49 protein-coding genes and 4 tRNA genes (2 of these 53 only partly in view) are annotated in these 57671 nt (G+C 44.2%); 9 read left to right on the top strand and 44 right to left on the bottom strand.

What is annotated here, in order from left to right:
- From trpA to QE390_RS04770, 5 genes are all read right to left on the bottom strand, one after another.
- Nucleotides 1–331 carry the 5' portion of a tryptophan synthase subunit alpha gene (gene trpA, locus QE390_RS04750; RefSeq protein ID WP_307141304.1) on the bottom strand. The gene continues 449 nt to the left of window position 1, outside the view, so the window shows 331 of its 780 coding nt (coding positions 1–331); the start codon lies at nt 329–331; its stop codon lies beyond the left edge, outside the window.
- A 24-nt stretch (nt 332–355) separates the two neighbouring features.
- Nucleotides 356–1555 carry a tryptophan synthase subunit beta gene (gene trpB / locus QE390_RS04755; RefSeq protein ID WP_307141305.1) on the bottom strand — a complete coding sequence of 400 codons (1200 nt, stop codon included), beginning with the start codon at nt 1553–1555 and terminating at the stop codon, nt 356–358.
- 432 nt (nt 1556–1987) lie between these two features.
- Nucleotides 1988–2635, bottom strand: a complete 648-nt coding sequence (locus QE390_RS04760) for a phosphoribosylanthranilate isomerase (protein ID WP_307141306.1) — start codon at nt 2633–2635, stop codon at nt 1988–1990.
- A 45-nt stretch (nt 2636–2680) separates the two neighbouring features.
- Nucleotides 2681–3481 carry an indole-3-glycerol phosphate synthase TrpC gene (gene trpC, locus QE390_RS04765; RefSeq protein WP_106637241.1) on the bottom strand — a complete coding sequence of 267 codons (801 nt, stop codon included), beginning with the start codon at nt 3479–3481 and terminating at the stop codon, nt 2681–2683.
- Nucleotides 3482–3509: 28 nt separating this feature from the next.
- Nucleotides 3510–4226, bottom strand: a complete 717-nt coding sequence (locus tag QE390_RS04770) for an RluA family pseudouridine synthase (protein ID WP_106637240.1) — start codon at nt 4224–4226, stop codon at nt 3510–3512.
- Between the two features lie 136 nt (nt 4227–4362).
- Here QE390_RS04770 and priA point away from each other — a divergent pair, with 136 nt between their 5' ends.
- The 4 genes from priA to QE390_RS04790 all read left to right on the top strand — a co-directional run bounded on the left by priA (nt 4363) and on the right by QE390_RS04790 (nt 10040).
- Nucleotides 4363–6858, top strand: coding sequence for a primosomal protein N' (gene priA, locus QE390_RS04775; protein ID WP_307141307.1), 2496 nt, complete (start codon nt 4363–4365; stop codon nt 6856–6858).
- Nucleotides 6859–6949: 91 nt separating this feature from the next.
- A complete protein-coding gene (locus tag QE390_RS04780; protein WP_307141308.1) occupies nt 6950–8473 on the top strand; it encodes a M20/M25/M40 family metallo-hydrolase in 1524 nt (507 codons plus the stop codon).
- A gap of 71 nt (nt 8474–8544) precedes the next feature.
- Complete coding sequence (locus QE390_RS04785) at nt 8545–9714, top strand: DUF1624 domain-containing protein (protein ID WP_307141309.1); 1170 nt, start codon at nt 8545–8547, stop codon at nt 9712–9714.
- A gap of 77 nt (nt 9715–9791) precedes the next feature.
- A complete protein-coding gene (locus QE390_RS04790; protein ID WP_106637236.1) occupies nt 9792–10040 on the top strand; it encodes a hypothetical protein in 249 nt (82 codons plus the stop codon).
- A gap of 127 nt (nt 10041–10167) precedes the next feature.
- Here the strand turns inward: QE390_RS04790 and rpoC are convergent, their stop codons facing one another.
- From rpoC to QE390_RS04970, 36 genes are all read right to left on the bottom strand, one after another.
- Nucleotides 10168–14487 carry a DNA-directed RNA polymerase subunit beta' gene (gene rpoC / locus QE390_RS04795; protein WP_106637235.1) on the bottom strand — a complete coding sequence of 1440 codons (4320 nt, stop codon included), beginning with the start codon at nt 14485–14487 and terminating at the stop codon, nt 10168–10170.
- A gap of 194 nt (nt 14488–14681) precedes the next feature.
- The gene (gene rpoB / locus QE390_RS04800) at nt 14682–18545 is read right to left on the bottom strand and encodes a DNA-directed RNA polymerase subunit beta (RefSeq protein WP_106637233.1); all 3864 of its coding nucleotides are present in this window, start codon (nt 18543–18545) and stop codon (nt 14682–14684) included.
- Between the two features lie 399 nt (nt 18546–18944).
- Nucleotides 18945–19328, bottom strand: a complete 384-nt coding sequence (gene rplL / locus QE390_RS04805; protein ID WP_106637232.1) for a 50S ribosomal protein L7/L12 — start codon at nt 19326–19328, stop codon at nt 18945–18947.
- A 107-nt stretch (nt 19329–19435) separates the two neighbouring features.
- Nucleotides 19436–19972 carry a 50S ribosomal protein L10 gene (gene rplJ, locus QE390_RS04810; RefSeq protein ID WP_106637231.1) on the bottom strand — a complete coding sequence of 179 codons (537 nt, stop codon included), beginning with the start codon at nt 19970–19972 and terminating at the stop codon, nt 19436–19438.
- Nucleotides 19973–19975: 3 nt separating this feature from the next.
- Nucleotides 19976–20674 (bottom strand): 50S ribosomal protein L1, encoded by a 699-nt coding sequence (gene rplA / locus QE390_RS04815; protein WP_106637230.1) that lies wholly within the window; start codon nt 20672–20674, stop codon nt 19976–19978.
- Between the two features lie 71 nt (nt 20675–20745).
- On the bottom strand, nt 20746–21189 hold the full coding sequence (rplK, locus tag QE390_RS04820; protein ID WP_106637229.1) for a 50S ribosomal protein L11: 444 nt from the start codon (nt 21187–21189) through the stop codon (nt 20746–20748).
- Nucleotides 21190–21324: 135 nt separating this feature from the next.
- Nucleotides 21325–21882, bottom strand: coding sequence for a transcription termination/antitermination protein NusG (gene nusG / locus QE390_RS04825; protein ID WP_106637228.1), 558 nt, complete (start codon nt 21880–21882; stop codon nt 21325–21327).
- Between the two features lie 91 nt (nt 21883–21973).
- The gene (gene secE, locus QE390_RS04830; protein ID WP_094815107.1) at nt 21974–22168 is read right to left on the bottom strand and encodes a preprotein translocase subunit SecE; all 195 of its coding nucleotides are present in this window, start codon (nt 22166–22168) and stop codon (nt 21974–21976) included.
- A 95-nt stretch (nt 22169–22263) separates the two neighbouring features.
- A tRNA-Trp gene (locus QE390_RS04835) sits at nt 22264–22334 on the bottom strand.
- A gap of 155 nt (nt 22335–22489) precedes the next feature.
- Complete coding sequence (tuf, locus tag QE390_RS04840; protein ID WP_106637227.1) at nt 22490–23674, bottom strand: elongation factor Tu; 1185 nt, start codon at nt 23672–23674, stop codon at nt 22490–22492.
- Between the two features lie 165 nt (nt 23675–23839).
- A tRNA-Thr gene (locus tag QE390_RS04845) sits at nt 23840–23911 on the bottom strand.
- Nucleotides 23912–24071: 160 nt separating this feature from the next.
- A tRNA-Gly gene (locus tag QE390_RS04850) sits at nt 24072–24144 on the bottom strand.
- A gap of 62 nt (nt 24145–24206) precedes the next feature.
- Nucleotides 24207–24289 (bottom strand) — tRNA-Tyr (locus QE390_RS04855).
- A gap of 270 nt (nt 24290–24559) precedes the next feature.
- Entirely contained in the window at nt 24560–25540 is a 981-nt protein-coding gene (locus QE390_RS04860) for an outer membrane beta-barrel protein (protein WP_307141310.1), read from the bottom strand.
- Nucleotides 25541–25594: 54 nt separating this feature from the next.
- Nucleotides 25595–26362: a hypothetical protein gene (locus QE390_RS04865; protein WP_307141311.1), complete on the bottom strand. Its 768-nt coding sequence runs from the start codon at nt 26360–26362 to the stop codon at nt 25595–25597.
- Nucleotides 26363–26366: 4 nt separating this feature from the next.
- Nucleotides 26367–26933, bottom strand: coding sequence for an RNA polymerase sigma factor (locus QE390_RS04870; protein ID WP_307141312.1), 567 nt, complete (start codon nt 26931–26933; stop codon nt 26367–26369).
- 229 nt (nt 26934–27162) lie between these two features.
- Nucleotides 27163–27435: a hypothetical protein gene (locus QE390_RS04875; protein WP_106637224.1), complete on the bottom strand. Its 273-nt coding sequence runs from the start codon at nt 27433–27435 to the stop codon at nt 27163–27165.
- On the bottom strand, nt 27432–27986 hold the full coding sequence (locus tag QE390_RS04880; RefSeq protein WP_106637223.1) for a DUF420 domain-containing protein: 555 nt from the start codon (nt 27984–27986) through the stop codon (nt 27432–27434). The genes QE390_RS04875 and QE390_RS04880 overlap by 4 nt, the downstream gene beginning before the upstream one ends.
- Nucleotides 27983–28705: an SCO family protein gene (locus QE390_RS04885; protein ID WP_307141313.1), complete on the bottom strand. Its 723-nt coding sequence runs from the start codon at nt 28703–28705 to the stop codon at nt 27983–27985. The genes QE390_RS04880 and QE390_RS04885 overlap by 4 nt, the downstream gene beginning before the upstream one ends.
- Nucleotides 28706–28747: 42 nt before the next feature.
- Nucleotides 28748–29080 (bottom strand): cytochrome C oxidase subunit IV family protein, encoded by a 333-nt coding sequence (locus QE390_RS04890; RefSeq protein ID WP_198555262.1) that lies wholly within the window; start codon nt 29078–29080, stop codon nt 28748–28750.
- 19 nt (nt 29081–29099) lie between these two features.
- Nucleotides 29100–29861, bottom strand: a complete 762-nt coding sequence (locus QE390_RS04895) for a cytochrome c oxidase subunit 3 (RefSeq protein WP_232793732.1) — start codon at nt 29859–29861, stop codon at nt 29100–29102.
- An 86-nt stretch (nt 29862–29947) separates the two neighbouring features.
- Nucleotides 29948–30541: a cytochrome c oxidase subunit 3 gene (locus QE390_RS04900; RefSeq protein WP_106637221.1), complete on the bottom strand. Its 594-nt coding sequence runs from the start codon at nt 30539–30541 to the stop codon at nt 29948–29950.
- A gap of 36 nt (nt 30542–30577) precedes the next feature.
- A complete protein-coding gene (cyoE, locus tag QE390_RS04905; protein WP_106637220.1) occupies nt 30578–31468 on the bottom strand; it encodes a heme o synthase in 891 nt (296 codons plus the stop codon).
- The gene (locus QE390_RS04910; protein ID WP_307141314.1) at nt 31455–32474 is read right to left on the bottom strand and encodes a heme A synthase; all 1020 of its coding nucleotides are present in this window, start codon (nt 32472–32474) and stop codon (nt 31455–31457) included. Before QE390_RS04910 ends, cyoE begins: the two co-directional genes overlap by 14 nt.
- 172 nt (nt 32475–32646) lie before the next feature.
- Nucleotides 32647–34539 carry a cbb3-type cytochrome c oxidase subunit I gene (locus QE390_RS04915; protein WP_106637218.1) on the bottom strand — a complete coding sequence of 631 codons (1893 nt, stop codon included), beginning with the start codon at nt 34537–34539 and terminating at the stop codon, nt 32647–32649.
- A gap of 27 nt (nt 34540–34566) precedes the next feature.
- Nucleotides 34567–35682 (bottom strand): cytochrome c oxidase subunit II, encoded by a 1116-nt coding sequence (locus tag QE390_RS04920; protein ID WP_106637217.1) that lies wholly within the window; start codon nt 35680–35682, stop codon nt 34567–34569.
- Between the two features lie 54 nt (nt 35683–35736).
- Nucleotides 35737–37056, bottom strand: coding sequence for a quinol:cytochrome C oxidoreductase (locus tag QE390_RS04925; protein WP_106637216.1), 1320 nt, complete (start codon nt 37054–37056; stop codon nt 35737–35739).
- A gap of 71 nt (nt 37057–37127) precedes the next feature.
- Nucleotides 37128–37754 carry a cytochrome c gene (locus QE390_RS04930; RefSeq protein ID WP_106637215.1) on the bottom strand — a complete coding sequence of 209 codons (627 nt, stop codon included), beginning with the start codon at nt 37752–37754 and terminating at the stop codon, nt 37128–37130.
- 55 nt (nt 37755–37809) lie between these two features.
- Nucleotides 37810–38349 carry a DUF3341 domain-containing protein gene (locus QE390_RS04935; RefSeq protein WP_106637214.1) on the bottom strand — a complete coding sequence of 180 codons (540 nt, stop codon included), beginning with the start codon at nt 38347–38349 and terminating at the stop codon, nt 37810–37812.
- 34 nt (nt 38350–38383) lie between these two features.
- Nucleotides 38384–39796, bottom strand: coding sequence for an NrfD/PsrC family molybdoenzyme membrane anchor subunit (gene nrfD / locus QE390_RS04940; RefSeq protein WP_106637213.1), 1413 nt, complete (start codon nt 39794–39796; stop codon nt 38384–38386).
- 69 nt (nt 39797–39865) lie between these two features.
- The gene (locus QE390_RS04945; protein WP_307141315.1) at nt 39866–42928 is read right to left on the bottom strand and encodes a TAT-variant-translocated molybdopterin oxidoreductase; all 3063 of its coding nucleotides are present in this window, start codon (nt 42926–42928) and stop codon (nt 39866–39868) included.
- A gap of 59 nt (nt 42929–42987) precedes the next feature.
- Nucleotides 42988–44217, bottom strand: coding sequence for a cytochrome c3 family protein (locus QE390_RS04950; RefSeq protein ID WP_307141316.1), 1230 nt, complete (start codon nt 44215–44217; stop codon nt 42988–42990).
- Between the two features lie 360 nt (nt 44218–44577).
- Nucleotides 44578–45003 carry a Fur family transcriptional regulator gene (locus QE390_RS04955; RefSeq protein WP_307141317.1) on the bottom strand — a complete coding sequence of 142 codons (426 nt, stop codon included), beginning with the start codon at nt 45001–45003 and terminating at the stop codon, nt 44578–44580.
- A 52-nt stretch (nt 45004–45055) separates the two neighbouring features.
- Nucleotides 45056–46873: an ABC transporter ATP-binding protein gene (locus tag QE390_RS04960; RefSeq protein WP_307141318.1), complete on the bottom strand. Its 1818-nt coding sequence runs from the start codon at nt 46871–46873 to the stop codon at nt 45056–45058.
- Between the two features lie 66 nt (nt 46874–46939).
- Nucleotides 46940–47383, bottom strand: a complete 444-nt coding sequence (locus tag QE390_RS04965) for a hypothetical protein (RefSeq protein ID WP_106637208.1) — start codon at nt 47381–47383, stop codon at nt 46940–46942.
- A 51-nt stretch (nt 47384–47434) separates the two neighbouring features.
- Nucleotides 47435–48460: a gliding motility protein gene (locus QE390_RS04970; protein WP_307141319.1), complete on the bottom strand. Its 1026-nt coding sequence runs from the start codon at nt 48458–48460 to the stop codon at nt 47435–47437.
- Between QE390_RS04970 and QE390_RS04975 the strand changes: the two genes are divergently transcribed.
- Complete coding sequence (locus QE390_RS04975; protein WP_106637206.1) at nt 48459–49223, top strand: porin family protein; 765 nt, start codon at nt 48459–48461, stop codon at nt 49221–49223. The two genes, QE390_RS04970 and QE390_RS04975, sit on opposite strands and share 2 nt — an antisense overlap.
- Nucleotides 49224–49332: 109 nt before the next feature.
- Here the strand turns inward: QE390_RS04975 and QE390_RS04980 are convergent, their stop codons facing one another.
- A complete protein-coding gene (locus tag QE390_RS04980; RefSeq protein WP_307141320.1) occupies nt 49333–50007 on the bottom strand; it encodes a response regulator transcription factor in 675 nt (224 codons plus the stop codon).
- A gap of 9 nt (nt 50008–50016) precedes the next feature.
- On the bottom strand, nt 50017–51282 hold the full coding sequence (locus tag QE390_RS04985) for a sensor histidine kinase KdpD (protein ID WP_307141321.1): 1266 nt from the start codon (nt 51280–51282) through the stop codon (nt 50017–50019).
- Nucleotides 51283–51594: 312 nt separating this feature from the next.
- Here QE390_RS04985 and QE390_RS04990 point away from each other — a divergent pair, with 312 nt between their 5' ends.
- The gene (locus tag QE390_RS04990; protein ID WP_307141322.1) at nt 51595–53115 is read left to right on the top strand and encodes an RtcB family protein; all 1521 of its coding nucleotides are present in this window, start codon (nt 51595–51597) and stop codon (nt 53113–53115) included.
- A 195-nt stretch (nt 53116–53310) separates the two neighbouring features.
- Here QE390_RS04990 and QE390_RS04995 read toward each other — a convergent pair whose 3' ends face one another.
- The gene (locus tag QE390_RS04995; protein ID WP_307141323.1) at nt 53311–55599 is read right to left on the bottom strand and encodes a GH92 family glycosyl hydrolase; all 2289 of its coding nucleotides are present in this window, start codon (nt 55597–55599) and stop codon (nt 53311–53313) included.
- A 187-nt stretch (nt 55600–55786) separates the two neighbouring features.
- Between QE390_RS04995 and QE390_RS05000 the strand changes: the two genes are divergently transcribed.
- From QE390_RS05000 to QE390_RS05010, 3 genes are all read left to right on the top strand, one after another.
- Nucleotides 55787–56179: a DUF1398 domain-containing protein gene (locus QE390_RS05000; protein WP_106637201.1), complete on the top strand. Its 393-nt coding sequence runs from the start codon at nt 55787–55789 to the stop codon at nt 56177–56179.
- A 267-nt stretch (nt 56180–56446) separates the two neighbouring features.
- Complete coding sequence (locus QE390_RS05005; RefSeq protein WP_307141324.1) at nt 56447–57229, top strand: Fic family protein; 783 nt, start codon at nt 56447–56449, stop codon at nt 57227–57229.
- 59 nt (nt 57230–57288) lie between these two features.
- On the top strand, nt 57289–57671 hold the 5' end (the start) of the coding sequence (locus QE390_RS05010; RefSeq protein WP_307141325.1) for a hypothetical protein. The gene runs 574 nt beyond the window's last position; 383 of the gene's 957 nt are visible here — the first part of the coding sequence; it begins with the start codon at nt 57289–57291; its stop codon lies off the right edge, out of view.

Below are 57671 nucleotides of genomic sequence, written 5' to 3' on the forward strand. Positions count from 1 at the left end.
AAAAGGCTTCAATGCCAAATTGAATGACGGGATTAATGTAACCCATCAATAATACAGGGACGGTGATTTCCTCACGCATGCCTTTGAGTTGTTCAAAAAGCATTTTCACACTCATCCCATTTTCCAAAGCCTGCTGATTCGAATCCTGAATGGTTTCGCCATCGGCTACGGGGTCAGAATAAGGCATACCGATTTCTACTAAATCGGCCCCAGCCTCCTGAAGACTTTTTAGGATGATACGCGTATCGGTTAATTGAGGAAAACCGGCTGTGAAGTATACATTAAGCAACTTCTGAGATTGTTGCTGAAAAAGCTGAGTAATCCGATTCATTGTTTCAATGCTGTTCATGAGGGCCTACAAGAATTTCATGTAAGTAGAAAGGTCTTTATCACCGCGACCAGAAAGATTAACCACTACTACATCATCAGGATTTAAGGTCAACGTCTTTAAAGCGGCTAAAGCATGAGCTGACTCTAAAGCAGGAATGATACCTTCGAGTTTAGCTAGTTGGAATCCGGCGGCTAACGATTCCTCATCCGTAACAGCTCTGAAAATGCCCCGACCACTCGTGGCCAGGTTGGCGTGCATAGGTCCGATACCAGGATAATCAAGTCCTGCCGAAATAGAGAAGGGCTCTACCACTTGTCCATCTTCCGTCTGCATAAGGATACTGCGGCTGCCATGTAACACCCCTGGTTTCCCTAAGAAGGTAGTAGCTGCTGATTGTCCGGAATTCACTCCTTTACCGGCCGCTTCTACAGCAACCAGTTTTACGGATTCTTCATTTAAGAAATGATAGAATGCTCCGGCTGCATTAGAACCTCCTCCTACGCAGGCAATCACGTAATCGGGTAATTCTGTTCCTGCTTTTTCTGCTAATTGGTTCCGCATTTCTTCGGAGATCACTGACTGGAAACGAGCTACCATATCAGGGTATGGGTGAGGTCCTACGACACTACCTATTATATAATGCGTATCGACGGGGTTGTTAATCCAGTGACGCATGGCTTCATTAGTTGCGTCTTTCAAGGTACGTGAACCACTGGTTGCTGCCCGGACTTCCGCTCCGAGCATTTTCATGCGGGCTACGTTGGGAGCCTGACGTTCGATGTCAATCTCACCCATATATACGATGCACTCGAGTCCCATCAGAGCACAAACGGTGGCCGTTGCTACTCCATGCTGGCCAGCTCCGGTTTCGGCTACAATTTTGTGTTTACCCAAACGCTTGGCCAAAAGAATCTGACCGATGGTATTATTTACCTTATGAGCTCCAGTATGACACAGGTCTTCTCTTTTGAGATAAATTTTCGCGTTAAAAGCCTCCGAAAGGCGTTCGGCGAAATACAGTGGCGTGGGGCGACCAACGTAATCCTTTAATAAGTGTTCAAAATCGGCCTGAAACGATGGATCGGCCATAATTTTCAGGTAGTTTTCCCGTAGTTCTTCAACATTGGGATATAACATTTCGGGAATAAAGGCTCCACCGTAGGGACCATAATACCCTTTTTCATTAACCTGATAAGGATTGTTAACCTGCTCTGCAATCTTCATAATCCTGATTTTTGACTAATAAAAAACCCGCTGTTCAGCTGAACAGCGGGCGTGTGATATAGAGGATTACTCCTTACGCAAAAGAAAGCTGTTCAACCGAGGATTCCCAGTTGCCACCACCATGCTTTTGCGAATGAGTTGTTCATTTTCGTTTCGAATTCAATTGTACGGCAAACTTAGAAAAGTTTTTGGTTTGATTGCCTATCGGATAGATAAATTTTATGAAGATTCGGAAATCCAGCAGGTTCTTCTCTTTTAATCGAAAATAGACCCTTATTGCTAGTAGCACATCCTTACTGTAACTCAGCACATGGATGCTATGGGCGAAAGTTCATTCTTTTTGAAATGGATGTTACTTACTGAATTTTCATTCCCATAAAAAAATAAGGGACCGAATCCGGTCCCTTATCATAAACACTTTTAAAGACATTCTCAGGCTTCAATTTCTTCCACCTTTAGCCGCTGAATAAATTCCCGCACGGCTTCAATGTTTTTTATTCCTGGTTGTTCTTCAAACTTACTATTGATATCTACAGCGTGCATGCGAAGACCCGTTTTTTCCTTCAGTTCCAGAATGGTTTCGGCATCTTCCAGGCAAATTCCTCCCGAAAGGAAGAAAGGCTTTTCATTATCGTATCTCTTCAACAAACTCCATTCGAAAGCTGTTCCGGTACCTCCATAAGCAGCAGCTTTGGTATCGAAAAGAAAGTAATCACAAACGGGTTTGTAATTGTTCAGTTGAGTAAAGTTAAACGTCTCATCTACCCGGAAAGCTTTGATGATGTTGATTCCCTTGAATTGTAAGCTGCGGCAAAAATCCGGCATTTCATCGCCGTGCAACTGCACGAAATCCAGTCCGTAGGTCTTTACCGTCTGAACGATCTGGTTGATGCTGGCATTCACAAAAACGCCGACCTTTTTTGTGTCTTTAGGTACACTTTTCACGACTTCCGCATCGAGTGTTTCTCCCATAAACCGAGGAGAATTTTCGTAAAAAATAAATCCTACGTAGTCGGGTTGTAACTCAAGTAAATCCTGAAGGTTTCCCTCCTCTTTCATTCCACAGACTTTAATTCGCATAGGTTTCTGGAGTTTAGGTACAACAAAGGGAAAAACACGGGGCACTTATAAAGTCACGTACTGTAAACCTCCCACAAAATCGGCCAGGGCCTCACCGGGTTGGGACGTTTTCATAAAATTTTCACCAATCAAAAAGCCGCGATACCCTGCGTTATGGAGTTGATGAATCGTTTCTGTACTACTTAACCCGCTTTCTGATACCTTAACAAACTCTTGAGGTATTTGTTCTACGAGCTTAAGCGAGGTTTCAATTGAAACATGAAATGTTTTCAGATCACGGTTATTCACCCCTACCATATTCAGGTAAGGATTCAGACTGCGTTCGAGTTCTTCCTGATCGTGAACTTCCAGTAATACTTCCAGACCAATGGACTGAGCAAACTGACCGAAACGTTTGATTTCTTCAGGAGATAAACAAGCAGCAATCAGCAGAATTACGTCAGCACCCCAAGCTTTGGCCTCCAGAATCTGATATTCATCAACAATAAATTCTTTCCGTAACAGCGGCGTTCCGGGGTTGGACTTACGAGCCAGTTGCAGATCGTCGGCATTCCCTCCGAAAAACTCTTCGTCCGTCAAAACCGATAGTCCAGCGGCTCCGGCTTCAGAGTAAGCGAAGGTAACTTCCTCTACCTTCACGCGGTCATTAATGATACCTTTGGAGGGAGACTTACGCTTGAATTCGGCAATAATACCGGAAGAATTTTCCTGACGTAATCGCTGGGATAAAGAGTTAGTGGCCCGTCCGAAACTAGGGAACAGTTCAAGTTCACGAGCCGTAATATTGGCTTTCGCCTGAGCTACTTCTTTATGTTTATGAAGAACAATCTTTTCGAGAATATTCATGATCTGGTTAGAATGCAGAGGGGAAAAATTATCCGTGGTGAATTGCTTCGTTTACTTCTTCGTCAAATTCTAAAAACTCTTCCCAGAACGAATTCTGCGGAACTGCCGCCTTACAAATCACGGCTTCGTTTTTGATGGGATGAATAAAGTATAAACGGCGGGCATGCAGGTTAATGCTTGCGTCGGGATTCGGACGGGGGTAACCGTATTTCAAATCACCGCGAATCGGACAGCCCATCGAGGCCAGTTGCACCCGAATCTGATGTGGACGGCCCGTTACGGGATTCACCTCCAGTAAAAAATGGTGATTCATTTCACCAATTAACTTGTAGGTTAACTCCGCCTTTTGCGAGCCGGGTCTTTCGTAATCGTAAGCCGTTACTACGTTGCGAGCCTCGTCTTTTACGAGCCAATGCGTTAATTTTCCGCTTTTCTGCTCGGGCTTTTTACCCACAACGGCCCAATACGTTTTCTGAATATCCCGGCGACGGAATAGTTCATTCATGCGTTCGAGGCCTTTGGAGGTCCGGGCAAATACAACCAGCCCGCTCACCGGGCGATCCAGACGGTGTACCGTTCCCAGAAAAACCGCTCCGGGTTTGTTATATTTTACGCTGATATATTCCTTAACGTAATCGGAAAGAGTTTTGTCGCCCGTCTGATCTCCCTGCACGAGTATCCCCGCTGCTTTGTTGACGATGATGAGGTGGTTGTCCTCGTAAACGACGTTAAATGGTTTTGCCATATGATGCACTTGTAAAAACCCAAAGTTACACATTCTCAGGCGTAAATAGAATCTCCCTTTGTCATTACGGGGCTTACTTTCGAATTAAAATCACGACTCAGACGTTCTGATTCTGCATTCATCTTAACTTGCCTGTATGAATCAGCTCGATTTTACGGAAGAGGTAACGCAGTTTGCCGACGTTATTCTGCCCATTCCGATTCCCCGCTTATATACCTATCGCGTGCCCCGGGAATTCACGGGACAGTTACAAATGGGTGCCCGCGTGATTGTTCAGTTTGGAAAAACTAAAATTGTTACGGCTCTTATTGCCCGCATTCATAACCAGCCGCCTAAACAGTATCAGGCCAAATACATTCTGGAAGTACTAGACGACACGCCACTGGTAACTCGCTGGCAATTAGAGTTATTTCAGTGGATTTCCGATTATTACATGTGCCATATCGGGGAAGTGATGAACGTGGCTCTTCCCTCGGGATTGAAGATTTCGAGTCAGTCGAAGGTACAGTATAATCCCGATTTTGAACACCCGGATTTACTCACGCCCCGCGAAAAGGAAATCATTGAAGAAATCAAAGCCAAGCAATCTTTGAGTTACGACGAGCTGGCCCGCTTTGCGGATGTTAAAAACGTGTATCACCTCATCAAGTCGCTCATCGGCAAACGGGCGGTTATCGTTTTTGAAGAAGTTCGTGAAAAATATACGCCCAAAGTTGTTCGTAAAGTTCGGTTAACTTCCTTTTTCGCCGATCCTGAAAACTTAAAAACCTTGATTGGGCAACTGGAGAAAACGCCCAAACAGTTAGATATTTTACTCGAATACCTCCGGCATGTGCCCGCCCTTCGCGATCCGGAAAAAAATACTGAGGGGTTACTTAAGTCTACGTTTTCAAAAAACGATGAGTTATCAGATTCTTCGCTGGATACCTTACTAAAAAAAGGAGTCTTCGAAAGTTTTGATATCGTCATCAGTCGTTTTGCTGAAGATACGGGCACGATTGCCACCATGCCTGTGCTGTCGGATTCCCAGCAGCGAGCGGTACAAGAAGTAACGCAATCGTTTCAGGAAAAAGATACCGTATTACTGCACGGCGTAACCGGAGCTGGTAAAACTGAAGTTTACATTCACCTGATCGAGCAAGCTTTAGAAAGCGGCTCGCAGGTTTTATACTTATTACCCGAAATTGCTTTAACAACCCAGATCGTCGTCCGTCTGAAAAAGATTTTTGGGGAACGGGTTGGGATTTACCACTCTAAATTCTCGGATAACGAACGCGTAGAAGTCTGGAAAGGTGTGCTTTCCGGGCGTTTTCAGTTTGTCATTGGCGTACGGTCGGCCATTTTTCTGCCCTTCGATAGTTTGGGGTTAATCATTGTCGATGAAGAGCACGAAGCTAGTTACAAGCAGTATGATCCCGCTCCACGTTACCATGCCCGGGATTCGGCCCTGGTAATTGCTAAAATGCAGGGAGCTAAGGTATTACTGGGTTCCGCTACGCCCAGTATTGAAAGTTATTACCATGCTACACAGGGTCGGTACGGGCTTGTGGAACTAAAAGAGCGATTTGGAAATGCTTCGTTGCCTTCCATTGAGCTTATTGATATTCGGCAGGCCCGAAAGAATAAAGCCATGAAGGGCGATTTTTCGAGTGAGTTATTATTTGAACTGGGTGGAAATCTGGAGCGAAACGAGCAGACCATTCTCTTTCAAAATCGCCGGGGTTACTCACCTTACCTGACTTGTGATGATTGTGGTTGGATTGCTAAGTGTGATAGTTGCGATGTGAGTTTGACGTATCACCAACGCGATGCCGAGCTTCGTTGTCATTACTGCGGCCATAAAGAGCGGCTACCCAAAACTTGCCCCGCCTGCGGAAGTACGAAAGTGCGAACGCAGGGATTTGGTACCGAAAAACTCGAAGAAGATTTACAGCTGCATTTTCCCGCCGCCCGCATTCAACGGATGGATCTGGATACGACCCGCTCGAAAACCGCTTTTCAGCAGATGATTTCTGATTTTGAAAAAGGCGAAACGGATATGCTTGTAGGAACACAGATGGTCTCCAAAGGCCTCGATTTTGACAAAGTAAGTCTGGTCGCCATTTTCGATGCCGACCGCATGATTAACTTTCCCGACTTCCGGGCAACCGAGCGTTCCTTTCAGTTATTAACGCAGGTTTCTGGCCGTTCGGGTCGACGCAGTGGTAAACAGGGTCGCGTATTAATTCAGACCAATAATACCCAGCATCCGCTGCTGGCCAAGATTATTACCAACGATTACGAGGGTTTTTATGCGGAGGAAATCGAGGAACGACAATCGTACGCCTATCCGCCTTTTTCAAGGGTTATTCGCTTAACAACCCGCCATATTGAGCAGCAGGTAGCGGAGGCAGCTTCTAAAAAACTGGCCACTCTACTGATGCAAAAATTGGGGAGTGATCGCGTGAAAGGACCGGAAACGCCCCTCGTCGAGCGAATTCGGAATCAGTTTCTTTTTGATGTGTTACTAAAGTTTGAGCGAAACCTCAATCTGAAAGCCATTAAAGAATTCATCAAAGAAACAATTGAGGAAGTAGTAACCCTTAAGGATTTTAAAGGCGTGAGTATCGTCATTGACGTGGACCCCGTATAATCATTCGACTTTTCTACCCTTTTCAAAAGGATATACTTGTAAAGACGAGTATATCCTTTTTTCTTTATAGGCTTTCCTAAACGTCTTGCCTATGAAAAAATGGTTTCTCTGCCTTTGGGCTCTATTTAGTATTCCCACACTTTTTGCCCAGACACCCGCTAAAGTGCGGGCGTATCGTCAGCAAAATGAGCAAGCTTTATTGCAGGAATACTTTAAGTTTTTATCCATTCCGAATATTCTGCTTGATACCACTAATGACGTTCGCAAGAATGCCTTTTTCATTCAGGATTTGATGAAGCGGATGAAAATTCCGGTACAATTATTAGAACTGGATGCGAAAACCCCGCCCGTAGTATTCGGTGAAGTGAAAACTCCTGGAGCTACGCAGACGCTTTTATTCTACGCTCATTACGATGGGCAGCCGACGAATCCATCAAAATGGGCCAAGGGAACAGCCCCATTCAAACCCGTATTAGCCACGAATTCCATTGAAAATGGCGGAAAGATTTTATCCGAAGCTGAAACGAGAGGTAAGCTTTCGCCGGAGTATCGCATCATCGCCCGTAGTGCAACCGATGATAAAGCTGGTGTTTTTGCCATTCTTTCGGCTTATGAAGCTTTATTGAAAAGTGGCATCAAGCCCACCTATAATCTCAAATTCTTCTTTGAAGGCGAGGAAGAAAACGGCTCGCAGCATTTAGGTGAATATTTAACCAAATACAAGAATCTGCTCGACGGCGATTGCTGGATTTTCTGCGATGGCCCTGTTCACCAGTCAGGTAACAAGATTATTGTTTTCGGTTGTCGGGGTGATATTAATGTTGAGATCGCTACTTACGGCCCGCGTCGCCCCCTGCACAGCGGCCACTACGGCAACTGGGCCCCTAACCCTGCCATGCGACTGGCAAAGTTACTTTCGTCGATGAAAGATGATTCTGGCCGAGTATTAATCAAGGGTTTTTATGATGATGTAACGCCTTTAAGCGAATCAGAAAAGAAAGCCATTGCGGCGATTCCTCCCGTTGAAAAGGAAGTTCAGAAAGAACTAGGCATTGGACAAACGGATGGAGCGGGTAAAACATTAGCTGAATTAATCAATGAACCATCCTTAAATATCAACGGCATCGTTAGTGCTGGCGTTGGGGCTCAGGCAGCAAACGTCATTCCTTCCACGGCTGTAGCTACGCTTGATTTGCGGGTGGTAGCGGGTAATGACCCTCATAAACAGGTACAAAAACTCATTAACCACGTGAAAGCTCAGGGATATTATGTAACGGATAAAGAACCCACGATGGAAGAGTTACTCAACTATCCACTCGTGGCCCGCGTAAAACCTCTGAAAGGATACCGGGCTCAGCGAACGCCGCTGGATTTACCCATTGCTCAGAAAGTAGTGAAAGCTGTACAAAGTACTACCAAAGATCCGATCGTAATCATGCCCTCTTTAGGGGGAAGCTTACCGCTGTATCTGTTCAGCGATATTCTTCAGCAAAAAGCTATTATTACCGTTCCCATTGCCAATTACGACAGTAACCAACACGGCGAAAACGAGAACATTCGTTTGCAAAACCTTTGGGACGGCATTGAGTCCATGGCTTCCATTATGACCATGTAAGTTCCTGGTAGGATTTAGCCTCATTACAGATAAAAACTTTGTATCTTGAGGCTAAATCTCCCCTCCTAACCATGTCGTTATCAATCTCTTACCGTTCCAGAGTCAGTAGCATAGACTGGCTCCGTGGCTTAATTATGATGATCATGGCTCTTGATCACTGCCGTGAATACCTACATGTAAATGCATTTTTCTCTAACCCACTGGACCTCGCATACCCTTCTTACTTATTATTTTTCACCCGCTGGGTTACTCATTTCTGTGCTCCCAACTTTGTATTTCTAGCGGGAATTTCAGCGTATCTATCTGGGCTAAAAAAAACGACTCGTCAACACCGATGGTTTCTATTCACCCGTGGCCTCTGGCTTATTTTTCTCGAATTAACCGTAATTACCTTCGGACTATGGTTTGATATTCATTTTTCTTTTATCACACTTCAGGTAATCTGGGCGATTGGTATAAGCCTTCTCCTTCTAAGTGCTTTACTTGGGCTACCGAGTTATGCTATTTTATTGCTTGGCGTGCTCATCATTGCAGGGCATAATTTACTAGACACTATCGCCCCCACTGAAGGTTCTTTACTTTGGATTAGCCATCAACCAGGATCGCTCCCTATCGGTTCAGGTCGTTTCTTGCTGAATCTTTATCCCTTTTTAGCATGGGCGGGAATTTTGTTAACAGGTTATGGAGTAGGAGCCTTATTTCGCCCTCAGGTTAGCTCTGCTGAGCGAAAGCAATGGTTGGCTTCTCTGGGTTTAGGAGCTCTGCTTCTTTTCGTAATTATTCGCTGGATTAATCACTATGGGGACCCCTCCCCCTGGCAATCGTACTCTTCTTTCGGTATTACCTTTCTTTCCTTCATTAATACATCTAAGTATCCCCCTTCCCTGCTTTATACCTTAATGACCCTTGGCCCCGCTTTACTGGCCTTATCTTTATTGGAAGGTCGTAATACAGGTTATTTTTCCTGGATTGAAGTATATGGGAAAGTGCCTTTGTTTTATTATGTGTTGCATTTCTACCTCATCCACGGACTTTCAGTACTACTGCACCTCTATCAAGGCATTTCCTGGGAAAATCTGAATTTTCAGAATGGCAGTGCTGGGGTTACTCCTCATGTTGGGCTTCCTATCTGGGGAGTTTATTTGGTTTGGCTTACGGTCTTAGCCTTTTTGTACCCTTTATGTAAAGCCTATGGAGCATTTAAAAAGCGGCAACGTCATCGCCTTTGGAGTTATTTATAAGCTCTGGATATAATTCCCCAATTTCAGGATTGGAATGACCTTTTTATTTTACAAAGCTCAACCAACGTGAAAAAGTCATGAGCAATCACACCTCTAATACAAAAGATCCGGGAACCCAGGGTGTCCCCATCAAAGATAGACCCGAAGGAACGGCTGAGCTGACTGAAGTAGAACGCACGGGTGAAATGCCAATCGTCGATACAGTTGCCGACGGAGAAAGTGATACCTCCGGTGAAGTAAAAGCTTCGACCCTCGAAAAACAAAAAGTGGACGCTCTGCTGGATGCAGAAGAAGCTCGCGAACGAGCCAAGCACACTAAAAAATAGTACATTTAACAAAGACTGATCTAAATTATTTTGGATGTTATTTATGTCAGTCTTTGTTGAATTACCAACAAAAAGCCCCGTTCAGCAATTGCCGAACGGGGCTTTTTTATTGTTTAAGAGAATTGACTTAAGCTAGCTCTTTCTTCTTACGAGAAGTAGATTTGCTTTCAGTGAATTTCTCTCCTTCTTCTGGATTGGTTACCAGCAGGTCCTGATAGCGACGAACGCCGGTACCTGCAGGAATCAGGTGCCCTACGATAACGTTTTCTTTCAGACCTTCCAGACGATCGGCTTTCGCACGAACGGCTGCTTCCGAAAGTACTTTCGTAGTTTCCTGGAACGAGGCTGCTGAGATAAACGATTCAGTACCCAGAGACGCTTGTGTAATACCCATCAACGTTGGACGAGATACCGCTGGCATGGCATCGCGAACGAGTACCAGAGCTTTATCCTGACGTTTCAGAGATGAGTTTTCATCGCGTAACTGACGAGCAGTGATGATCTGACCTAACTTAACGTTACTTGAATCACCCGCGTCGATAACTACTTTACGATCCAGGATCGCGTCGTTTTCAGTACGGAATGTCCACTTATCTACACCTTGATTTTCAAGGAAGTTCGTGTCGCCTGAGTCGATAATTTCCACTTTCTGCATCATCTGACGAACGATACATTCAATGTGTTTATCGTTGATTTTTACCCCTTGCAGACGGTATACTTCCTGAATTTCATTTACCAGGTATTCCTGAACGGCGGTTGGCCCTTTGATCGAAAGAATATCGGCTGGTGTAATGGCTCCATCGGATAACGGCAGACCCGCCTTGATGAAGTCATTGTTCTGAACCAGAATGTGTTTAGACGTTGGTACCAGGTATTTTTTCTCCGTTTCGTCTTTACCACGTACGAAGATTTCACGGTTACCACGTTTTACAGCACCCAGAGAAACCACACCGTCGATTTCAGAAACAACTGCAGGGTTCGATGGGTTACGAGCCTCAAACAATTCCGTTACCCGAGGCAGACCACCGGTAATATCCCGGGTCTTACCAACCGAACGAGGAATCTTAGCCAGGATGTGACCTGGTTTGATTTCAGCTCCTACTTCTACGCCCAGACGAGCACCTACAGGCATGTTATACCCACGAGAACCCTCTTCCGTATCGTTTTTAACCCAAATCGTTGGGTTTTTCGTACGGTCACGGCTTTCAACGATTACCTTCTCTTTAAATCCGGTAGTTTCGTCAAATTCCTCTTTGAAGGTTAATCCGTCTTCAATGGCTTCATAATCAACTTTACCGCTGATTTCGCTCAAGATCACGGCGTTATAAGGATCCCAGGCACAAAGTTCCTGGCCTTTAGTTACCGTTTCTCCGTCTTTCACGCTCAGGTAAGCACCATAAGGTACGTTCGTTGAGATCAGAACCTGACCAGCATACGTAGTTCCGGGAGCTCCAACAACTTGAAGTTCACCTGAACGACCCATTACTACCAGGGTGTCTTCACCCGTTGGACGTTGCGTTTCCAGCGTACGTAATTCCTCGAAACGAACGATACCGTCAAACTTCGCCCGGATACTTGCATCCAGAGCAATGTTTTGAGCAGTACCCCCTACGTGGAATGTACGAAGAGTCAGCTGCGTACCAGGCTCACCAATGGATTGTGAGGCAATTACCCCTACTGCTTCACCAATGTTCACCATACGACCCGTTGCCAGGTTACGTCCATAACATTTGGCACAAACTCCATTACGAGTTTCGCAGGTTAATACCGAACGAATTTCAACACTTTCAATGCTGGTTTCGTCAATCTGCTTGGCTTTATCTTCATCGATAACATCACCCGCTTTTACGATTGTTGTTCCTGAAAGAGGATCAACTACGTCGTAGGTAGTTACCCGACCCAGAATACGTTCTGACAGCGGTTCAACCACGTCATCGTTTTCTTTCAGAGCCGAAATGGTAATACCACGCAGCGTTTGGCAATCTTCTTCATTGATAACCACATCCTGGGCTACGTCATGGAGACGACGAGTCAGGTAACCAGCATCCGCCGTTTTCAAGGCAGTATCGGCCAGACCTTTACGAGCACCGTGCGTAGAGATGAAGTACTCCAATACATCCAGACCTTCTTTGAAGTTCGAACGGATCGGGTTCTCAATGATTTCCCCAACCGAACCTTGTAAGTTCTTCTGAGGTTTGGCCATCAGACCCCGCATACCACCCAACTGACGAATCTGCTCGCGAGAACCACGGGCTCCCGAGTGCATCATCATGTAGATCGAGTTAAATCCACCCTGATCTGTTTCCAGTTGTTTCATCAGTGTATCTGTGATTTTCGAGTTAACCCGAGTCCAGATATCAATGATTTGGTTATAACGTTCGTTGTCTGTAATCAGACCCATATAGTAGTTATCCCAAACGCCCTTCACTTCACCTTCTGCTCCAACGAGTAACTCGTCTTTTACTTCAGGGATTTTAATATCGTTCAGACCGATAGATAAACCACCTTTGAATGCCATCCGGAAACCTAATTCCTTGATATCATCGAGGAACTGAGCAGTCCGGGCAACACCCGCGATTTTGAATACGTGAGAAATGATTTGCTGAAGTTTTTTCTTCGTCAGCAGTTCATTCAGGTAACCTACTTCTTCAGGAACTGCCTGGTTGAAGAGTACACGACCCGCTACGGTTTCAATGATTTTGGTCTCGAATGTACCATCTTCATTACGAACCCGTACTTTACACTTGATATTGGCGTGTTTCGAAATACGACCTTCGTTTACGGCAATAATCACTTCTTCTGCACCGTAGAATGTCATACCTTCTCCGGCGATCGGGTATTCTTCCGTGTGCACACGGCCTTTCGTTACGTAGTACAGACCAAGAACCATGTCTTGAGAAGGTACCGTAACGGGAGCACCGTTGGCAGGGTTCAGAATGTTGTGCGAAGCCAACATTAACAGAGAGGCTTCCAGAACGGCTTCATGTCCCAGGGGAACGTGAACGGCCATCTGGTCACCGTCAAAGTCAGCGTTGAATGCCGTACAAACCAGTGGGTGCAACTGAATTGCTTTACCTTCAATCAGCTTGGGCTGGAAAGCCTGAATACCTAAACGGTGCAGCGTTGGAGCCCGGTTAAGCAATACAGGGTGACCCTTCAGTACGTTTTCCAGAATGTCCCAAACAACGGGATCTTTCCGGTCAACGATTTTCTTAGCTGATTTTACGGTCTTAACGATACCACGTTCGATCAGTTTCCGAATAATAAACGGCTTGAATAACTCGGCAGCCATATCTTTAGGCAGACCGCATTCGTGCAGTTTCAATTCAGGACCAACGACGATTACCGAACGACCTGAATAATCCACCCGCTTACCTAATAAGTTCTGACGGAAACGTCCCTGCTTTCCTTTCAGCATGTCTGAAAGTGATTTCAGGGCACGGTTACCTTCTGAACGAACGGCGTTTACTTTCCGTGAGTTATCGAAGAGCGAATCTACTGCTTCCTGTAACATCCGTTTTTCGTTACGGAGGATTACTTCGGGAGCTTTGATTTCGATCAGACGCTTCAGACGGTTGTTACGGATGATTACACGACGGTATAAATCGTTCAAATCAGACGTAGCAAAACGACCCCCATCCAGAGGGACAAGCGGACGTAATTCGGGTGGAATAACAGGAACCATACGGATCACCATCCACTCAGGACGGTTTTCAATACGAGTCTTGGCATCACGAAGGGCTTCTACTACCTTCAGACGTTTCAGAGCTTCCTGTTTCCGTTGTTGTGACGTATCATTAGCAGCGGCGTGACGCAGTTCATACGAAAGCTCATCCAACTGAATGCGTGACAACAACATTTCCAAAGCTTCCGCACCCATCTTCGCAATAAACTTATTGGAATCAGTGTCTGGCAGCAATTGGTTTTCACGGGGCAGCTTGTCGATGATATCCAGATATTCGTCTTCCGTTAAGAAGTCCAGCATCTGCACACCGTCTTCGGCTTTAGCACCGGGTTGAACGACTACGTACCGTTCGTAATAGATAATTTGATCAAGCTTCTTGGAAGAAATTCCGAGCAGATAACCAATTTTGTTAGGTAAGCTACGGAAGTACCAGATGTGAGCTACAGGAACCACCAGTTCGATGTGTCCCATCCGCTCACGACGTACTTTCTTCTCGGTAACTTCAACGCCGCAACGATCACAGATAATGCCTTTATAGCGAATCCGCTTGTATTTGCCACAGTGACATTCCCAGTCTTTAACCGGGCCGAAGATCCGCTCGCAGAACAAACCACCCATTTCGGGTTTGTAAGTCCGATAGTTGATCGTCTCGGGCTGGGTCACTTCACCGAACGAGTTCTCAAGAATCGACTCGGGAGACGCCAAACTAATAGTGATCTTCGAGAAGTCACTATTTAGTTTTTTGTTTTTCTTTAATGACATTTTCAAATATGGTTTTGAATGAAAATGATGCTTTCTCAGGCTTTTCCGATGTCAAATCAGAAAGGTAAATAGAACTAATCTACCTGTACATTATTTCAACCGTCTGATCTAGTGATTAACAAGACCACTAGTTGGTATTTAATTAAAATTAGCCAGAGTAAGTTTTTCTCACTCTGACTAATTTCTCAGACTTATTAATCCAGCGTGATTTCTAACGCCAGACCACGCAATTCGTGAATCAATACGTTGAAGGATTCAGGAATGTTTGGTTTAGGCAGGTTTTCACCTTTCACGATGGCTTCGTACGCTTTCGCACGGCCCTGCACGTCATCTGACTTCACCGTCAGAATCTCTTGCAGAATGTGAGAAGCACCGAAGGCCTCGAGTGCCCAAACTTCCATCTCTCCAAAACGCTGACCCCCAAACTGAGCCTTACCACCCAGCGGTTGCTGCGTAATAAGTGAGTATGGTCCGATAGAACGGGCGTGCATTTTGTCATCAACCAAGTGACCCAGTTTCAGCATGTACATGATACCTACCGTTACGGGTTGATCAAAACGATCTCCTGATAAACCATCATAGAGGAACGTACGACCGAACGAGGGCAGACCTGCTGCGTCCAATTCTCTCACTACTTCTTCTTCAGTAGCTCCGTCAAAGATTGGCGTTGCGTATTTTTTACCCAGTTTCAGACCAGCCCAGGCTAATACGGTCTCGTAAATCTGACCGATGTTCATCCGGGAAGGTACCCCTAGAGGGTTCAATACGATGTTAACCGGCGTACCGTCTTCGAGGAATGGCATATCTTCTTCACGAACAATCCGGGCTACTACCCCTTTGTTACCGTGACGACCTGCCATTTTATCCCCTACTTTCAGTTTACGTTTCTTAGCGATGTAAACTTTAGCTAATTGTACGATACCTGCGGGTAACTCATCCCCTACTTCCAAAGCAAAACGCTCACGCTTGAAGTGACCGGCTACTTCACTACGATTAACGATGTAGTTTTTAACCAGTGTTACAATGAGTTCGTTAATATGCTGATCATCCGTCCAGTTATTTAAATCCAGATCGGTCAGCAGGTTTACTTCTTCAGGAACGGCGTAATTACTTTCATCTCTGTAAGGGTTCTTTTCAGGGAATAAGTAATTTTCAATATTCGCACGGGTAAAACGAGTCGTTTTCGGCATTACTTCATCACCGAACTTGTGTTTTACACCTTGTGAAGTTTTACCTTCCAGCAACTGAGCCAGCTTGTCGATCATGGTATCCTTGATCTTATTCAAGTCACGGCTGTATTGCTTCATCAGTACTTTGAGATCTGCTTTCGCTTTCTCACGTACTTCTTTCTCCTTGCTTGGACGCTTAAAGAGTTTGGTATCGATTACCACACCTTTGAGCGATGGGGGTGCTTTTTTGGAAGCATCCTTCACGTCACCGGCTTTGTCACCGAAGATGGCACGAAGCAGTTTTTCTTCAGGAGTAGGATCGGTTTCTCCTTTAGGAGTGATCTTACCAATCAAAATGTCTCCTTCTTTTACCTCAGAACCAATCCGGATGATACCGGTTTCGTCCAGGTTTTTAACCATATCCTCAGATACGTTCGGGATTTCAGAAGTTAATTCTTCTTCACCACGCTTGGTATCACGCACTTCAAGGTCGAATTCTTCAATGTGAATCGAAGTAAATACGTCGTCACGAACGATTTTCTCCGAAATCACAATCGCATCCTCAAAGTTGTATCCTTGCCAGGGCATGAATGCTACCAGCAGGTTACGACCCAGGGCTAATTCACCCTGCTGAGTTGCATAACCTTCCGTCAGGATTTGGCCTTTTACTACCCGCTCGCCTTTGAATACAATCGGCTTCAGGTTAATACAAGTATCCTGGTTGGTACGACGGAATTTAACCAGATTATACGTACGTACTTCGCTATCGAAGCTTACGAGTTTTTCTTCATCCGTTAGATCGTAACGAACCACGATTTTGGTGGCATCTACTGATTCGATGACACCGTCACCTTCAGCAGCAACCATCGCACGTGAATCTTCCGCTACGCGAGCTTCCAGACCCGTTCCTACGATTGGAGCTTCAGGACGTAACAGAGGTACGGCCTGACGTTGCATGTTAGAACCCATCAGGGCCCGGTTCGCATCATCGTGCTCCAGGAAGGGAATCAACGAAGCTGCTACCGAAACAATCTGGTTTGAAGCAACGTCCATCAACTGCGTTTCGCTAGGCGATGCCATTGGGAAGTCACCTTCAAATCGAGTTTTGATCCGATCTACTTCGAAATTTCCATTCTCATCAACAGCCGCATTTGCCTGGGCAATGTACTGGCCATCTTCTTCTTCAGCCGTCAGGAAACGTAAATCGTCCGTTACTTTACCATCTTTAATAATCCGGTAAGGCGTTTCGATAAAGCCCATTGAGTTGATTTTCGCGTGTACACACAGCGAAGAAATCAGACCAATGTTTGGACCTTCAGGTGTTTCAATCGTACACAGACGACCGTAGTGCGTATAGTGAACGTCACGAACCTCGAAACCAGCACGCTCGCGAGACAGACCACCAGGCCCCAGAGCTGACATACGACGCTTGTGCGTGATTTCAGCCAGCGGGTTAGTCTGGTCCATGAATTGAGAAAGCTGGTTAGTTCCGAAGAACGAGTTAATAACCGAAGACAACGTACGAGCGTTGATCAAATCAACGGGCTTGAAATCTTCGTTATCACGCACGTTCATCCGCTCTTTGATGGTACGAGCCATCCGAGACAGACCTACACCGAACTGAGCATATAACTGCTCACCTACTGTACGAACGCGACGGTTTGACAAGTGGTCAATATCATCGACTACTGCCTTCGAGTTGATCAGTCCGATCAGATATTTCACGATAGAAACGATATCCTGAGTAGTCAGAACTTTCGTATCCATTGAAATATCTAATTGAAGTTTCTTGTTAATCCGGTAACGACCTACATCACCTAAATCGTAACGTTTGTCAGAGAAGAACAAGCTTTGAATAATATCACGGGCCGTCTGTTCATCAGGAGCTTCCGTGTTCCGTAACTGGCGATAAATCTGCTCTACGGCTTCTTTCTCGGAGTTAGCGGAATCTTTCTGTAAAGTGTTGTAGATGATGTTATAATCGGCGATGTTCATATCTTCCTTGTGCAGGATGATTGATTTAACGCCGCTTTGTAAGATCATATCAACGTCTTCAGCCGAAACAACAGAATCCCGTTCCATCAGGATTTCGTTCCGGTCGATAGACATTACTTCACCCGTATCTTCATCTACGAAGTCTTCCTGCCAGGTACGCAGTACACGAGCAGCCAGCTTACGACCTAACGCCCGTTTCAGAGCAGCAGGAGTAGCTTGTAATTCTTCAGAAAGACCGAAGAGATCAAGGATTTCTTTATCAGAACCAAAACCAATCGCCCGTAACAACGTCGTAACCGGGAATTTCTTCTTCCGGTCAATGTAGGCGTACATTACGTTATTAATATCCGTCGAAAATTCAATCCATGAACCTTTGAACGGAATGATACGAGCAGAGTACAGTTTTGAACCGTTTGTGTGCTTACTCATAGAGAAGAACACACCAGGAGAACGGTGCAACTGAGACACGATTACGCGTTCTGCTCCGTTGATCACGAAGGAACCGCGTTCGGTCATATAAGGAATGTTACCTAAGAAAACTTCCTGCTCAATAGTTTCGAAGTCTTCATTATCAGGATCTTCACTACGCAGACGCAATTTCGCTTTTAAGGGCAACGCATACGTTAATCCACGGTCGATACTCTCATCTACAGAGTATTTAGGAGGATCAATAGAGAAGTCAACGAACTCAAGAATATAATTTTCTCGAGAGTCAGAAATAGGAAAGTTTTCAGCAAAAACTTTGAAAAGGCCTTCATTTTTCCGGCGGTCAGATGGCGTATCTAACTGGAAAAACTCTTTAAAGGACTTTACTTGCAAATCCAGGAAGTCAGGGTAATCAATGACTGCACGGATTCGGGCAAAGTTGTGTCTGGAAGTTCGGTTTGTTGCCAAGGCACTACGGTTTTTAAAGTCCGAATTTGACTATTTGAAAATCGATCAGGCTTTTTGCCTAAATCTCAAATTAGTACCTCGTAGTTGACAGCATTAATTCCCTTGCGACTCCCCTACGAGTGGAATCGTGTGTCGGAATTAATACTCAGGGGTAAGAACTAGTAGGATGAAGATTCATCCTTTGGGATCATGTACTCAAAGCCTTTAGGCCCAAGTCTATAATCAACAAATGAATAGCGATCTAAGTTTCAAGGTGAAAGCAACTAATCTTTAATCAATTAATAATCAGATTATTAAGATCAAAAATAAGTCTATCAAAACCAAGACCTTTTAACGCAGGAAAGACCCAGCCAAAAGACTGGGTCCTAACCATGAGATTAAATCTCTGTGCAATAGAAATTATTTGATTTCTACTTCAGCACCAGCTTCTTCAAGAGCTTTCTTCAGTGCTTCAGCTTCATCTTTCGTTACACCTTCTTTAACGGCTTTAGGAGCACCGTCAACCAGTTCTTTCGCTTCTTTCAGGCCAAGACCAGAAAGATCTTTAACAACTTTCACTACTTGAAGTTTACCAGCACCAGCTGACTTCAAGATTACGTCGAAAGAAGTTTTTTCTTCAGCAGCAGGAGCAGCATCTCCACCACCTACACCACCAGCTACCATTACGGGAGCAGCAGCAGCAGGTTCGATACCATACTCATCCTTCAGGATTTGTGCAAGTTCATTAACTTCTTTAACCGTCAGGTTTACAAGCTGCTCAGCGAATGCCTTTAAATCTGCCATTGTATTATGATTTTAATTTTTTCGAAATGAGTTAAAAACAGAGTGATATATATTCAGGCTTGGAAGCCACTTCAATGTCAATAAGCTTCAACAGCTTATTGAGGGGATTACTCAGGACGCTCAGAAAGCGTTTTGAGGATACCAGCCAGTTTGTTGCCACCACCTTGCAGACCGCTGATAACGTTCTTGGCAGGAGATTGTAACAGACCAACGATTTCGCCAACGAGTTCTTGTTTCGATTTCAGAGAAACCAGGGTATCTAATTGATCTTCACCAGCGAATACACTGTAATCAACAGAAGCACCTTTAAACTTCAGCTTGTTAGCTTTACCTGATTCCTTGATGAAATCTTTAATCAATTTCGCAGGAACCTTACCTGACTCTGTGTGGAACATGATACCACTGAATCCTTTCAATACTCCCTCATTGAATGAAGAGTAATCTGTATCCAGTTGCTCAAGAGCCTTAGCAATCAGTGTATTTTTTACTACCCGATACTCAACACCAGCTTGGAAACATTTGCGGCGAAGATCGTTTGTCTGAGCTACAGACATACCAGCGGCATCGGTGATATAGAAGTAAGGAGTGGTCTTGAACTTTTCAGCCAGCTCCTCAATGATTAAGCCTTTTTCTTCTCTCGTCATGACTTACAGACCGTTTACAGTGTTTTTATCAATTTGTACACTCGGGCTCATGGTACTAGACAGGAAGATGCTCTTCACATATGTACCTTTTGCCGAAGAAGGCTTCAACTTCACCAGAGTATTGATTACTTCCAGAGCGTTTTCTGCCAGCTTATCGGAATCAAAAGAGACCTTACCAATGGAGGTATGAATGATACCCGTTTTATCAACTTTGAAGTCAATTTTACCCGCTTTAACTTCGCGAACGGCATTGCCAACTTCCAAAGTCACTGTACCAGATTTAGGGTTAGGCATTAAACCACGGGGACCCAGGATTTTACCCAGACGACCGATTTTTGCCATTACCGTAGGCATGGTAATAATTACATCGATATCAGTCCATCCACCCATGATCTTTTCGATATACTCGTCCAGACCTACGTGATCAGCTCCAGCGGCTTTCGCCTCTTCCACTTTATCAGGAGTACATAATACTAATACGCGAACATCTTTACCAGTTCCGTGAGGCAGTGCAACTACACCACGAACCATTTGATCCGCTTTACGAGGATCTACACCTAAACGAACGTCGATATCAATCGAAGCGTCGAATTTAGTGTAAGAAATCTCTTTCAAAATCGATGCAGCTTTTGCCAGTTCGTACGCCTGAGTCTGATCGAATTTCGAGCGAGCTTCTTTTTGTTTTTTAGTTAATTTAGCCATGAGAATGGTTATTTTGGGGTGATATCGAATGTGCTTCGGTACGCTGAAGGTTATTCTCCCCCGTTAGGAAATTATTCTTGCCAGGGAGCAGTACCAGATACCGTGATACCCATACTGCGAGCTGTACCAGCAACCATCTTCATTGCTGCTTCGATTGTAAAGCAGTTCAAATCAGGCATTTTGGTTTCAGCAATAGTTTTAACCTGATCCCAGCTAACTGAACCTACTTTCTTCAGGTTAGGCTGAGCAGAACCCAACTTAATTTTAGAAGCTTCCAGTAATAAGTTAGCAGCGGGAGGAGTTTTGATTACGAAATCAAACGATTTGTCTGAGTAGTACGTAATCAGTACAGGCAATACCTGACCCATTTTGTCTTGGGTACGAGCATTGAACTGCTTGCAGAATTCCATGATGTTCAGACCCTTGGAACCCAGTGCCGGACCGATTGGGGGCGAAGGGTTTGCCTGACCACCTTTAACCTGCAACTTTACATATCCGGTGATTTGCTTAGCCATTGTATAATAATATTTGAGGCTCTAAGGCCCACGTTACATTTATCGAAAGAAGCATTAACGAAGGGGCAATTCCTTGGAAGCTTGAAGTGCCAGTACCGCGATGGCTCACAACATCTGCGGAAAGAATGGTTCGTATTAGCCCTCTTTTTCCACTTGAGCGTAACTCAGTTCAACTGGCGTATTTCGGCCAAAGATTTTAACAGTTACGTGAAGTTTCTTTTTGTCATCGAAGATTTCTTCGATGGTGCCGGTAAAGCCACTGAATGGTCCGTCCATTACTTTCACTGATTCTCCTTTCAGGAAAGATACCGAAGAGGTAGACGTTTCTTCAACGACTTCATCCACCTGACCCAGCATACGCTTTACTTCAGAAGCTCGCAGTGGTACAGGAATTTTGGTTTTATCTTTATCATTACTTCCGAGGAAGCCAATTACGCCTGGCATACTCGTAATCAAGTGCATCACTTCGCCGTTAGACAAGTCAGCCGAGATCATGATATAGCCGGGGAAAAATGCTTTTTCGCGAATGCGTTTCTTACCGTTACGCATTTCAACAATTTTCTCGGACGGAATCAGAATTTGCGGAATAGACTCCTGAAGCTCTTGTCTGGCTACTTCCGTTTCCAAATAAGACTTTACTTTTTTCTCTTGTCCGGAAACAGCCCGCAAAACGTACCAATTCACGTTACTCATATTCTTCTCAGTTTTCAGTTTTCAATCTTCAGTTTCCAGTGATAGCGGAATGAATGCGTCAACTGAAAACCTCAAACTGGAAACGCGTTACTTACTTGGAGAGGCTATAGAAAAGATCCAGCAAATTCTGGAAACCCGCGTCCATCAGACCTACTACAATAGCGAAGATCAGAGAGGCGATCAACACTAACCATGAGCTCGATTGCAAATCCTTGAAAGGAGGCCAGGTGATGTGTTGCGTCACTTCGTCCCAGGAAGCCTTAAATAATGACGTTACCTTTTCCATGTGTTTAGTTTAAAGCTTTCAGGTTTAAAGTTTAAAGCCTGACTATCAAGATAATGTCAGAATTCACTTTAAACTTTAAACCTGAAACTTAGTTGCACGGGCACCAGGATTCGAACCCAGACCGAAGGTTTTGGAGACCTCTGTACTACCCTTATACTATGCCCGTGTGTGCTTGTACCTTAATTTTGGGACTGCAAAAATACGTTTTTGTTTTAATTAGGTCAACTTTTGGCCGACTTTTTTTTCTGAAAACAAAAAATAATTTTTAAATAAAGAAAGCGTCCCGATTAAAGGACGCTTTCTTTTGCTGCTTATAATAAATTATAAGATTTCAGTTACCTGACCAGCACCTACAGTACGGCCACCTTCGCGGATAGCGAAACGCAGACCTTTATCCATAGCGATAGGGCTAATCAAAGTTACGTCAATCGTGATGTTATCACCAGGCATAACCATCTCTACGTTCTCAGGTAACATGATTTCTCCTGTTACGTCCGTGGTACGGAAGTAGAACTGAGGACGGTATTTGTTGAAGAATGGCGTGTGACGGCCTCCTTCTTCTTTAGAAAGGATGTAAACCTCAGCTTTGAAGTGAGCGTGAGGCTTCACTGAACCTGGTTTACAGATAACCATACCACGACGGATATCAGTTTTCTCAACACCACGTAACAGCAGACCTACGTTGTCACCAGCTTCACCACGGTCAAGGATTTTGCGGAACATTTCCACACCCGTTACCGTAGATTTCAGGTTTTCAGCACCCATACCTAAGATCTCTACAGGATCACCAGAGTTGATTACACCTGTTTCGATACGACCCGTAGCTACCGTTCCACGACCTGTGATTGAGAATACGTCCTCAACAGGCATCAAGAAAGGCTTGTCAGTCTCACGAGCAGGAGTTGGGATCCAGCTATCAACAGCAGCCATCAATTGATCGATCGTTTCAACCCACTTAGGCTCGCCATTCAGACCACCTAAAGCAGAACCCTGGATTACAGGAATGTTGTCACCATCGAATTGGTAGAAGCTCAGAAGCTCGCGGATTTCCATCTCAACAAGTTCTAACAGCTCAGGATCGTCAACCATATCCACCTTGTTCATGAATACAACAAGCTGGGGTACACCTACCTGACGAGCAAGCAGGATGTGCTCACGAGTCTGGGGCATAGGACCATCCGTAGCAGCTACTACGATGATTGCACCGTCCATCTGAGCAGCACCTGTTACCATGTTTTTCACGTAATCGGCGTGACCTGGGCAGTCTACGTGTGCATAGTGACGGTTCTCAGTTTGGTACTCAACGTGTGCCGTGTTGATCGTAATACCACGCTCACGCTCTTCAGGAGCATTATCAATTTGAGAGAAATCTCTCTTTTCTGCCAGACCTTTTTCAGAAAGAACTTTCGTGATCGCAGCAGTCAAAGTCGTTTTACCGTGGTCAACGTGTCCAATAGTACCAATGTTGACGTGTGGTTTCGAGCGGTCAAAAGTCTCCTTTGCCATTTTTTGAAAGAATTATCGGTTTCGCGATTGGTTATTGTTCTGATGAAAGTGTACTTGCGAAAAGAGTCACTTGCACCTTTCGTTACGAAAAAAGTCCCTCTCTATACGGAGAGGGATTTCGCAATATCTGATCTTTCAACCTAAAACTCGGACCGAAAGTTTCAGAGCCTTTGAGGGGATTTGAACCCCTGACCTCTTCCTTACCAAGGAAGTGCTCTACCCCTGAGCTACAAAGGCAATACTCTAAAATCTTAAATTTACAAGCTTGAGAAAGGATTTACGAGAGAACGTTACGTAAATCAATTATCGCGTAACTTGTAAATCTTATGAACGTAGTAGAAACTGTTTTATCGCTACGAAAGCGAAATAACTTTAAAATGTTACGCTCAACTTATTGAGCGGGCGACGAGGCTCGAACCCGCGACCTGCAGCTTGGAAGGCTGCCGCTCTACCAACTGAGCTACGCCCGCATTTACTAAAAATGACTATCGATTTTATAATACACTTACACAATCAATAGTCATTGAAATTGTGGGGCGAGATGGATTCGAACCACCGTAGGCTGACGCCAGCAGATTTACAGTCTGCCCCATTTGGCCACTCTGGTATCGCCCCAAATGAGATGTTACTAAGCTTGTATTAAAGAACGTTTTCTCCCCTTCCTTCGAGTAAGTTTTGTTTTACCTTCCGGTTTGGAGTTGCAAAAGTATAGCGTTCTCGAGCCCTTGTCAAGAGGTGACTCAAAAAAACTTATACTTTTTTACGGAATTCAATCTTCCATTCCTCTTAATTCTTTCATTTTCAGAGCAATCCATCAAAAAAAAATCTATAAAAAAAGGGAGCCATCTTTTTAGAATAGCTCCCTTTCTCTCGTATTTCCTTCGTTTAATTCAGACGCACGCCAAAACTGACTGCCTGTACCTGCGGTCCACGAGCTACCTGATATAACTCGTTCAGGTCATATTGGAAGAACAAATCCACCGAGTTACGGAAACCAATCTCAGCCATTAATCCGTAGCGAAAATCGTTTAGCCAGTACCCTCCATGGTTATGGTCTTTTTTGCCATTTTCTGTTTTAGTCTTGGTATAGCTGTCCAGCCGATAGCCTACATACCCTCCTGCCCCAATGTGCGATATGACTCCTTTTCGAATCGCAATGCTTGGCATAACTGGAACCGTTATATAACAAACGGTTAATTTATTTTTCCGGAGCGGTTGCCCAAACTCCCGGAATTCTACTCGTTCTTCTCCTTTGTAAGCTACCTTATCCCCATCAAACATGAAGTTATACCAGGAAAATTCCAACCCTAGCCTTACTCGTAAAGCGGCATCCTGACCTTTCACTAACGTAGGATTACGGTAAAAGCCTAAAGCAAAGTAACGAGAGCCCAGAGGTCGAAGGTCATAATCATCTGGATTCGGGTAAGCCGCCGTATTCTCTTTACTGCCGTACGCATTCAAACCGATGGAAATAACAAAATTGTCCTGATCATTTTGCCACCAGGGACGGGTCTTTTTTACGGTTCTTTTGGTGTAACGAATGGTATCACCTTTAGCGGTAATCTTATACCCGTTACGTTCAATTACTGTTTCATTCATTAAATACTGCTCCCCGTTGATTTCATCCAATACAATACGAGTCGTCCCGTTGGAATCAGCTGCGTCAATTTTAGCTCCTACATCCTTCAATAACTTATTTACATCATAATGGAGTAACTTCTTAAGTTCCTCTTTATTCTCACCGTAAATAATAATCCGGGAATTATCCCCCATCACCACTATAATGGAATCTTTTTGAACCTCTTTGGCAGAAGCGATTCCGAACGTTCCTAAAACGGCAAGCAAAGCGAATACGATGCGTTTCATGTTCTTAATTCAAAGGATTTACTTTTCAGATGTAACTGAAGGAGCAAAAGTTGCTTAGTGCTTCTTAAAAATATTATCTTCTGTCCGGGCCAGGATAGCTTTTCCATCTAATCCCACTTCTTTCCATTCGCCCTCCTGGATATGCTTCAGGCTTTTAGCTATTCTGGAGAAAAATTTCTTCTTCCTGGCAGGCTTTTCATCCTTAACATCTACCGCTGCGATTTCCGATTCAACTACTTTAACAATAAAGGTCTTGTCTTCCTCAGGCTTTTCTGGCTTAGACACTGCCACTTCTGTGGCTTTAGGTATTTCTATAGTTACTGGTGTAGGTGCCTTTACCTCGGCTTCGTTTCTGGCTACTGATTCTACCACCGGGACTGCCTCAAGAGTCATTTTATCCTGACTTGGTACCGGACGAGTGTTCTTGTTAGGCACTACCTTTACTTTAGATTCCTGTACCTGAGGCTTCTCTTGTGCCGTGCGACCTTCCTCAGTAGCTATTGCCACTTCCGTCTCAGGGGTAAAAGCTGGTTCAGGAGTAACAACTTTAAGAGCAGTAATTGCCTTAGGCTGTTGCACCGCTAACTCCTGCGAGTTAGGCTGACTCGCTTTCTGGAACCACCAACCTGCCATCATTAATAAAGCAATGGAAGCCGCAGCAGAATACTTGGCCCAAAGGGGCAAGCCTCTACGCTGGGTATAGCTGGAGTTGAGTCGGCTCTGTATCTTTTCCCACGATTGAGATTGCGGTGCCTGCTCATGGTTTTTTAGCTTTCTGGCAAACAACTCATCAATCGGATGATTTTCTTTTGGCTGTTTCATAAGCTTAATAATTTATTGACAACCGGGTATCGCTTTCAGCAATCATGCGTTGCAACAAAGCTCTGGCCCGGTGTAGTTGCGATTTAGATGTACTCTCCGTAATTCCCAAACTCTGACCGATTTCTTCATGCGTATACCCATCAATGGCATACAGGTTGAATACGGTTCGGTAACCTACCGGCAATTGTTCAACCAGCTTTAAAAGGTCCTGAGCTTCTAATGACGTTTCAGGCAATTGCGGATTAGGTTCATAGATTATATCATCATAACTCATCTGATTCCCCATCTGTTTTTTTGCTCGTAGAGCCATCAAACATTCATTTACTACAATCCGGCGAATCCAACCTTCAAAACTACCTTCTAATTTAAACTGACTAATCTTCTCAAAAACTTTGACGAAGGCTTCAATCATGCATTCCTCCGCTTCGTACTCATCTTTAAAATATCTCCGACAAACAGCATTCATCCGGCTGGAATATTTATCATATACCCTCCGTTGAGCTCTGGGGTCGCCCTTTTGACAGGCTTTTACCAGTTGTTCTTCTGTTTGAAATAAAGATAAGATTTTCACGGGACTCGGTCTAAGGCTAGTTACCTGCAAGACAGATGCACATCCATTAGAAAGGGTTGCATAATTTGTTTAACTAATTTTAAAAATATTGCTTTTCACGTTCATTATTTTTTTATCCTTTTGATTCCCAGAAACTTACTAACTCTATCTTTTGGGTTTGCTAAAAATAAAACCTCCTGACCGAAGTTCAGGAGGCTATTATCAGGCAATAAATCTAATCACAAAGTTCTTAAGACTGGGTAATACTCTTCATTCGTTCCCACAGAGCCAGTTTCTGAGCATGCTCTTTGCGGCTACCTTTGTACCACAAATAGGCAATCAGAGCTACTAACAAATAAGGCATAACCAGTAAGTATAGAATGCCGGTATTGAGTCCAGAACCATTTAAGTAATGCCCATCGCTGTAGGTACTTTCCACAGAAGCCCGGCACATGGCACATTGAGCAAAGCTCATCGTAGAACTCCAAAGGAGCAATACAAAAGCGGCAATGAGTTTTTTCATGAGTGGTAATAAGGACTAATCATTAAATAAGCAATGACACCAGTTACTGACACATATAACCATAAAGGATACGTAACCTTCACGATACGTTTATGCCGTGGGATCTGATTACTCCAGGCATAGTATACTGCCAATAAAACGAACGGCACAACTACTACCGATAGTACAATATGCGTCACTAAAATAGTATAGTAAAAGCCGCGAATAAACGCCCCTTCACCACCAAACTTCGTTGATTCGGTGGTCAGGTGATACAGTACATAACTTACCAGAAACAACGATCCCAGCACAAAAGCCGCCTGCATACTTCTACGGTGCCCGGCAATGTTTCCCTTTTTAATAAAGATGTAACCTGCCAGTAATAGAATTGAAGTGGTGGTATTAATAGCCGCGTTTAAATGGGGTAATATCTTGGTCCACTCTCCTAAATTTACTTTAGGTACACGAGGGTTCAGTAAAACGGCCACCGCAATAGGAATCGCAAAGGATAAAATGCGAATCCACATCAGATAGCTCTTCTGCTTTTCTTGGGGTATAATTAACTGACTCATTTTGATTCTCGTTTTTTGTAAATATCCTGCAATACCCGTATTTCCAGAATCAGACGATCCACTTCTTCTTTATCTTCTGCGTCGTAATAACCTCGGATCACGCCTTCCTTATCCACTAAAACCAACTTACTGTCGTGCGTGAAAGTTTCATCCGAGCCCGTTTTTGGAGCGTCATCCTGAACAGCCAGTTTGTAGCCTTTTATCGCTAGCTGGTAAATCTGGGATTTATCCCCTGTCAGAAATACCCATTTATTAGTTTCCGCATCATAACGTTTGGCGTAGGCTTTCAACACCGACGGTGTATCATGAACGGGATCAATAGAATGCGAAACAAGCAGAACTTCGGGATAATTCAGAAATACATCCTGAATCCGATTCAATTGACTCGACATTTTAGGGCAAATCGTTGGGCAACGGCTAAAGAAGAAATCTGCTACTACAATTTTTCCTTTAATCAGGTTTCTATCGACAGCTACACTATCCTGATTCCATAAATGAAAATCTGGAATGGTATGGAAAAGCGTATCCTGTTCAGGCTCCCACCATTCGCGGTCAGGACCATTTTTTACAATTGTTACCTGATTCGTCACTGAATCACGCAGGGGGAAGTAACGGGGTAAAGTATAATGATTTACGCCCCCAAAACGAATCCACAAAAAAAACAAAACCGGAATCACCAACATGAGAGTCAGGATTCCGGCTTTTTTAAAATTCCACATAACTAGCTCTCTTAATATGCACAAAAGTACATATTAATGTTATTAGTAAGTAGATATAAAACCACCTTCTAGTAAAAGAGCCAGCACTAACCATGCAATAAATACGATGGGAACCAAGATGGTCCAGAAAAGACCTTTTGTTTCCTGCGATAAGTGCATGAAGTCGCCCATGATGTAAGCCGCTTTAATAAGCGTCATACCTACGAAGATGGCTACCTTCAAAATGTGATAATGGTGAGGTAGCGAGAATGCTACCACGAATTCCAATACAGTAATGATTAATAAAATCCAAAAGGTTTTCCAGATGGCTTTGGTCTGAGGCTTAGCAACCATCTTACCGTCCTTCTCGATAAACTCGTTATATTCAGATGCCATGACGACTTATGCTTTTCAATTAAACCAGATAGAAGAATGTAAATACGAAGACCCAAACCAAGTCTACAAAGTGCCAGTAAAGACCTACTTTTTCAACCATTTCATAATGTCCACGACGCTCGTATAATCCCATACAAACGTTGAAGAAGATGATGATGTTCAGGATAACTCCCGACGTTACGTGCGTTCCGTGGAAACCTGTAATGAAGAAGAAGAAATCAGCAAATGGCTGAGGACCGTATTGGTTGACGTGTAAATTAGCTCCAAATACTTCTTTAGTTACCTGTACTCCGTTGATGATGTCGGTTACAATGGTTGGCTTGTCTGTTCCGGTAATAAAGTGACCCCACTCCCAAGCCTGAGAACCTAAGAAAGTAATACCACCTAAAATCGTCCAAAGCATCCATTTCTCTACATCTGCTTTGTCTTTGCGGTGTCCTGCTTCAACCGCCAATACCATCGTTACAGAACTGAAGATCAGAATGAACGTCATGATACCTACGAAAACCAGGGGTAACTGATAACCGTGGAAGAAGGGTACTGCCTCAAATACTTTTTCAGGAACAGGCCAGTATTCCGTAGAAAAAACGAAATCTTTTGGCTCTCCCTCGAATGCAGGGTGACTATAACGGACTAAGCCGTAAGCAATGAGTAATCCAGAGAATGTAAATGCATCCGATACAAGGAAGATCCACATCATCAATTTACCATAGCTGGCCTTCATTGGTTCAGCACCACCCAGCCATAGTTGTTTCGGTTCAGCAGCAGCGTGTGTTGCCATGTACGCTAATTCGGTTTACAGTTAATAATTTCGTTTTTTCGCTCCGTTGAGAGACGTTTGGTGAATAAATCACCGAGGCGTTTGTTCTACCGAAAATTCAAAAGGAAGACAAACAGGTATAACCACAATCCATCCAGAAAATGCCAATACATGGCAGCCATCTCGATACGGTTTCTATTTTTAGAATGAATCTTCATTTGCCAGGCCGACACAAAAGAGACGATCAAAACAATCAAGCCACTGATGACGTGCAAACCGTGAATGAAAATTAAAACATCAAAAAAAGAAACTGCTGGATTGCCGACGAGGAATAGCTTCTGGCTTACCAATTCATAAAATCCCTGAACCTGTAAGTAAAGAAAGACCAAGCCGAGTGCAAAAGTAATCGAAATCGCTGTTTTCAGAGGACCAAATTGGTCTTTTTTTGCAGCACGTACTGATAAATGCATAAAAATGCTACTAATCAGCAATACCCCTGTGCTATACCAGAAAATCATGGGGATTTCAAACTCTAACCAGTTTCCTTCTGCCCGGCGAACCAGATACGCACTCGTCCAACCAGCAAAAGACATGGTAATACTGGCTATAGCCAGCCAAAGCATAAATTTTTTCGGGTTAAACGAAAACGTAGGTTTCGCTTCTTCCGTAAAGTTTTTTACCGATGTTACTTCCGTATTCATAACTACAGTGATTACTCCTGTGGGAATTAAATGAGTTTACGCTTTATCTAATAAAAACACGATCTGTAGGATCGGCAGATAGGATATAGAAACAAAGAATAATCGACGGGCGGCGGCATCATTCACAACCCGGAATAAGTAAATGCCATGAGCCAGGAAGAGCAGACCTCCTATCGTTGCCAGGATGGCCGAGGTAATGCCTGTAATTCCCAATTCATAGGGTATCCAGCCTAAGGGTAACAGGAAAAGAGTATACCCAATAATGGCCTTCGCCGTCTTACGATCTTTACTTCCGTTGTAAGGTAATAATTGAATGCCCGCTTGCTTATAGTCGCTATCAATCATCCAGGCCAAAGCCCAAAAGTGAGGAAATTGCCAGAAAAACTGAATTGCAAATAATACGCCCGGTTCCCAGCCAAACGCATTGGTAGCTGCTACCCATCCAATCATAGGAGGAAAAGCTCCGGGAAAGGCTCCCGCAAAAACGGCAATCGCTCCCGAACGCTTAAGAGGCGTATAGACAAATCCATATAGCACTACCGAAAGCAGAGCTACAACAGCCGAGCGGAAATTGAAAAAGTGAACAAACAGAAAAAGACTGATTACCGTTAAAATCAGGCAGAACACGGTCGCTTCAGTAACCGTCAACCGATTGGATGGCAAAGGACGATTTCGCGTCCGTTTCATCATATAATCAGTATCTTTTTCGTAAATCTGATTGATTATATTGGAAGCTCCCGTAATGAGGAAACCAGCAATCGTGATGAGAATCAGATTAAACCAGTTAATCTCTTTGACTGCCAGATAATACCCAAAAGTTCCTGATAAGGCTACGTAACTACTTAAGCGGTGCTTGAGTAACTCGAAGTAAGCCTTGGCTTTTTCCTGCCAGGTAAGATCCAGTACGCTCGTTTTAATTTCGGACATTGCTCGTATGTAAGGGCGTTGCGAATGCTTCCGCGTCTACCCTATTAATTCTACCGAAAACGTTCTCGGCATTCAATAATAAAAAGGCTACAAACTGTACGCCTAACATGATAATCGACAGCGTCAAATGTACCGGCTGTAAGTACGCAGGAATGGAAAAATACGCCATGATTACGCCCGTGAGGATTTCTACCCCTACCAGAGCTAGCATCGCTTTTCCGTACGATCGCAGTACGCCATTCTGACTCGTATTCTTCATTAACGAACGAATGAACCAAATATGAAAACCAAATACGATTAGAGAAAAAGAGCGGTGTACATAAAACCAAAGTCCCGATTGGCTGGCTTGTTCAATCCACTGATCGCGGTTATCATAACCAATTCTGAATATTACTTCATCAATGGCTTCACGTACCTGCGTCCCCATCAGGATTTGAACCACTGATAAAATAATAGCCGTCGCTAATATAAAATTCAGCTTAGGCTTATGAGTTACTTTTTCAACTTCACTAACCTCAGAATAAGCTCGGGCAACAGCATAAATCAATACGAAAACTATGATGATGGCTACCAGCATGTGCAGGGTTACCATCAGAGGTTTCAGCTCAGTTGATACCACTTTTGCTCCCAACCAGCCTTGAAAACCCATTAATAGAAAAGAGAGGAAAGACAGCCCTACTATCGTCTTGTCACGTTTCCAGTATTTAAGGGAGGCAATAAAGGTAGCAAAAACAAATATTCCCGCTAATACTCCTACCAGTCGGTTTACGTATTCAGTCCATGTTTTTACTGGATTGAAAAGAACTTCACCTTTGAGTTTCGCTCCGAAAATTTCCTGATAATTGGCGGGTAATTGGGATATATCAGTGGGAGGAACCCAGCTACCAAAACAGCGTGGCCAGTCAGGACAACCCATTCCTGCACCTGTACTACGTACCACGCCTCCGGCTACAACAACCAGATAAACAACAATAATGGTAGCAATACCTAACTTTCTGTAATTCATACTGCCCTTCGTTACTTGCCTACAAAGATACTACTGAATTTTCTTCAACGATAAAAAGATTTCAATCTAATCTTTAAGTATTTGCTTAAAATTCAACCTTTCCTTTTGCCAGGCTCACAAAAAAACGGAACCCCGTAAGGTTCCGTTTTTGAAAGTTAGAATCGCTTCTGGCTTAGTGTCCACCAGACTTAGCTGAAACTTCTTTTTGATAAGGGTGTAACTCCTCAATTGTTTTCTCAAGAGCAATTTGCTCATTTTCTTCAGGCAGGTTAGACTCTGGCGTAGCAGAGAAAGGAACCGTCTGAGGAATAAAGTCTTCTACTGCTCCTGGTTTCGAGAAGTCATAAGGCCAACGGTATACCGCAGGGATAGGACCTTCCCAGTTGCCGTGACCGACTACTACTGGTGTAGTCCACTCCAGTGTAGTGGAACGCCATGGATTTTGAACCGATTTCTTACCTTTAAAAATCGAGTAGAAGAAGTTAAAGGCGAAAATACCCTGAGCTGCAAACGTTATGATCGCCGCAACGCTGATGAACTGGTTCAAGTCAGCGAAAGAGTTCGTCATATCGTACGTAGAGAATGAGTAGTAACGACGTGGGAAACCAGCGATACCAATGTAGTGCATGGGGAAGAATACACAGAATACACCAATGAATGACAGCCAGAAGTGAATATAACCTAAAGTGTTATTCATCATGCGACCGTACATTTTGGGGAACCAGTGGTAAACCCCTGCCATCAGACCGAAGAATGAAGCAGAACCCATTACCAAGTGGAAGTGAGCTACTACGAAATAGGTATCGTGTAACTGGATATCCAAAGCAGCATTACCCAGAATGATACCCGTTACCCCACCAGCGATGAACAGAGACACCAGACCGATAGAGAACAACATCGCAGGCGTAAAGACGATGTTCCCTCTCCAGAGCGTGGTAATGTAGTTAAAGCCTTTTACTGCTGAAGGTACGGCAATAATCAGCGTTAAGAACATGAACACAGAACCTAAGAAGGGGTTCATACCTGTTACGAACATGTGGTGAGCCCAAACGATGAACGCTAACAGCGTAATACCTAACATCGAGCCAATCATGGCACGGTAACCGAAAATAGGTTTACGTGCGTTGGTAGCGATAACTTCTGAAGTAATACCTAAAGCAGGTAATAATACGATGTATACCTCAGGGTGACCTAAGAACCAGAATAAGTGCTGGAATAAGATCGCAGAACCACCTTGTTGGGGAAGAGCTTCTCCACCAATGTAGATTTCAGAAATATAGAAGCTCGTTCCGAAGTTACGATCAAAGATCAGTAACAGAGCTGCTGATAACAGTACAGGGAATGAAAGAATACCTAATACGGCTGTCAGGAAAAATGACCAGATGGTCAGAGGTAATTTGCTGAATGAAAGACCACGAGTACGTAAGTTGATAATCGTCGTTACGTAGTTAAGTCCACCCATCAACTGAGAGACAATGAATAGGGCCATTGCAACCAGCCATAGCGACATACCCATTCCTGAACCATTCGATGCGGTTGGAATAGCAGATAAGGGAGGATAAATTACCCAACCGCCCGCTGCTGGACCTGTAGAAATGAACAGAGAGCTTAACATGATGATACTAGCCACTAAGAAGAACCAGTATGAAAGCATGTTTAAGAAGCCCGATGCCATATCACGAGCACCAATTTGTAGAGGAATCAAGAAGTTAGAGAACGTACCACTCAAACCGGCTGTCAATACAAAGAATACCATGATGGTACCGTGCATCGTAACCAGAGCTAGGTAGAACTCAGATTCTAATTTCCCTTCTGGATTGATCCACTCGCCTAATAGCCAGCGGAGTCCGTCCAGCTTCATGTCAGGGAAACCTAACTGAAGACGGAATAAGATAGAAAGCAAACCACCAATGAAAGCCCAGATAATACCCGTAATCAGGTATTGCTTAGCAATCATTTTATGGTCTTCAGAAAAAACGTATTTCTGAATAAAATTTTGCTCGTGATGCTCATGCTCGTGCTCGTGTGCATCATGAGCGTCGTGAGTCAGTGCAGCCGTTGCCATATCGCGTTATGATTTAAAGATACAAGATTAACGAAGTGAAGCAGTAGCAGCGGATGCTGACGCAGTGCTATCAGCGGGAGCTTCTCCTTCAGCAGGAGCTTCTTCCGATCCAGATTCTGTATACTTCATCGCTTTAGCTTTTAAACGAGCAGGTACACGATCCAAATAACTAGCATTGGTAGCCAGGAAAGATTTCTGAGTCTTCAACCAAGCCTGAAAGTCTTCTTCTTCCAATACAACTACGTTCATCTTCATAGAAAAGTGCCCCTGACCACAAATTTCAGTACAGTTCAAACGGTACTCAAATTTAGGATCATTGGTTTCAGCTTTCATTTCGTCCGTTGACTTAGTAGCCTTAAACCAGAATTTGGTAGGCATACCAGGAACGGCATCCATTTTCACGCGTAAGTGAGGTAAAAACACACTGTGCAATACATCACGAGCACGGATTTTCAAAAGAACGGGAACACCTTTAGGAATGTAAAGCGTATTGCTGATTACATCATCGAATGAGTTCTCATCCGTCATATCGATACCTACTTCATTAGTAGCGTCAATTAACTTGTAATTGTAACTACCTAACTTGTTGTTATCGACACCGGGATAACGAGCAATCCAGTTAAACTGTTTACCCGTCACTTCAATTACATAAGCATCTGCGGGTGCTTCGCTAGTGATATCACGCCATACTCTCCACCCCATGAACACCATGATTGCCATTACAATAGCAGGAACTACGGTCCAAGCTAATTCAAGGCGGTGGTTAACAGGATAAAACGTAGCTCTACGTTTCGGATCGTATTGATACTTGAACGCAAATACGAATAATAAAATACTAGTCAGGAAGAAGGCAGTTGTAACAATTGCCATAAACCACCAGAACATCGTATCGGTATGCACGCCGTGCTCCGAAGAAGGAGAAGGCAGGAATTTAGGAGCCGCCTCAACGAAAGACCAAACTCCGGCAGCACTTCCAAGCAGGAATACAATTGGCAATAATGCCGCATTGATTTTGTTTGCCATACCAGGGGTATTCGCATCCTGAGCAGAAGCGAATCCTTTGGTAAACACGGACATTCTATTCAGTACTACCAGAGTTAGTACCAAAAGAACCGCCGCTAGCAAACCAACGATATAAACCATGACAATCTTTGTTTTTAATACTTTCTATTTCAAAACAGCTCTACGAATACTAGACTAAATATCGTGATGAACAGCTTCTTCTAACATCGGGTGGTTTTTAGCCACTAACGAAAGCTTCGTTAATTGGTTGTTGATCACAAAACCAAAAGCAGAAGCAAAGAAAAGAGTCGTTCCCCATTCGATCAAACCAATTCCACCGTGTTCACCCATAATACCTGGCATCATCATCTGATAGAAATCAAAATAGTGAGCCACCAGGATTGCACAAGCTCCAACTTTCAGGAAGGTAAAGTTACGTTTAGCATCACGAGTCATGAACCATAAGAATGGAGCCAAGAAGCCCATAATTAAGTTAATGAAGAAAGGAGCTTTGTAGATTCCACCGTATCCGCTAAAACGCTCACGGAAATAGATCGTTTCTTCAGGCATGTTTGCATAGTAGATCAATAGGAATTGAGCGAACCATACATAAGTCCAGAAGATAGAGAAGGCAAACATAAATTTACCTAAATCGTGTAAGTGGTTCTCATTTACACTACGCAGGTAACCTTTTTCTTTCAGGAAAATAACTGTCAGAGTAATAACAGCATAGCCTGATACGTGCCATGAAGCAAAGTGATACCAACCAAACATCGTTGAGAACCAGTGCGTATCAATCGACATAGCCCAGTCCCAAGCACAGGTAGAAGAAGTAACGGCAAATACTAAAACGAAAGCCCGTGAAAGGTTTTTCATTTTGTACCACCACTCGGTTCCACCGATCTCATCTTCCTGCTTCGAAAGGTTCCGCAGGAATACCCAAAGGCCATACCATAAACCAATGTAAAGTACCGTTCTAATAACAAAGAACGCGTTATTCAAATACCAGCTCTTGCCAGCAATGATTTTATCGTAATGATCGCTTTCAGGATCCATTACTCCTTCATGACGCCAGTGGAACAATTCCTGTCCAAAAGCAAAATAAAGAATTAACAGTACTGCTCCTGAAAAAGGTAAGAATGCTGGGAAAGCTTCAGGGATACGTTTGATGATCGAAGACCATCCCGCCCACGAAAGGTACTGAATCGCAATGAAGAACATTCCGATTACTGAAATACCTGTGAAAAACTCAGCGTTCATCCAAAGGTTAGCTACTACACGTTTCGCCCAAACGGGTAATCCATGATGAGCTTCATGACCATGAGCGGCGTGTTCTGCGTGCTCGTGGGCATGTTCGATTCCGATTCCAAGACCTTTCGATACTAAAAACGCACCAATCAAAAGAGTAGCCAGACCTGCCAGCATACCGATAATCAGCTTCCGTTTCGAGGAGGAGGTAAAGTCATACCATTCTTCCATCTCCGCTGGATCAAAATGGTGATTGTGCTCTGCCATTATACTTACGTTATTCGTTATCAGTTATTCGCCAATCGTTAACACAATTAACAACTAACTCTCTTGATTGATTAGGGTTCTTGCTGAAGTTTGTGAACATATTGAACGATCTTCCAGCGATCTTCAGGAGAAACCTGAGAACCGTGAGGCCACATCCGTCCTTTTCCGTAGGTAATTACGTGGTAGATATGTCCATCATTCAAATCTTTCAATGCATCACTAGAGTAAACCGGTACCCCACCATACTTCTTACCTACAGGGCCATCTCCTTTACCGCTTCCGCCGTGGCAATGCAGGCAGTAACGACCGTAAAGTAACTCACCCTGTTTGGTCACTTTCTCATCAGTTGGGAAAGGATTAGTTAGTGCAGTTTCAGCGACAGCCAAGTCATTAGGACCAATGTTACGGGCAATCATGTCCATTTTTTCCAATTTGGAAATAACTGAATCTCCATCTGTACTAGCAAAGTACTGACGAGGAATCGTGCCTTTTACCGGAACACGCATGTTCAAATTTCCTTTACCCGTTGCACTATTAATAGGGTTAGCGTCAATTTGAGACAGGGGCTCGTATCCTACTGGATAGTACATGTTAGGAGCAAACTCCCATGCCTGATGCTGAGGATCACGTTTCAGGGACGCTAGCCCAACCACCACGAGGGAGGCTGCAATCCACACAAACGGTAGGTATTTTTTCATTGTACAATCAGTTGATAATTACTGATAGAAACACAGAGGTAGTTCTATCGGATTTTTAAGCTTCTTCTTCAATTACTTCTTTCACATTCACCTCAATTGCTCCTGTATCACGAAGAGCTTTCTCGATTTCTGCTTCTGATTTTTGGTTAGAAGCGGTGTCAATAGCCATTACGAATTTATCGTCCGTACTACGCAGATCGAAAATAACCGCTTTGTTACCCCACCATAAACCATTTGTAATAAAGAAGCTAAATACCATTCCGAATGCAGTAAACAATACTGTAAACTCAAACATCGGAGGAATGAAATCAGGGAAGGCATAAAAGTCCTTACCACCAATATTCATAGGCCAGTCAATTGCCATGGTGTATAATGTGAATACAAACATGGTTAGCAAACCTAAGCAGCCGAACATAAAAGCGGCCATAGGAATACGAGTACGGGGATGCCCAATGGCTTTATCTAAACCGTGAACGGGGAAGGGCGTGTATACATCGTGGATTTTGATGCCGCTGGAACGAACTGCTTTTACAGCAGCCATTACTTCATCATCATCGTCGTACACCCCTACTAAAAATCTTTTGTTAGTATCCATAATACGGATTGTATGCTTTATCCTATTAATGAGGTTATTCGGTCACGTGTTCGCCTGGTTTCTTCGTGTTTGGTTTCACTTTGTAAGGGAAACGTTCCGAAGAACTCTTCATTACTCCTTTTACTTCCGCCATGTTAATTACGGGTAAGTACTTAGCGAAAAGCAGGAACAGGAAGAAGAATAAACCGAATGTGAATACGTAGTCACCAATATCGATGATTGTTGGAGAGAACATAGCCCAGCTTGAAGGCAGGTAATCACGGTGCAGAGAGGTTACGATAATTACGAAACGCTCAAACCACATACCGATGTTTACTACTACAGACAGAGCAAAAGTCCAGGTAATACTACGACGGATGCTACGAACCCAGAAGAACTGAGGAGTGATTACGTTACAGCTCATCATCGCCCAATATGCCCACCAGTAAGGACCGAAGGCACGGTTAATGAAGGCATAACTTTCGTATTCTACGCCCGAGTAAGCGGCAATGAAGAACTCAGTAATATAAGCGATACCTACAATCGATCCCGTTACGGTGATGATTTTGTTCATCGTTTCGATGTGCTCGATCGTGATGTAATCCTGTAACTTAAAGGTCCAGCGAATAATCAACAGCAGGTTGTTTACCATGGCGAAGCCAGAGAAAATTGCCCCTGCAACGAAGTAAGGAGGGAAGATCGTGGTGTGCCAGCCTGGAATAACAGACGTAGCAAAGTCAAACGATACAATCGTGTGTACAGAAAGTACCAGAGGAGTAGAAATACCAGCCAAGATCAGCGATACGTATTCGTAACGGAACCAGGTCTTAGTATTACCGTTCCAACCCATGGAGAGTAATCCGTAGATGTATTTGGATACTTTGTTTTTCGCACGGTCGCGAATCGTAGCAAGGTCAGGAATCAGACCTACGTACCAGAACAAACAAGATACTGAGAAGTACGTTGAGATAGCGAATACGTCCCATACCAGCGGAGAGTTAAAGTTAACCCAGATTGAACCGTAGGTATTAGGGAAAGGGATACACCAGTAAGCTAACCACGCACGACCTGCGTGCATTAAGATAAAGCTAGCTGCACAGATAACCGCGAAAATTGTCATTGCTTCCGCAGCACGGTTAACTGAAGTCCGCCACTTCTGACGGAATAAAAGTAAGATTGCTGAAATCAGCGTTCCGGCGTGACCGATACCTACCCACCATACGAAGTTGGTAATATCCCAGGCCCAACCTACCGTTTTATTTAATCCCCAGTTTCCTAAACCGTCCCACCAGGTCCAGAATACTGAAGCAGTTCCCAGAAGCAGTACGATAGTAGAAATGCCGAAAACGATTTTCCACGAAGCAGTAGGCTTGCCTTCTACCTGCCGACATACGTCCTCGGTAATATCGTGGTAGGATTTCCCACCAGTCACCAAAGGAGGCCTTACAACAGCACTAACGTGTGACATATTTCTAAATTTTCAGAGTTTCGAATGAATACTGAGTCCAGAACAAGTCTGAACTCAGTGTTTACTTACTTATACGTGTGACTTAGGATGCTTATGTTCGTTCTCTTTATGCTTTTCCTCTTTATGAGGAGCTTGCGAGTCCGCTTCATCCTTATTCCGAATCTTCGTCAGGTAGCTGATCTGTGGCAACACGTTAATCTCTTCAAGCATGTGGAAGGCACGACCTTGTTGTTCCACTGCCAGAATTTGTGAGATTTCGCTTTCTGGGTTGTTCATATCACCGAAGATAATCGCACCCGTAGAGCAGGATTGCGAACAAGCTACCTGTACTTCGTTAGCATAAGGTCTGCGACGTTCTTTTTTCGCAGCCAGTTTTGTCGCCTGAATACGTTGAACGCAGAATGAACATTTCTCCATTACCCCACGGCTACGTACAGTAACTTCAGGGTTGATGACCATTTTACCCAGATCATTGTTGTAGTGATAAGGGAAGCGATCTTCATCAAAATATTTGAACCAGTTAAAACGACGTACCTTGTAAGGACAGTTGTTCGCACAGTAACGAGTACCAATACAACGGTTATACGTCATCTGGTTAAGACCTTCATTACTATGCGTCGTTGCCAATACTGGACATACCGTTTCGCAGGGAGCATTCGAGCAGTGCTGGCAAAGCATAGGCTGGAATACTACCTCTGGGTTATCAGAAGCAATTTCAAGCGTTTCTAATTCCTGGAATACACTTTCTCCTTCTTTAGGCTGCACTGAAGAATAGTAACGGTCAATGCGAATCCAGTGCATTTCACGACGCATCACTACTTCTTTACGTCCTACTACAGGAACGTTGTTCTCAGCCTGGCAGCTCACTACGCAAGAACCACAACCTGTACAAAGGTTCAGGTCAATGACCATTCCCCAGCTGTGATTTTTCTTTTCGTGACCATTCCAGAGCGTGATGTCCGTAGCATCTTTTGCTCCTTCAGAAGTCTGAATTTTAGGAATAAAGCGGCCAGCCTGTACGTTTTCCTGGTATTTCGCCAGAATCGTTTCTTGTAACACAGACTCACGAGCCATTACGGTGTTGTGAGTTTGAGTCTGACCGATACCCCACTTATATTGGCTGCCGGTTGGCGTTACCTTAATTTCAGCACCAACTGATTTAATCCAGGGGAATACATTCTTACCTACGCCATCTGCTGCTTTACCTGCTTTCGAACGACCGTAACCGATAGCAACCGATACGGTGTCGTTAGTTTGGCCAGGTTGAATCAGAACGGGAAGTTCAATAGCTTCTTTACCAGCGATTTCCAGTTTCACCATATCATTCTGGTGAACGCCCAATTTCTTCGCAGTAGCCTGAGAAATAGCTGCGTAGTTGTCCCACGTAGCTTTTGAAATCGGATCTGGGAATTCTTGTAACCAAGGGTTATTAGCCTGAGAACCAGTACCCATACCTACTTTTTCGTAAGGTACGAATTCAAGTACGGTAGACGAAGCTTTATAGGTACCACTGATTTTACCTAAAGCTGTAATCAGATCGCCCGTTACTGCGGGAGCAGCTCCTACTGTACCTTTAGCAGGCTCAAATACGCCCTCGTAAACAGCTTTGTTCCAGGCTTCTTTGCTAGCTGTTTTCAGGATATTCGTGGCCCAGTTCTGAGTCAGGAATTCGTAGTAATCAGCATTTTGTCCAGCCCACGTTAATAAGCTTGACTGAGCCTGACGCGTATTGAAAATCGTTGATATCGTAGGCTGTACAATAGAATAGAACCCTGGTTTAGGTTCTGCATCACCCCATGATTCTAAGTAGTGAGAATCGGGAGCAATGAATTGACACAGAGAAGCCGTTTCATCCGCACGATCAGAGAACGACACGCTTAGTTTCGTACGAGCAAGGGCGTCAGCGATTTCTTTACCACGAGGACTATCGTAAACAGGATTAGCTCCGTAGAACAGAACCGCGTCAACACGACCACCTTTCAGATCATTTACAAATCCGTCAAAAGCCGCGTCATTACCTTGTTTGTAGTTACTTGTACCAGCAATCGTTGTACCGTAGTTACCTAAGATACGGTTGATTTCTGCTACAACTACCTGTACGTTAGGATCATTCGAACCAGAAACTACCAGTGTAGTTCCGGGAGCAGCTGCTTTCAGATCACGTGCTGCTTTTTCAAGGAATTCAACTTTAACGTCAGCCGTACTTGAAGAACCACCCACCAGGCGAAGTAACGTAGAAGCTACTAAGCCGGACTGAGAAGGCTTCAAACGACCCCGGTAATCCGCATTAGCACCCGTCAATGTCATCAGCGTGCTGAAGTCATAGTGACGAGACATTTGCTTATTACCACCTTTCGCCGAAGATAACTTACGACCAGCAGCCCACTGCTTCGAGAATTCGTCAGGAGCAATCCAGGTACCTAAGAAATCGGCATCAAGGCTTACAATAACTTTAGCTTTACTGAAATCAAATGCAGGTAGTTGTCCACCATGTACTTGGGTTAAGCCGTAAGCAGAACTGGCGTCGTAAGCTACATGAACCGTAGAAGGGTATTTCGCTTTGAATGCTTCGATAACCGCTTTCGTCGTAGGACTCAAAATCGTACCAGAGACGATGCGAATATTCTGAGCAGAAGCTAATCCAGCGGCTACTTCTTTATCCAAAGCAGTCCACTCAATTTTCTTGCCCCCTTTTTGAGGATCACGCAGTTTTTCGTTGTCGTATAAGCTCAGCACTGAAGCATGTACGCGAGTACCTACGCCACCCTGAGAAATACTTGACTGAGGGTTACCCTCAATTTTAATAGGCCGACCTTCGCGGGTTTTCACCAAAATGGAGCAGTACTCACCCCCATCAGTAAAAGTTGATGCGTACCAGTTAGCAATCCCTGGTTCAACATCAACGGGTTTGTTTAAGTAAGGAATAACTTTCCGTACAGGAGCTTCGCAGGCAGCTAAAGAAACAGCTGCTACACCAAAGCCCAGCATTTTAAGGAAGTCACGACGGTAGGTTCCACCTCCGTCGGTAATATCAGATGAATCGGCAAATTCGCGATGAGCATTCTTTACGAACTCAGGATCGTTTCGTAACTCCTCTATTCCTCGCCAGTATCGCTTCGTAGTATTTTCCATTCTATTAGAAAAACTCGTGTTGGGGAAAGGCGGCTCTTTATCAGAGCCGCCCTATTATATTAATAGTGACACTTAGAGCATTCCAGCCCACCGATGTCAGCCACTTTCATGTCTTTAACACCGTCTTTTTTGTGAATCTCAACCAGTTTGTCATAGTAATGGTTGTCTTTAGAATTCACGCTAGTTTTACGGTGGCAATCAATACACCAGCCCATGGTCAGTGTAGAGCGTTGTTCGATTACTTCCATTTTCTCTACTTCACCGTGGCATTGCTGACATTGCAGACCGCCTACGTTTACGTGCTGAGAGTGATTGAAGTAAGCCAGATCAGGTAAGTTGTGAACGCGAATCCACTCGATAGGCTGATCTTTCTCGATAGCTCTGTAAATTTTCTGAATTTCAGGGGAAGATCCTTTGATTGCATTATGGCAGTTCATACAGATGTTAGGCGAAGGAATATTCGCTTGCTTGCCTTTGTTAACACCCGTATGGCAATAGTTACAGTCAATTTTGTATTCACCTGCGTGCAGCTTGTGTGAGAACGCGATGGGTTGCTTAGGAGCAAAACCCTGGTGGATACCAATTCCGTACATACCATCTACAGTAGCTTTACCCGCCAACAGGACGAATAATAATAAAGCACCTGTACGGAACGCAGGACTGCTACCTAGTTTGCCAGTACTTTCTTTCAAACGAGCAAAGAAGGGAATCTTCTGAGCTTCGGGGGAAGAGGGATCAACTGTCGCTAAACGATTCAGAACCGTCAGGATGCCAAACAGAGCAACCAGCATCAGAATCATTACTACCAGCAGAGCTACTAAAACAATACCGAAGAAACCAGATGATTGTTCACCGTCGCCTTGAGCAGCACCGCCGCCGCTACCCGTCACTGCTGGACCTCCTGGCGTAGCAACTGGAGCGGAATTCTTTTCTTTAACGTAAGCTAAAATGCTTTTGATGTCGTCGTCGGAAAGGCTTCCGAAGGCGGTCATCATAATAGGCTTATACTGATCGTACAGTTTAGTAGCTGCTTCGTCACCGCTAGCTACCATGCCGGCTGGGTTTTTAATCCATTTGATTAACCAGGCTTCGTCATGACGCTTGTCAACGTCTTTTAAACCGGGGCCGATCAGCTTTTGCTCTCCTACATTGTGACAGGAAGCACAGTTGTTGGTGAAGAGCTGTTCGCCTTTTGCGGGATCCTGTGCAAAGCCGGACGTGCTACTCCACAACGTCAGAACGATAGCCGTTGCGGTCCCGAAGAAGTAGCTAAGTGCTCGTTTGATCATAATAATACTTTTCAACTTTTATTTTCAGTACGGGATGCCCGTATAGACCCATTCCGGGCTCACAAAACTACAATCGGATCGTTGTTCTTCAAACTCAGGATTTTTCCGAAATGCCAAAACTAGATGAAAAATATCTATTTAAATTTATTCTAAATAAGTACGCAAACTTTTGTTAACCTGATCAGCGATTTAGAAGTCCCTTCTCCTATTAATTCAATCTTCTTTTTACTGAAAAATGATTAATGTTCTAATAATCAATAACTTCTGTTAAATATTCAAAGTATTACACAATAAAATCTACAAATAAAACAAAAACTCCCACCCTTATGGGTAGGAGCTTTTCTGATTAGTATTCAATTATCAGGACTTACAATCGGGGCAGATCCCCTGCACAAGAAGATTGATCTCCTGTCGTTTGTATCCTTCAGGTAAAGCAAGGCTGGGTATCTTTACGTGATCCAGACAAGTAGTCTGCCCACAAGACAGGCACTTAAAATGCACATGATCGTGATGATGGGTATGATCTTCCGACTGACAGGCATCTTTGCACATGGCGTACTTCACGGTTCCTTCATCATCCAGAACTTTATGAATAATACCTTTATCCAGAAAGGTTTTTAGGGTTCGATAAATCGTTACCCGATCGAAACGCTCCTGTAGCTCACTTTCCAGCCCCCCGTGCGAGAGGGCAAAGCTTTTATTATAAAATAAGTCAAGCACTTCTTCCCGGGCTTCGGTATGCCGCAGATTATGTTGCTTTAACGTAGCAGGCACGAGCTTGTTCATGGGTATTAGTATAGTTAGGCTGGCAAAACTCCGTGGGAAGCTGGAAGCCAAGTTATTCCATTTTCAGGGCATTTTCAAATTGTAATTTCACGAGCCCACTGTATAAACCATCTTCGAGTAAAGACAATTCCTCGTGCGTTCCTCTTTCGATGATTTCTCCCTGCTGAAGCACATAAATCTGATCAACATTACGAATTGTGGCCAGACGGTGAGCAATAATAATCGTAGTCCGATTTTCCATTAAGCCATCCAGGGCTTCCTGGACGAGTTTTTCTGATTCCGCATCCAGTGAAGACGTCGCTTCATCCAAAATTAAAATAGCGGGATCTTTCAGAATTGCTCGGGCAATGGCAATGCGTTGCCGCTGACCACCCGAAAGTTTAACCCCCCGTTCGCCGACAATGGTATTGAATCCTTCGGGAAAAGAGGTAATAAAATCATAGGCATTGGCTTTACGGGCCGCTTCTACGATTTCCTGGTCCGTAGCCCCAGGACGACCGTATTCTATATTTTCGCGAATGGTACCCCCAAATAGCATCACTTCCTGCGGCACAATGGCCATGTGGCTGCGGTAATCAGTGATTGAGTAATGATCAATCGGCTGGCCATCCACTAAGATATGCCCCTGCTGGCTCCGGTAATACCGCATTAATAATTGCACTATAGTTGACTTACCGGCTCCTGAGTAACCTACTAAAGCAATTTTCTCGCCTTTCTGAACGTGGAGGTTAATATTTTTCAGTACCTGAATATCGGGGCGGGAAGGATAACTAAAGCCTACATTCTTAAATTCAATACTGCCGTCCAGAGTAGGTTTGCGAATCAGATTGGTTTGATCAAGTTCAACTTCTGAAGATTCTTCCAGAATTTCCAGAATACGCTCGGAAGCACCAATGGTTTTCTGCACCTGAGCATACATATCACCTAAACCACCCACTGACCCACCGATGAAGGCAGTGTATAATACGAAGCCAAAAAGATCGGCCATGATCATTTCACCGTTTAATACCAGTGTTGCTCCGTACCAAACTACGCCAATGATGCCGCCGAAGAGAGCAAAAATGATGAAGGAAACAAAGCCACCTCTGTACATGGAAGCTTTCAAGGCTGTGTTAACTACCCGATTCAAAGCCGTCGTGTAACGGGTTACTTCCAGTTTTTCGTTAGTGAATGCTTTTACTATATTAATAGACTGAAGCGTTTCTTCCACAATAATATTAGCCGAAGCCAGTTCGTCCTGGGCCTGCTTGGACATCGTGCGAATGAACTTCCCAAACACCATCGCGGCTACTACTAGCACTGGAAAAGTGGCCAGCATGAATAAGGTAAGTTTCCAGGAAATCGTCAGAATCACTACGATTCCAATCACCAGGGTTGCCACGCCCCGTAATAACTCTGCCAGGGTGATGGTTAACACGTCCTGTAACTGAGTGACGTCGGAAGTCATGCGACTCATCAGCTCTCCTACTCTGCGTTGCTCGAAGAACCGAATGGGTAAGGTTACAATCTTTGTGTATAAACTCTTGCGAACATCGGCCATTGACCGCTCACTCACCCGTGTGAAGTAATAAATCCGGGCAAAAGAGAAAATCGCCTGTCCTACCAATACTGCAAATAAGGCAATGAGTACCTGATTGAGTGAGAACTGTGATTTCTTTTCCAGTACTGCCACGATTTCCCGAATCAGTAATGGAAAAGACATCATGGTTAACTGAGAAAGAGCCAGAAAGACCAAACCGATCAGAAAAAGCCCACGATAAGGTTTAACGAACCGAAAAATATGTAATGCTTTATTAAGCCCCGCCCGACTGACTTTCTTTTTGTCTTCGGGAGATGGTTCCTGACCAAAGGAGCTTTGACGTTTAGCCATAAATGAGTTTTACGTTTTGAGTTCGGGGTTTTGCGTTCATTCATCCATCACTTAACCCCAATCTTTCTACTTATTAGTGGCAAAGCGGAGCATGTTTTCCAAAACTGCAATGGGTGCTTTACCCGTCCGCTGGTCCCAGGCGGCCCAATCAGCCAGCAAGGGGCGGCGGCCCTGAACCTGGGCATATAGCCGCTCTGCTAAATCCGTAATGTTTTCTTTGGGAATCCAGTAATCTTTTTCGGCATTATCTGAAGGGTTAAGGCCAAACTGAGGTTGTTCAGAAAGATACCAGGCTAATTCAGAATAAAGCTTTTTGACTAGTGACTCTTCGTAACCCTTCTGGATGAGAGCGGCGATAAACGTTTGCTCATCCATGGAAGGACGTTCCGAGATGAGTTTTTTCAGACGGCCTTCCCGCATGGACTCTCCCTGAGAGAGCGTCACAATCAGAAAAATAATTCCGCCCAAACCTAATAATACGACAAATGCAAAAGCAAAAAGTAAAAACATGAGAAGGAGCCGCAGACGTTTGAGTCCTGAGCTTTAAGTGAAAAAAGTCATTTATTGTTCCGCCTGCCCCCGATATTTAGAAGATTCGAGAATCTGTCGGGCATTCTGATTTTTCATCAATTCCTGGAGACTAACATTCGGGTTATTCATTTCATAATACCGAACGATCTGCCAACCCAGCCAGCGACCAATACTGCCCGGACAACGAGGGCCAATCTCCGGTGTTTGGGGACGATCACCGAGGTACTTTATCCGCTTGTTAGGATTGGTTTCATAGAGAAGTTTATTATCTATGAAATGTCCCCACACTAAATCCTGGGCGATTTTCGTTTCCGCTAACTGCCGGCCCGTGTAGCCAATTAACAAACTATCGGGCGTTTGAGGTAACATGGTTTGAGCAAAAACGTAACCTTTGCCGTAGTTGATCATCTCGGATAGCATGGTCTGGTCTTGTGGATTGTTTTTGGCATATTGCTCAGACAAGACGAAGAGAATCTGAGGTACCAGAGCTTTGGGATTATACCGCCACATCTGATAGCCATACACGTCAGGCCGAAACTTAGCGTTTGAACCGAGAAAATAATCCAGACCAATAATGATTACACTATCGCTAACGATTAGATCAGAGCCCAGAAAACCAGAAAATGCCAGCTGAATGCGGGGTACTTTGAAACTGGAATCATAAGCTTTCATATTTTTGAAGGCCGTAGTGAGTTCCGAGCGTAGCGTGTCAAAGTTACCGAAGCTGGCTTGCGTTTGTTTATAAAATTCCCGAAGGCTGGGCTCGTTGACTCTCCGGTACAATTCTGTTAGCAGTTGCGTTGAGTCCTGGAGTCCATTTTTCAGGAAATAATTGTTGACAAACGCCGCGTGCGAATCAACCCAGAGCTTGAATTGCTGAGGCGTAGTACTAGCAAAAAGCGAAGAATCCAGCCGTTCGATGGACAACTGAATTTGAATAGCATCAGCTCCAGGAAGGCTTTTTACCGTATATTGATCGGAATCCTTTGTTTGATCGCAGGCTACCAAACCACCCAAGATTCCAGCTAAAAAGCTGATAATCAAAATTTTTCTCATGAAAACGTTCTTCAAAAAATCGTGCAAAATTAGTCAAAAAAATGGCCTGTTGGGGCTTTTCTTTATTCTTTCGTTTTCAGCCTCTGCTCAATACCGAAAAGTGCAAGAAACGTATCCTACCACCAGGGGCATGGTTCGCTATCGGCCCGTGGGGGTACAAATGGGTTTTAAATTATCGCCTTTTATTAGTGGCAACCGCCTGGAAAGCCGGGGGAATTATAACTCCTTCGATAATAACGGAGCGGTAGTGCGAATGAGTCTCGGACCCATTGCGGATATTTTCTTTTCTGAAAAATATGCCTTCAGTACGGGCTTGTGGTACACCGTAAAGGGGGTTCATGTAAGAAATTCAACCTCGTTCCTGCAGGACTTAACCCCTCCCGGCACGGCGACGTCTTCCTTATATAACCTCCAGTATCTGCAAATTCCTTTGACTTTTAAATTATTAACTAACGAAGTAGCCGATCGGCTGCGGCTGTTTATGCAGTTTGGTGGGGTAGCGGATATCAAGCTGGCCGAAAAAGCCATTAATGCTCCTATTAATGCTCTCTATATTTATAATGAATCGAAGAACAGAAGCCGGGCTTTTGGATTCGGAGATTTTAACTTGCTGCTAGCCGGCGGCGGAGAATATGCCTTATCCGGAAGTGATGCCCTGGTTTTCGGCATAAGCTACCAAAGAGGCCTGATTAACATTTACCGAGACAATGATTTATCCATTAAGAATAACTGCTTCTTTCTGGATTTAGCGTATAAGTTCTGAGTCTTGAGTTTAGGGTTTAGAGTTAGGCGTTAATTAACTTAACTCTGATATCTCTTAGTTGAAGAGGGTATATCTATAACTCAAAACAAACAAACTCAAAACCCTAAACTCAGAATTCAATCCGAAAACCTACGCCGTGTACACTTACGAGGCGTAGGTTTTTATCTTGACTAAGGTATTTGCGAAGGCGGCTGATGAAGACATCCAGACTCCTTCCTAAAAAGTAATCGCTCTTCCCCCAAAGTCTGCTTAAAATTTCTTCACGGGGAATGATTTCGTTGGGCCGCTCGGCCAGCATTTTTAGTAGATCCGCTTCCCGGGCAGTTAGGTTAATAAAACTGGCCCCGTAAATAAGTCGCTGGTTTTTTAAGTCCAGTTGATACGCTCCCAACGTTAAGCCCTGATTAGTCACTGCTTTAGCATCCATTCGTCGAAGAATAGCCTCAATGCGAAGGGTTAATTCCTCCATACTAAAAGGCTTGGTCAGGTAATCGTCGCCCCCCAGTTTAAAGCCCCGAATGCGGTCTTCCGGTAAAGATTTTGCCGTCAGAAAAATAACAGGAACTTGGCTGCCGGTCGAACGAATTTTTTCGGCTAAAGCAAAACCGTCCATTTCCGGTAACATCACATCCAGCAAACAGACATCGTAGGATTGCTGCGAAAAAGCTTCCCAACCCCGTTTGCCGTCTTTTTGTAAATGTACTTCGTACCCTTCCTGAAGCAGATTATCCGCCACGACAAAGCCCAGCGTTTCATCGTCTTCAACCAGCAAAATTTTAATCATACGTTTCTTTTAATTCAAGACAGGATAAATCAAGGTAAAGCAACTACCCTGCCCTTCCACACTTTCCATGGCAACCTGCCCACCCATGGCTTCGGTCATGGTTTTTACGTAATATAACCCTAATCCAAAGCCCTTCACGTTATGCACATTACCCGTAGGAACGCGGAAAAACTTATGGAAAATGCGGGATTGATGTTCCTTCGAAATTCCAATACCCCAATCCTGAATATCTATCCTCACCCGCTGCTTAATTACCTCCGTACGAATGCTTATTTCAGGATGCTGACTGGAATACTTAATGGCATTATCCAGCAAATTATACAAGGCATTCGTCAGGTGCATGAGATCGGCCTGAATAATCGAGGGCTGAGCTTTTAGCTCCAGGGTAATGTGAATATGTTCTTCCTGAATGCGGGGTTGAAAGCGATCGACTAAATCCTTGATGACTTCGTGAATATCCAGATTTTCTAACTGTAGTTTTTGCTGATTGCTTTGAGCCGTTTGTAGTACTGTATCTACCTGTTGCTTCAGCCGTAATGCCTCTTTTCGAATGATACCCGCATAACTGGCCAGCCGTTCAGAAGATTGATTGGGTTTACTTAATACATCCGTTGAAATAAGAATCGTCGATAGAGGAGTTTTGAATTCATGGGTCAGGTTATTCACAAAATCGGTTTGTAATTCGGACAATCGTTTCTGTTTAAAAATGACGTATAAAGCGTAACTAAAAAAAAGGATAACTAATAGAATTCCTACTGAGGAAAAGGTCCATGATTTAAGCTGATCAAAGACATAATTACGCTTTTCGGGAAAATAGACCCCGAAGTAATAATTCTGTCCGGCCACTTTAGGAAAAGACGTTTTAATGGCCTTCTGGTCATCGCAGTTAGCGGTATGGCAGACAAAACCGCCGTATTGAATTTGATGCTGCTCGCAATCGTAAATCCCGTATTCAAAATTAGCTTTAAGGTCATGCCGGGAAAACTCCTGTTTCAGAAAAACCTCCAGAGCAGACGGATCCATCTGATCATTAATCTGAACGGTATAGTAATTGGCCGATACCCGTTCGACGGGTCTTAAAGGTAAGCTGTTGGGGCGATTATTATAGTCGATCATTCGCCGGCAAACGATCCGTAGAGCAGAGGTAACTCGCTGATCAAAATCACGGTCTTCCAGTTGATAGGCCTGTCGGAACCAGTAAAACTGCACCAGAGCCAACCCCAGCAACAGCAGGACGGATAATACCGTAAAAATGCGAAGTGTACGACTGGACATGTAACAAAAATAGCAGTTGTGCTGAAAGCCCGCCTGTTATTAACATTTCATTAACTCATAAAAATCAGACATCTACTCATTTGGAAATAAAGAAAAAGTGCGATCTTTGTCCCCGCAATGCAAAATTTCGCCCTAGCATACCGTCAAGAGATGAGCTTACGTCAAAACCCGGCATTGGATTTTGGACGGAAGGATCGTGATGGTTCCGGGCGGATGAGATAGCACCTCAAGGATGACTTAGGCCTAAGTATCCCTATATAGCCCGGAACTGCGTGTTTCGGGCTTTTTTGTTTTATTTCAACCTCAATTCACATGGAAACCCTTATTACCCAGGACGAGTTACTGGCCCTGGGCATTGACTCTCCCGAATTACAAAAGCAATTTCTACGAGTCTCTAACGGCCTGATTTCAAACGGCGTTTATCCTAAAGATAAGGTAATGACGCTCTTTGCTCAGTTGTTGGAGAACCCAAAGAAGTTTGCGTACTCTAAAAATAAATTAACCAACCTCGGACTCGCCGTAAAGAAGATGGCAGATGCCGGGCTATCCATCACCCTGACTGATTATGCCCGGGAAATTCTGGCGGTAGAAGCCGCCCGCACCCCCGTATATGAGTTACCTGCACGGCCCGGTCAGACTACGCGGGAGTTTATTTTACGCGAAGAACCCCTGCCCTACCAGGTTTACGGATCGGATTTTATCGAAGAAGGAGCGATCAAACAGATGCAGACGGCGATGCAGTTACCCATTGCAGAAGCCGGAGCCTTGATGCCCGATGCTCACCAGGGTTATGGTTTGCCCATCGGTGGGGTGCTGGCAACGACGGCTAATACCGTCATTCCTTACGCCGTTGGTGTGGATATTGCCTGCCGGATGTGCCTGAGCGTGTTTGACTTACCTGCTTCGATGATTCAAAACGAAACCCGTTTGCTGAAGTCGCTTTTAAACGAACATACGCATTTTGGTATGGGAAGTGAGTCACGGAAGAAATTTGACGATACCCTCTTTGAAAAACCTGAATGGTCGGCAACCAAGCCCATTCGCGAGTTACGCGATAAGGCCTATCGTCAGTTAGGAACATCCGGGACGGGAAATCATTTTGTGGAATGGGGCGAGCTGGAAGTACTTTCCGACGAGTTATTACCCGCTGGAAAGTACCTGGCCTTGCTTTCCCATTCAGGCTCGCGGGGTTTTGGTGGTAACATTGCCAATCATTATTCTAAACTGGCTATGCAGAAGACAAAGCTTCCTAAAGAAGCTCAGCATCTGGCCTGGCTGGATTTAGATTCTCAAGAAGGGCAGGAATACTGGATTGCCATGAATCTGGCGGGAGACTACGCTTCAGCCAATCACCACGAAATCCATAATAAAATGGCTCGGGCATTGAATCACTCGCCTCTGGTAATGGTGGAAAACCACCACAACTTTGCCTGGAAAGAAACGCTGGCCGATGGCCGGGAAGTGATCGTTCACCGCAAAGGAGCTACGCCTGCGGGTGAAAAGGATTTAGGGATTATCCCCGGTTCGATGACGCAGCCTGGTTATGTAGTTCGTGGAAAAGGGCTCGATGCTTCGCTGCAATCAGCTTCACACGGAGCAGGGCGACTCATGTCGAGAACCAAAGCCATCCAGACGATTCAAAAGTCTGACGTAAAGAAAGCTCTGGAAGAGGCGGGTGTTACGCTTATTGGAGCCGATCTGGACGAAGCTCCTATGGCCTATAAAAACCTGGAGCATGTCATGGCGGCTCAAACGGATCTGGTTAGTGTATTAGCGAAGTTCTCACCCAAAATCGTCCGCATGGCTGATGGCCGCGAGAAAGCGGAAGATTAATCTGGTTTGAGAAATTTGATTTGACAGGGTTTGAATACGTTTTGATTCTATCAAATCTTCAAACGAAATCAAAACCTGTCAAACTAATAAACCACAGAGTTACTCAGAGTTATGCACAGCGTTTACTGTGTTGACTTTTGAGTAACCCTGTGGTTAAAACTTTGCACTAATAACTCTCAACCCAACAACCAACAACTACTTTTTAGCCGTTGAGAACGAGTAAGGGGCATCTGAGGCAGCCGTTCCACGTTGCTTGTTAGGCTTGGCAGACATTTGGAAATTGATGGTGGCTCCCTTCATTAATTCCTGATGGCTCAGCCAGTTTTTCGTAGAGGCCTTGCCGTTCACATTTAAAGATTGTACGTAGCGATTATTATCATTGTTGTTAGCCGCTGAAATCACCACTTTCTTGCCATTTTCCAGCTCAACCGTTGTTTTCTTGAACAAGGGCGTACCCAATACATATTGGTCGGTGCCGGGGCAAACGGGATAGAAACCCATCGCGGAGAATACATACCAGGCCGAAGTCTGACCGTTATCTTCATCCCCACAATAGCCATCGGGCGTGGGTTTATACATCCGCTCCATTACTTCCCGAAGCCAGTACTGAGCTTTCCAGGGTTCGCCCGCGTAGTTATAGAGATAAATCATGTGCTGAATGGGCTGGTTGCCGTGAGCGTAATTGCCCATATTCATAATCTGCATTTCACGGATTTCATGGATAACTCCACCGTAGTACGAATCGTCGAAAATCGGAGGCACTACGAATACCGAATCCAGCATTTTCACGAATTCTTTCTTACCGCCCATTAAATCAGCCAGACCCTGTACATCATGAAAGACCGACCAGGTGTAGTGCCAACTGTTTCCTTCGGTGAAGGCATCCCCCCATTTGAAAGGATTGAAGGGCGACTGGAATTTACCGTCCTTATTTTTACCCCGCATCAGCTTGGTTTCAGGATCAAACAGATTGCGGTAGTTCTGGCTGCGTTTCGCAAACAAATCAATCTCCGCCTGCGGACGGTTAAGGGCTTTCGCTAACTGATGAATCGTCCAGTCATCATAGGCGTATTCCAGCGTCCGTGCCGCGTTTTCGTTGATTTTGACATCGTAAGGAACGTAACCTAGCTCATTATAATATTTTACCCCTTTTCGGCCAACGGAACTCAATGGGCCTTCGTTCTGGGTATTTTTCAGGATTCCTTCGTACAGCGTATTAATATCAAAACCACGAGCCCCTTTCAGGTAAGCATCCGCAATCAGCGAAGCTGAATTCGAGCCAATCATACAGTCACGATGACCAGGGCTGGCCCACTCGGGTAAGAAACCACTTTCTTTATAGGCATTCGCCAAACCTTCCATGATGTGGGCATTCATGCTGGGGTACATCAGGTTAAAGAAAGGAAATTGTGCCCGGAAGGTATCCCAGAAACCGTTATCCGTAAACATGTACCCGGGTAACACCTGACCATTATAAGGACTGTAGTGCATGACTTTTCCAGACGCATCCAGCTCATAAAACTTGCGGGGAAATAGCATCGAACGGTACAGGCAAGAATAAAACGTCCGGGTTTGGTCTACCGAACCGCCCTCTACGTTCAGACGGCCCAGTTCCTTATTCCAGATTTTGCGGGCTTTTTCTTTGACCGTCGCAAAGTCATCCTTACCAATTTCTTTTAAATTCAATTCCGCCTGCTCGGCACTGATAAAGGAAGACGCCACCCGAGCATATACTTTCTCACCTTTCTTGGTAATAAAACCAACGACTGCTCCTACGTGGTTATCCTGCACCTGCATTTTGTTGGGGACAGCATCTTTTCCGCTCCAAACCATCGTGTTAGCAAAGGGACGATCAAACTGAATAACGAAGTAGTTCTTGAAATTGGAAGGCGCTCCACCACTGTTTTTGGTCGTGTAACCTACAATTTTATTCTCTTCAGCAATGATTTTCACGAATGAACCTTTGTCAAGGGCATCGATAACCACGCGGGATTCTTTACTGTCGGGGAAAGTAAATTGTAAAGCCGCCGCTCGCTCGGTCGGAGCAATCTCGGTGGTTACGTCGTGATCCGCCAGATATACTTTGTAATAATAAGGTTTAGCTACTTCCGATTTGTGCGAAAACCAGCTTGCCCGCTCGTCCTGATCGAAACGAAGCTTACCTGTAGTAGGCATGATGGCAAACTGACCGTAGTCATTAATCCAGGGACTGGGTTGGTGAGTTTGTTTGAACCCTCGAATTTTATCCGAGTCATACGTATAAGCCCAGCCATCGCCCATTTTACCTGTCTGGGGCATCCAGAAATTCATTCCCCAGGGCAGGGCAATGGCGGGATAAGTATTACCAGTAGAGAGACTGTGCTTCGATTGGGTTCCCATGAGGGTATTCACCCATTCCACGGGTTCGGCTACTTTGGTCACCTCCTGAGCGGTTGCCGTCAACATCGACAAGCCCAGCAGGCTAAGCAGACAAGAGCGTATCATTAATGAAATGTTTAGAAAGTGGTATTCAATGGAAAAAGTAGCAATTTGGTGGTTTCAACTCATTTTCCAGCAGAAGAAAGCCGAAAAACCTTTGGAAAGCCAAACGAAGTTTGTAGCCATTGATCTATTCGGACTTTAAACAACCGGTTCCCCTCCTTGTCTCAACCTTAATCCAAACCTTACACTCATGTTTACCGTAGAACAGATTGAACAGGCTCATGAAAGAGTAAAATCAGGAGCCGATTTTCCAAAATATATTCAGGAAATCAAGGCCCTAGGCGTAACGACATTTGAAACCTGGGTAAAGGACAGTCACACGGACTATTTCGGCGAAAATGATTATCAGACTTCATCTCAGCCACAATATGAGGAGCTAAGCATTGCAGCTACCAATCAATCTGAGGCATTCAAGCAATACCTGAAAACTCACCAGCGAGGAGAAACGGATTATTACACATTCTGTCAGCATTGTGCTGAAACGGGCATTGAGAAATGGATAGTCTCTTTACAGCAGATGACCTGTACTTATTATGATCAGGCAGGCAATGAGATTTTGGTAGAACAGATTCCTGGTTACTAATTCATTACTCGGCTTTTCCTGCCATCCTGCATAAAGCGACGGCTAAACCCCTCGCCTGTCATCTCGAACGACGTGAGAGAACTTCTACAGAAGGAGACGGATTTAGAGGAGTAAAGCTTTCCCTAAGCCAAGTAAGCTCGTCAAATCAATAAGATCCTTCGCTTCGCTCTGGATGACAGGCTTGTTTTCTTGTGTGATCTCAAGAGTCATTAATCTACCATCATTTCCCACTACCTTAGGTCATTCAAAGCCAACGGCTGGTACGCTATGAATGCAACGCTTTCGAACACTTACTACGACGATTATCTGTCTTCTCTACTTGCTTTAGATCTTTCCGCAGCTTTTGCTGAGCTAAAAAGCAAAGACTGGACGATTGATAATTTCAAGTTTTACACCGCGGTATCGGTCATGGCTTCTTCCCGAATCGAAGGTGAAAGCCTGGAGGTTGACAGTTACGTTAAGCATAAGTTGCTTGATATCGAATATTTACCAACGCTAACCGAGAAACCCAATGATTTGTATCGGGCCTATGAATTTGCCCGGGATCATTCACTAACACTTATCCATTTTCTTCAAGCTCATTCCATAGCTACTGAACATTTATTACCCGAAGCTTTTAGAGGAAAGGTAAGAAACCGAAACATGCTAATTATGGATCAGCAGAGTAATCGTATTCGCTACGAGGCTGCTTCAGGAAACGTAGTAAAAGAAGAATTTGAGATTTTCTGGAGCGAAGTAGACGCCCTGATTCAGCAGGAATTAAGTCTTGAAGAAGCTTTTTATTATGCCGCTTTTATTCATCTGGTTTTTGTAAAAATCCATCCATTCAACGATGGGAATGGTAGAACGGCCCGCTTGCTAGAAAAGTGGTTTCTTGCCAGCAAGCTGGGTGAAAAAGCCTGGTACATCGGGAGTGAATTTTATTACTATACTCACTTGCAGGACTACTATAACCATCTGGGAAGAGTTGGGTTATTTTATGAGGCTTTGGATTATGAAAAGGCTTTACCTTTTTTGAGGATGTTACCCTTGAGTTTGGTGTATAAATAATACCCCTTAGTATTTTCTATTCTTACTGCTTCATTAACATACATTTTTACCTAATCTAAATGAATAAAATATTTACTTACCTCAAGGTCATAGCTATTCCCGTTGCCTATGGATTAATACTCCGTTATCTATTTGGGGTTGAGGATTGGCAAAGACTGTATTCTGTCATGTCCCTTACGTTTCTGGTTTGCTTACCAACCATCATGGGCATCCTGACCATCTTTTTTTCCAGTGAAGAAAAAGCGAAAGAACGTTCTTATCGCTTTTTTGCTCCCTGGGTTCCTATTCTGTTTTTTTTCGTACTCACTCTACTAGTGGGATGGGAAGGATGGGCCTGCTGGCTTATGGTATTACCGCTTTTTTTTCTAGCTGCTTCCCTAGGGGGCTTTATTGGCTGGAGACTTAAAAATAGGAATCGGAACAAAAGAGTATACTTATCTAC

The organism is Siphonobacter sp. SORGH_AS_1065 (genome assembly GCF_030818595.1).
In the GTDB taxonomy this organism is placed as follows: Bacteria; Bacteroidota; Bacteroidia; order Cytophagales; family Spirosomataceae; genus Siphonobacter.

Bases quoted from the DNA above. Each gene is read 5' to 3' on its own strand.
- trpB (WP_307141305.1), bottom strand. From the start codon at position 1,555: ATGAAGATTGCAGAGCAGGTTAACAATCCTTATCAGGTTAATGAAAAA.
- QE390_RS04760 (WP_307141306.1), bottom strand. From the start codon at position 2,635: ATGCGAATTAAAGTCTGTGGAATGAAAGAGGAGGGAAACCTTCAGGAT.
- trpC (WP_106637241.1), bottom strand. From the start codon at position 3,481: ATGAATATTCTCGAAAAGATTGTTCTTCATAAACATAAAGAAGTAGCT.
- QE390_RS04770 (WP_106637240.1), bottom strand. From the start codon at position 4,226: ATGGCAAAACCATTTAACGTCGTTTACGAGGACAACCACCTCATCATC.
- priA (WP_307141307.1), top strand. From the start codon at position 4,363: ATGAATCAGCTCGATTTTACGGAAGAGGTAACGCAGTTTGCCGACGTT.
- QE390_RS04780 (WP_307141308.1), top strand. From the start codon at position 6,950: ATGAAAAAATGGTTTCTCTGCCTTTGGGCTCTATTTAGTATTCCCACA.
- QE390_RS04785 (WP_307141309.1), top strand. From the start codon at position 8,545: ATGTCGTTATCAATCTCTTACCGTTCCAGAGTCAGTAGCATAGACTGG.
- QE390_RS04790 (WP_106637236.1), top strand. From the start codon at position 9,792: ATGAGCAATCACACCTCTAATACAAAAGATCCGGGAACCCAGGGTGTC.
- rpoC (WP_106637235.1), bottom strand. From the start codon at position 14,487: ATGTCATTAAAGAAAAACAAAAAACTAAATAGTGACTTCTCGAAGATC.
- rplL (WP_106637232.1), bottom strand. From the start codon at position 19,328: ATGGCAGATTTAAAGGCATTCGCTGAGCAGCTTGTAAACCTGACGGTT.
- rplJ (WP_106637231.1), bottom strand. From the start codon at position 19,972: ATGACGAGAGAAGAAAAAGGCTTAATCATTGAGGAGCTGGCTGAAAAG.
- rplA (WP_106637230.1), bottom strand. From the start codon at position 20,674: ATGGCTAAATTAACTAAAAAACAAAAAGAAGCTCGCTCGAAATTCGAT.
- rplK (WP_106637229.1), bottom strand. From the start codon at position 21,189: ATGGCTAAGCAAATCACCGGATATGTAAAGTTGCAGGTTAAAGGTGGT.
- nusG (WP_106637228.1), bottom strand. From the start codon at position 21,882: ATGAGTAACGTGAATTGGTACGTTTTGCGGGCTGTTTCCGGACAAGAG.
- secE (WP_094815107.1), bottom strand. From the start codon at position 22,168: ATGGAAAAGGTAACGTCATTATTTAAGGCTTCCTGGGACGAAGTGACG.
- tuf (WP_106637227.1), bottom strand. From the start codon at position 23,674: ATGGCAAAGGAGACTTTTGACCGCTCGAAACCACACGTCAACATTGGT.
- QE390_RS04860 (WP_307141310.1), bottom strand. From the start codon at position 25,540: ATGAAACGCATCGTATTCGCTTTGCTTGCCGTTTTAGGAACGTTCGGA.
- QE390_RS04865 (WP_307141311.1), bottom strand. From the start codon at position 26,362: ATGAAACAGCCAAAAGAAAATCATCCGATTGATGAGTTGTTTGCCAGA.
- QE390_RS04875 (WP_106637224.1), bottom strand. From the start codon at position 27,435: ATGAAAAAACTCATTGCCGCTTTTGTATTGCTCCTTTGGAGTTCTACG.
- QE390_RS04880 (WP_106637223.1), bottom strand. From the start codon at position 27,986: ATGAGTCAGTTAATTATACCCCAAGAAAAGCAGAAGAGCTATCTGATG.
- QE390_RS04885 (WP_307141313.1), bottom strand. From the start codon at position 28,705: ATGTGGAATTTTAAAAAAGCCGGAATCCTGACTCTCATGTTGGTGATT.
- QE390_RS04890 (WP_198555262.1), bottom strand. From the start codon at position 29,080: ATGGCATCTGAATATAACGAGTTTATCGAGAAGGACGGTAAGATGGTT.
- QE390_RS04895 (WP_232793732.1), bottom strand. From the start codon at position 29,861: ATGGCAACACACGCTGCTGCTGAACCGAAACAACTATGGCTGGGTGGT.
- QE390_RS04900 (WP_106637221.1), bottom strand. From the start codon at position 30,541: ATGAATACGGAAGTAACATCGGTAAAAAACTTTACGGAAGAAGCGAAA.
- cyoE (WP_106637220.1), bottom strand. From the start codon at position 31,468: ATGTCCGAAATTAAAACGAGCGTACTGGATCTTACCTGGCAGGAAAAA.
- QE390_RS04910 (WP_307141314.1), bottom strand. From the start codon at position 32,474: ATGAATTACAGAAAGTTAGGTATTGCTACCATTATTGTTGTTTATCTG.
- QE390_RS04915 (WP_106637218.1), bottom strand. From the start codon at position 34,539: ATGGCAACGGCTGCACTGACTCACGACGCTCATGATGCACACGAGCAC.
- QE390_RS04920 (WP_106637217.1), bottom strand. From the start codon at position 35,682: ATGGTTTATATCGTTGGTTTGCTAGCGGCGGTTCTTTTGGTACTAACT.
- QE390_RS04925 (WP_106637216.1), bottom strand. From the start codon at position 37,056: ATGGCAGAGCACAATCACCATTTTGATCCAGCGGAGATGGAAGAATGG.
- QE390_RS04930 (WP_106637215.1), bottom strand. From the start codon at position 37,754: ATGAAAAAATACCTACCGTTTGTGTGGATTGCAGCCTCCCTCGTGGTG.
- QE390_RS04935 (WP_106637214.1), bottom strand. From the start codon at position 38,349: ATGGATACTAACAAAAGATTTTTAGTAGGGGTGTACGACGATGATGAT.
- nrfD (WP_106637213.1), bottom strand. From the start codon at position 39,796: ATGTCACACGTTAGTGCTGTTGTAAGGCCTCCTTTGGTGACTGGTGGG.
- QE390_RS04945 (WP_307141315.1), bottom strand. From the start codon at position 42,928: ATGGAAAATACTACGAAGCGATACTGGCGAGGAATAGAGGAGTTACGA.
- QE390_RS04950 (WP_307141316.1), bottom strand. From the start codon at position 44,217: ATGATCAAACGAGCACTTAGCTACTTCTTCGGGACCGCAACGGCTATC.
- QE390_RS04955 (WP_307141317.1), bottom strand. From the start codon at position 45,003: ATGAACAAGCTCGTGCCTGCTACGTTAAAGCAACATAATCTGCGGCAT.
- QE390_RS04960 (WP_307141318.1), bottom strand. From the start codon at position 46,873: ATGGCTAAACGTCAAAGCTCCTTTGGTCAGGAACCATCTCCCGAAGAC.
- QE390_RS04965 (WP_106637208.1), bottom strand. From the start codon at position 47,383: ATGTTTTTACTTTTTGCTTTTGCATTTGTCGTATTATTAGGTTTGGGC.
- QE390_RS04975 (WP_106637206.1), top strand. From the start codon at position 48,459: ATGAAAACGTTCTTCAAAAAATCGTGCAAAATTAGTCAAAAAAATGGC.
- QE390_RS04970 (WP_307141319.1), bottom strand. From the start codon at position 48,460: ATGAGAAAAATTTTGATTATCAGCTTTTTAGCTGGAATCTTGGGTGGT.
- QE390_RS04980 (WP_307141320.1), bottom strand. From the start codon at position 50,007: ATGATTAAAATTTTGCTGGTTGAAGACGATGAAACGCTGGGCTTTGTC.
- QE390_RS04985 (WP_307141321.1), bottom strand. From the start codon at position 51,282: ATGTCCAGTCGTACACTTCGCATTTTTACGGTATTATCCGTCCTGCTG.
- QE390_RS04990 (WP_307141322.1), top strand. From the start codon at position 51,595: ATGGAAACCCTTATTACCCAGGACGAGTTACTGGCCCTGGGCATTGAC.
- QE390_RS04995 (WP_307141323.1), bottom strand. From the start codon at position 55,599: ATGATACGCTCTTGTCTGCTTAGCCTGCTGGGCTTGTCGATGTTGACG.
- QE390_RS05000 (WP_106637201.1), top strand. From the start codon at position 55,787: ATGTTTACCGTAGAACAGATTGAACAGGCTCATGAAAGAGTAAAATCA.
- QE390_RS05005 (WP_307141324.1), top strand. From the start codon at position 56,447: ATGAATGCAACGCTTTCGAACACTTACTACGACGATTATCTGTCTTCT.